Source organism: Staphylococcus sp. HMSC070D05 (assembly GCF_001815595.1).
In the GTDB taxonomy this organism is placed as follows: domain Bacteria; phylum Bacillota; class Bacilli; order Staphylococcales; family Staphylococcaceae; genus Staphylococcus; species Staphylococcus hominis.
The window spans coordinates 115,344-169,403 of sequence record NZ_KV821090.1; the positions used below are offsets into that span (position 1 = coordinate 115,344).

Annotated in this window: 56 protein-coding genes and 3 pseudogenes (1 of these 59 cut by a window edge); 57 read left to right on the plus strand and 2 right to left on the minus strand. The window is 30.4% G+C overall.

Going from position 1 to position 54,060, the window contains the following annotated elements:
• The 23 genes from HMPREF3046_RS00895 to holA all read left to right on the plus strand — a co-directional run.
• Window positions 1-675: the 3' portion of a peptidase U32 family protein gene (locus tag HMPREF3046_RS00895; protein WP_070715656.1), read on the plus strand. Its footprint begins 249 nt before the window's first position; the window shows 675 of its 924 coding nt (coding positions 250-924); its start codon lies off the left edge, out of view; it ends in the stop codon at window positions 673-675.
• 13 nt (window positions 676-688) lie between these two features.
• A complete protein-coding gene (locus HMPREF3046_RS00900) occupies window positions 689-1,957 on the plus strand; it encodes a peptidase U32 family protein (RefSeq protein WP_070715657.1) in 1,269 nt (422 codons plus the stop codon).
• Window positions 1,957-2,580, plus strand: a complete 624-nt coding sequence (udk, locus tag HMPREF3046_RS00905; protein ID WP_070715659.1) for a uridine kinase — start codon at window positions 1,957-1,959, stop codon at window positions 2,578-2,580. Before HMPREF3046_RS00900 ends, udk begins: the two co-directional genes overlap by 1 nt.
• 56 nt (window positions 2,581-2,636) lie before the next feature.
• Window positions 2,637-3,113 (plus strand): transcription elongation factor GreA, encoded by a 477-nt coding sequence (greA, locus tag HMPREF3046_RS00910; protein WP_070715662.1) that lies wholly within the window; start codon window positions 2,637-2,639, stop codon window positions 3,111-3,113.
• Window positions 3,114-3,449: 336 nt separating this feature from the next.
• Entirely contained in the window at window positions 3,450-4,178 is a 729-nt protein-coding gene (pxpB, locus tag HMPREF3046_RS00915; RefSeq protein ID WP_070715665.1) for a 5-oxoprolinase subunit PxpB, read from the plus strand.
• Entirely contained in the window at window positions 4,168-5,172 is a 1,005-nt protein-coding gene (locus HMPREF3046_RS00920) for a 5-oxoprolinase subunit C family protein (RefSeq protein WP_070715667.1), read from the plus strand. The genes pxpB and HMPREF3046_RS00920 overlap by 11 nt, the downstream gene beginning before the upstream one ends.
• A gap of 2 nt (window positions 5,173-5,174) precedes the next feature.
• On the plus strand, window positions 5,175-5,615 hold the full coding sequence (locus tag HMPREF3046_RS00925) for an acetyl-CoA carboxylase biotin carboxyl carrier protein (RefSeq protein ID WP_070715669.1): 441 nt from the start codon (window positions 5,175-5,177) through the stop codon (window positions 5,613-5,615).
• 14 nt (window positions 5,616-5,629) lie between these two features.
• A complete protein-coding gene (locus tag HMPREF3046_RS00930) occupies window positions 5,630-6,991 on the plus strand; it encodes an acetyl-CoA carboxylase biotin carboxylase subunit (RefSeq protein WP_070715670.1) in 1,362 nt (453 codons plus the stop codon).
• Window positions 6,991-7,743, plus strand: a complete 753-nt coding sequence (gene pxpA, locus HMPREF3046_RS00935; RefSeq protein ID WP_002455265.1) for a 5-oxoprolinase subunit PxpA — start codon at window positions 6,991-6,993, stop codon at window positions 7,741-7,743. The genes HMPREF3046_RS00930 and pxpA overlap by 1 nt, the downstream gene beginning before the upstream one ends.
• Window positions 7,744-7,755: 12 nt before the next feature.
• A complete protein-coding gene (locus HMPREF3046_RS00940) occupies window positions 7,756-8,994 on the plus strand; it encodes an NRAMP family divalent metal transporter (RefSeq protein WP_070715674.1) in 1,239 nt (412 codons plus the stop codon).
• 176 nt (window positions 8,995-9,170) lie between these two features.
• Window positions 9,171-9,857 (plus strand): 5'-methylthioadenosine/S-adenosylhomocysteine nucleosidase, encoded by a 687-nt coding sequence (gene mtnN / locus HMPREF3046_RS00945; RefSeq protein ID WP_070715677.1) that lies wholly within the window; start codon window positions 9,171-9,173, stop codon window positions 9,855-9,857.
• A gap of 27 nt (window positions 9,858-9,884) precedes the next feature.
• A complete protein-coding gene (locus HMPREF3046_RS00950) occupies window positions 9,885-10,412 on the plus strand; it encodes a YqeG family HAD IIIA-type phosphatase (protein ID WP_070715678.1) in 528 nt (175 codons plus the stop codon).
• The gene (gene yqeH, locus HMPREF3046_RS00955) at window positions 10,413-11,513 is read left to right on the plus strand and encodes a ribosome biogenesis GTPase YqeH (RefSeq protein WP_070715680.1); all 1,101 of its coding nucleotides are present in this window, start codon (window positions 10,413-10,415) and stop codon (window positions 11,511-11,513) included.
• 12 nt (window positions 11,514-11,525) lie between these two features.
• The gene (aroE, locus tag HMPREF3046_RS00960) at window positions 11,526-12,332 is read left to right on the plus strand and encodes a shikimate dehydrogenase (RefSeq protein ID WP_070715683.1); all 807 of its coding nucleotides are present in this window, start codon (window positions 11,526-11,528) and stop codon (window positions 12,330-12,332) included.
• 6 nt (window positions 12,333-12,338) lie between these two features.
• The gene (yhbY, locus tag HMPREF3046_RS00965; RefSeq protein WP_002449800.1) at window positions 12,339-12,629 is read left to right on the plus strand and encodes a ribosome assembly RNA-binding protein YhbY; all 291 of its coding nucleotides are present in this window, start codon (window positions 12,339-12,341) and stop codon (window positions 12,627-12,629) included.
• Window positions 12,630-12,633: 4 nt separating this feature from the next.
• Window positions 12,634-13,203 carry a nicotinate-nucleotide adenylyltransferase gene (locus HMPREF3046_RS00970; RefSeq protein ID WP_070715685.1) on the plus strand — a complete coding sequence of 190 codons (570 nt, stop codon included), beginning with the start codon at window positions 12,634-12,636 and terminating at the stop codon, window positions 13,201-13,203.
• Entirely contained in the window at window positions 13,193-13,777 is a 585-nt protein-coding gene (gene yqeK, locus HMPREF3046_RS00975; protein ID WP_070715687.1) for a bis(5'-nucleosyl)-tetraphosphatase (symmetrical) YqeK, read from the plus strand. Before HMPREF3046_RS00970 ends, yqeK begins: the two co-directional genes overlap by 11 nt.
• Window positions 13,778-14,131 (plus strand): ribosome silencing factor, encoded by a 354-nt coding sequence (rsfS, locus tag HMPREF3046_RS00980; protein WP_070715688.1) that lies wholly within the window; start codon window positions 13,778-13,780, stop codon window positions 14,129-14,131. It abuts the gene before it with no gap.
• A gap of 1 nt (window position 14,132) precedes the next feature.
• Window positions 14,133-14,864 carry a class I SAM-dependent DNA methyltransferase gene (locus tag HMPREF3046_RS00985; protein WP_070715690.1) on the plus strand — a complete coding sequence of 244 codons (732 nt, stop codon included), beginning with the start codon at window positions 14,133-14,135 and terminating at the stop codon, window positions 14,862-14,864.
• Window positions 14,865-14,916: 52 nt separating this feature from the next.
• Entirely contained in the window at window positions 14,917-15,573 is a 657-nt protein-coding gene (locus HMPREF3046_RS00990) for a helix-hairpin-helix domain-containing protein (RefSeq protein ID WP_070715692.1), read from the plus strand.
• Between the two features lie 66 nt (window positions 15,574-15,639).
• Window positions 15,640-16,104 (plus strand): ComE operon protein 2, encoded by a 465-nt coding sequence (locus tag HMPREF3046_RS00995; RefSeq protein ID WP_070715694.1) that lies wholly within the window; start codon window positions 15,640-15,642, stop codon window positions 16,102-16,104.
• A 176-nt stretch (window positions 16,105-16,280) separates the two neighbouring features.
• Entirely contained in the window at window positions 16,281-18,287 is a 2,007-nt protein-coding gene (locus HMPREF3046_RS01000) for a DNA internalization-related competence protein ComEC/Rec2 (protein WP_256278206.1), read from the plus strand.
• Window positions 18,288-18,357: 70 nt separating this feature from the next.
• Window positions 18,358-19,332 carry a DNA polymerase III subunit delta gene (gene holA / locus HMPREF3046_RS01005; RefSeq protein WP_070715698.1) on the plus strand — a complete coding sequence of 325 codons (975 nt, stop codon included), beginning with the start codon at window positions 18,358-18,360 and terminating at the stop codon, window positions 19,330-19,332.
• Window positions 19,333-19,373: 41 nt separating this feature from the next.
• On the opposite strand, the gene rpsT is transcribed toward holA, so the two are convergent.
• Window positions 19,374-19,625 carry a 30S ribosomal protein S20 gene (gene rpsT, locus HMPREF3046_RS01010; protein WP_070715702.1) on the minus strand — a complete coding sequence of 84 codons (252 nt, stop codon included), beginning with the start codon at window positions 19,623-19,625 and terminating at the stop codon, window positions 19,374-19,376.
• Window positions 19,626-19,956: 331 nt separating this feature from the next.
• Between rpsT and lepA the strand changes: the two genes are divergently transcribed.
• The 19 genes from lepA (at window position 19,957) to recO (ending at window position 37,863) form a co-directional block, all read left to right on the plus strand.
• Window positions 19,957-21,780 (plus strand): translation elongation factor 4, encoded by a 1,824-nt coding sequence (lepA, locus tag HMPREF3046_RS01015; RefSeq protein WP_070715703.1) that lies wholly within the window; start codon window positions 19,957-19,959, stop codon window positions 21,778-21,780.
• Window positions 21,781-21,862: 82 nt separating this feature from the next.
• Window positions 21,863-22,984, plus strand: coding sequence for a radical SAM family heme chaperone HemW (hemW, locus tag HMPREF3046_RS01020; protein WP_002449698.1), 1,122 nt, complete (start codon window positions 21,863-21,865; stop codon window positions 22,982-22,984).
• 103 nt (window positions 22,985-23,087) lie between these two features.
• Window positions 23,088-24,065: a heat-inducible transcriptional repressor HrcA gene (hrcA, locus tag HMPREF3046_RS01025; protein ID WP_070715706.1), complete on the plus strand. Its 978-nt coding sequence runs from the start codon at window positions 23,088-23,090 to the stop codon at window positions 24,063-24,065.
• 31 nt (window positions 24,066-24,096) lie between these two features.
• A complete protein-coding gene (gene grpE / locus HMPREF3046_RS01030) occupies window positions 24,097-24,720 on the plus strand; it encodes a nucleotide exchange factor GrpE (RefSeq protein WP_070715708.1) in 624 nt (207 codons plus the stop codon).
• Between the two features lie 42 nt (window positions 24,721-24,762).
• Window positions 24,763-26,595, plus strand: coding sequence for a molecular chaperone DnaK (gene dnaK / locus HMPREF3046_RS01035; protein WP_017176208.1), 1,833 nt, complete (start codon window positions 24,763-24,765; stop codon window positions 26,593-26,595).
• 152 nt (window positions 26,596-26,747) lie between these two features.
• Window positions 26,748-27,878 (plus strand): molecular chaperone DnaJ, encoded by a 1,131-nt coding sequence (gene dnaJ, locus HMPREF3046_RS01040; RefSeq protein ID WP_070715710.1) that lies wholly within the window; start codon window positions 26,748-26,750, stop codon window positions 27,876-27,878.
• Between the two features lie 2 nt (window positions 27,879-27,880).
• Complete coding sequence (gene prmA, locus HMPREF3046_RS01045; RefSeq protein ID WP_070715713.1) at window positions 27,881-28,819, plus strand: 50S ribosomal protein L11 methyltransferase; 939 nt, start codon at window positions 27,881-27,883, stop codon at window positions 28,817-28,819.
• 1 nt (window position 28,820) lies between these two features.
• A complete protein-coding gene (locus HMPREF3046_RS01050) occupies window positions 28,821-29,573 on the plus strand; it encodes a 16S rRNA (uracil(1498)-N(3))-methyltransferase (protein WP_070715715.1) in 753 nt (250 codons plus the stop codon).
• Window positions 29,574-29,578: 5 nt separating this feature from the next.
• The gene (mtaB, locus tag HMPREF3046_RS01055) at window positions 29,579-30,925 is read left to right on the plus strand and encodes a tRNA (N(6)-L-threonylcarbamoyladenosine(37)-C(2))-methylthiotransferase MtaB (RefSeq protein ID WP_070715717.1); all 1,347 of its coding nucleotides are present in this window, start codon (window positions 29,579-29,581) and stop codon (window positions 30,923-30,925) included.
• A gap of 132 nt (window positions 30,926-31,057) precedes the next feature.
• Complete coding sequence (gene rpsU / locus HMPREF3046_RS01060) at window positions 31,058-31,234, plus strand: 30S ribosomal protein S21 (protein ID WP_002449867.1); 177 nt, start codon at window positions 31,058-31,060, stop codon at window positions 31,232-31,234.
• Between the two features lie 149 nt (window positions 31,235-31,383).
• Window positions 31,384-32,091: an NfeD family protein gene (locus tag HMPREF3046_RS01065; protein WP_070715719.1), complete on the plus strand. Its 708-nt coding sequence runs from the start codon at window positions 31,384-31,386 to the stop codon at window positions 32,089-32,091.
• A gap of 14 nt (window positions 32,092-32,105) precedes the next feature.
• The gene (gene floA, locus HMPREF3046_RS01070) at window positions 32,106-33,092 is read left to right on the plus strand and encodes a flotillin-like protein FloA (RefSeq protein ID WP_002449729.1); all 987 of its coding nucleotides are present in this window, start codon (window positions 32,106-32,108) and stop codon (window positions 33,090-33,092) included.
• A 16-nt stretch (window positions 33,093-33,108) separates the two neighbouring features.
• Window positions 33,109-33,735: a hypothetical protein gene (locus HMPREF3046_RS01075; protein WP_070715721.1), complete on the plus strand. Its 627-nt coding sequence runs from the start codon at window positions 33,109-33,111 to the stop codon at window positions 33,733-33,735.
• A 274-nt stretch (window positions 33,736-34,009) separates the two neighbouring features.
• The gene (locus tag HMPREF3046_RS01080) at window positions 34,010-34,957 is read left to right on the plus strand and encodes a PhoH family protein (protein WP_002449734.1); all 948 of its coding nucleotides are present in this window, start codon (window positions 34,010-34,012) and stop codon (window positions 34,955-34,957) included.
• On the plus strand, window positions 34,958-35,419 hold the full coding sequence (gene ybeY / locus HMPREF3046_RS01085; RefSeq protein ID WP_070715725.1) for an rRNA maturation RNase YbeY: 462 nt from the start codon (window positions 34,958-34,960) through the stop codon (window positions 35,417-35,419).
• Window positions 35,415-35,762 (plus strand): diacylglycerol kinase family protein, encoded by a 348-nt coding sequence (locus HMPREF3046_RS01090; protein WP_070715727.1) that lies wholly within the window; start codon window positions 35,415-35,417, stop codon window positions 35,760-35,762. Before ybeY ends, HMPREF3046_RS01090 begins: the two co-directional genes overlap by 5 nt.
• A 13-nt stretch (window positions 35,763-35,775) precedes the next feature.
• Window positions 35,776-36,180, plus strand: a complete 405-nt coding sequence (gene cdd, locus HMPREF3046_RS01095) for a cytidine deaminase (protein ID WP_070715730.1) — start codon at window positions 35,776-35,778, stop codon at window positions 36,178-36,180.
• Complete coding sequence (gene era / locus HMPREF3046_RS01100; RefSeq protein WP_070715731.1) at window positions 36,181-37,080, plus strand: GTPase Era; 900 nt, start codon at window positions 36,181-36,183, stop codon at window positions 37,078-37,080.
• 33 nt (window positions 37,081-37,113) lie between these two features.
• Window positions 37,114-37,863, plus strand: a complete 750-nt coding sequence (gene recO, locus HMPREF3046_RS01105) for a DNA repair protein RecO (RefSeq protein WP_070715733.1) — start codon at window positions 37,114-37,116, stop codon at window positions 37,861-37,863.
• A 72-nt stretch (window positions 37,864-37,935) separates the two neighbouring features.
• Here recO and HMPREF3046_RS01110 read toward each other — a convergent pair whose 3' ends face one another.
• The gene (locus HMPREF3046_RS01110) at window positions 37,936-39,327 is read right to left on the minus strand and encodes a glycine--tRNA ligase (protein ID WP_070715734.1); all 1,392 of its coding nucleotides are present in this window, start codon (window positions 39,325-39,327) and stop codon (window positions 37,936-37,938) included.
• A 330-nt stretch (window positions 39,328-39,657) separates the two neighbouring features.
• On the opposite strand from HMPREF3046_RS01110, the gene HMPREF3046_RS01115 reads away from it, so the two are divergent.
• From HMPREF3046_RS01115 to rpmG, 15 genes and pseudogenes are all read left to right on the plus strand, one after another.
• The gene (locus tag HMPREF3046_RS01115; protein ID WP_083316351.1) at window positions 39,658-40,281 is read left to right on the plus strand and encodes a transcriptional regulator CcpN; all 624 of its coding nucleotides are present in this window, start codon (window positions 39,658-39,660) and stop codon (window positions 40,279-40,281) included.
• 10 nt (window positions 40,282-40,291) lie between these two features.
• The gene (locus HMPREF3046_RS01120; protein ID WP_070715737.1) at window positions 40,292-41,104 is read left to right on the plus strand and encodes a pyruvate, water dikinase regulatory protein; all 813 of its coding nucleotides are present in this window, start codon (window positions 40,292-40,294) and stop codon (window positions 41,102-41,104) included.
• Between the two features lie 63 nt (window positions 41,105-41,167).
• Window positions 41,168-42,389, plus strand: a pseudogene (gene dnaG / locus HMPREF3046_RS01125) (DNA primase); the annotation flags it as partial.
• 161 nt (window positions 42,390-42,550) lie between these two features.
• A pseudogene (locus tag HMPREF3046_RS11635) lies at window positions 42,551-42,976 on the plus strand (DnaB-like helicase N-terminal domain-containing protein); the annotation flags it as partial.
• Window positions 42,977-43,249: 273 nt separating this feature from the next.
• Entirely contained in the window at window positions 43,250-44,356 is a 1,107-nt protein-coding gene (rpoD, locus tag HMPREF3046_RS01130) for an RNA polymerase sigma factor RpoD (RefSeq protein ID WP_053029511.1), read from the plus strand.
• A gap of 103 nt (window positions 44,357-44,459) precedes the next feature.
• The gene (locus HMPREF3046_RS01135) at window positions 44,460-45,149 is read left to right on the plus strand and encodes a tRNA (adenine(22)-N(1))-methyltransferase (protein ID WP_070715740.1); all 690 of its coding nucleotides are present in this window, start codon (window positions 44,460-44,462) and stop codon (window positions 45,147-45,149) included.
• A complete protein-coding gene (locus tag HMPREF3046_RS01140; protein WP_070715742.1) occupies window positions 45,139-46,242 on the plus strand; it encodes a Nif3-like dinuclear metal center hexameric protein in 1,104 nt (367 codons plus the stop codon). Before HMPREF3046_RS01135 ends, HMPREF3046_RS01140 begins: the two co-directional genes overlap by 11 nt.
• Before the next feature lie 24 nt (window positions 46,243-46,266).
• On the plus strand, window positions 46,267-47,613 hold the full coding sequence (locus HMPREF3046_RS01145) for a DEAD/DEAH box helicase (RefSeq protein WP_070715745.1): 1,347 nt from the start codon (window positions 46,267-46,269) through the stop codon (window positions 47,611-47,613).
• A gap of 9 nt (window positions 47,614-47,622) precedes the next feature.
• Window positions 47,623-48,513 (plus strand): deoxyribonuclease IV, encoded by an 891-nt coding sequence (locus HMPREF3046_RS01150; protein WP_070715747.1) that lies wholly within the window; start codon window positions 47,623-47,625, stop codon window positions 48,511-48,513.
• 120 nt (window positions 48,514-48,633) lie between these two features.
• Window positions 48,634-49,410 carry a metal ABC transporter ATP-binding protein gene (locus HMPREF3046_RS01155; RefSeq protein WP_070715749.1) on the plus strand — a complete coding sequence of 259 codons (777 nt, stop codon included), beginning with the start codon at window positions 48,634-48,636 and terminating at the stop codon, window positions 49,408-49,410.
• Between the two features lie 56 nt (window positions 49,411-49,466).
• Window positions 49,467-50,338 (plus strand): annotated as a pseudogene (locus tag HMPREF3046_RS01160) (metal ABC transporter permease).
• Window positions 50,316-50,738 carry a Fur family transcriptional regulator gene (locus HMPREF3046_RS01165; RefSeq protein ID WP_070715752.1) on the plus strand — a complete coding sequence of 141 codons (423 nt, stop codon included), beginning with the start codon at window positions 50,316-50,318 and terminating at the stop codon, window positions 50,736-50,738. Before HMPREF3046_RS01160 ends, HMPREF3046_RS01165 begins: the two are co-directional and overlap by 23 nt.
• Before the next feature lie 230 nt (window positions 50,739-50,968).
• The gene (locus HMPREF3046_RS01170; protein ID WP_070715754.1) at window positions 50,969-51,571 is read left to right on the plus strand and encodes a superoxide dismutase; all 603 of its coding nucleotides are present in this window, start codon (window positions 50,969-50,971) and stop codon (window positions 51,569-51,571) included.
• Window positions 51,572-51,697: 126 nt separating this feature from the next.
• Window positions 51,698-53,743, plus strand: a complete 2,046-nt coding sequence (locus HMPREF3046_RS01175; protein WP_070715755.1) for a peptidoglycan D,D-transpeptidase FtsI family protein — start codon at window positions 51,698-51,700, stop codon at window positions 53,741-53,743.
• Window positions 53,744-53,865: 122 nt separating this feature from the next.
• On the plus strand, window positions 53,866-54,015 hold the full coding sequence (rpmG, locus tag HMPREF3046_RS01180) for a 50S ribosomal protein L33 (protein WP_002449881.1): 150 nt from the start codon (window positions 53,866-53,868) through the stop codon (window positions 54,013-54,015).
• The last annotated feature ends 45 nt before the right edge of the window (window positions 54,016-54,060 follow it).

Consider the following 54,060-nt stretch of genomic DNA (forward strand, 5'->3'; position numbering starts at 1 on the left):
GACATAAGAGTGGATAGAATTATTTTTGGTGATCCTGCTGTCGTGATGTATGTTAAAAAACAAGATAATCCGATACCATTAAATTGGGATGCAGAAACAATTGTTACGAATTACTTCCAATGTAATTACTGGGGTGAAAAAGGCGCTAAAAGAGCTGTATTAGCACGTGAATTAAACCTAGATGAAATTTTAAATATTAAAAAACATGCAAAGGTTGAAGTTGAAGTTCAGGTTCACGGTATGACTTGTATGTTCCAATCTAAACGTATGTTATTGGGTAATTATTACACTTTTCAAGATAGACAAATGAAAATCCAACGTAGTGAGAATGAGCAGGATTTATTATTATATGATGAAGAAAGAGAAAATAAATATCCTGTTTTTGAAGATTACAATGGTACGCATATTATGTCTCCTAATGATATCTGTTTAATTGAAGAATTAGAGCCATTCTTTGAAGCAAATATTGATTCATTTAAAATTGATGGTATCTTACATAGTGAATCATACATTAATACTGTTACAGCACAATATAGAGAAGCCATTGACTTATATCATGAAGATCCAGAAGCTTATGAAGATGAAAAATTTATGTTAATTGATCCAATAGAAGAAATTCAACCTGAACATCGTCCATTTGATGAAGGGTTCTTATATAAACAAACAGTATATTAAGGGAGGCGCCAGTATGAAGACGTTAAATGAAATTGAACTAAATACTAAAAGAAAAATAAAAAAACCTGAATTATTAGCGCCTGCTGGAAACTTAGAGAAGTTAAAGATTGCGGTTCACTATGGCGCTGATGCTGTATTTTTAGGTGGACAAGAATACGGGTTACGTTCTAACGCTGATAACTTTACTATGGAAGAAATTAAAGAAGGCGTTGAATTTGCAAACCGTTATGGTGCAAAAATTTATGTTACGACTAATATTATCGCTCATGATGAAAATATAGACGGTTTAGAAGATTATTTACGTCAATTAGAAGCTACAGGTGCAACAGGAATTATTGTAGCAGATCCACTTATTATTGAAACATGTAAGAAAGTGGCTCCTAAATTAGAAATTCATCTTTCAACACAACAATCTCTTTCTAATTACAAAGCTGTGGAATACTGGAAAGAAGAAGGACTTGATCGAGTAGTATTAGCTCGTGAAACAGGCGCTATGGAAATGAAAGAAATGAAAGACAATGTTGATATCGAAATAGAAGCCTTTATTCATGGTGCAATGTGCATTGCTTATTCAGGTAGATGTACTTTAAGTAATCACATGACAGCACGAGACTCTAACAGAGGCGGTTGTTGTCAAAGTTGTCGTTGGGATTATGATTTACTAGCTGTTGATGAAGAGGGAGAATTAGATTTATTTTATCAAGATGGTGAAGTTGTGCCTTTTGCTATGAGCCCAAAAGATTTAAAATTAATTGAGTCCATTCCTCAAATGATGGATATTGGTATAGATTCTTTAAAAATTGAAGGGCGAATGAAATCTATTCATTATATTGCTACAGTAGTATCAGTTTATCGTAAGGTTATTGATGCATATGCAGAAGATCCAGATAATTTTAAAATTAAACCAGAGTGGTTAATTGAATTAGATAAATGTGCTAATCGAGATACAGCACCTGCTTTCTTTGAGGGAACGCCTGGATATGAAGAGCAAATGTTTGGCGTTCAACAAAGTAAAAAGTCACCATATGATTTTTGTGGATTAGTTTTAGATTATGACGAAGCAACGCATATTGCTACAATACAACAAAGAAATCACTTTAAACCAGGCCAAGAAATTGAATTTTTTGGACCTGAAATTAAATCATTTAAACAGGTTATTGATGTCATTTATGATGAAGAAGGAAATCACCTTGATGCAGCACGTCATCCTCTTCAAATTGTTCAAATTAAAGTGGATCATCCTATTTACCCTAATAATATGATGAGAAAGGAAATTGGCTAATGACACAGACAACAATCATCGGAATCGCTGGCGGTTCAGGATCAGGAAAAACAACTGTTACAAATGAAATAATGAAAAACTTAGAAGGCCATAGTGTTGCTTTACTTGCTCAAGATTATTATTATAAAGATCAATCTCACTTAACATTTGAAGAACGACTTGAAACTAACTATGACCATCCTTTTGCATTTGATAATGATTTACTTATTAGTAATTTAAAAGATTTGCGTAATGGTCAAGCGGTTGAAGTGCCAACATATGATTATAAAAATCATACTAGAAGTGATGAAACAATTGCATTTGAACCTAAAGATGTTATTATCATAGAGGGTATATTTGCTTTGGAAAATAAAACATTACGTGATATGATGGATGTTAAAATATATGTTGATACTGATGCAGATTTACGTATTTTAAGAAGACTTGTACGTGATACAAAAGAGCGAGGGCGCTCAATGGAATCAGTTATTAACCAATATTTAAATGTTGTCCGACCTATGCATAATCAATTTATAGAACCAACAAAAAAATATGCTGATATTATTATTCCAGAAGGTGGAAGTAATAAAGTGGCGATTGATATAATGACAACAAAAATACAAACGCTTGTTGGGAAGCATTAACGAATAGTATGTATTTATCAAAATTAAATTAACTTGTTGAAAAGGAAGATGAACTTATGGAAAATCAAAAACAATATCCAATGACACAGGAAGGTTATGAAAAATTAGAACAAGAATTGGAAGAACTTAAAACAGTTAAACGTCCTGAAGTAGTAGAAAAAATCAAAGTTGCTAGATCTTTTGGTGACTTATCTGAGAACTCAGAATACGATGCTGCTAAAGATGAACAAGGTTTTATTGAGCAAGATATTCAACGTATTGAGCACATGCTTAGATATGCTTTGATTATTGAAGACAACGGTGATAATAATGTTATTCAAATTGGTAAAACTGTTACGTTTGTGGAATTACCTGGTGATGAAGAAGAAAGCTATCAAATTGTTGGATCTGCAGAAGCAGATGCGTTTAAAGGAAAAATTTCAAATGAATCTCCAATGGCAAAAGCACTTATTGGTAAAAGTTTAAATGATGAAGTCCGTGTTCCACTTCCAAATGGTGGAGAAATGAAAGTTAAAATCATTGATATTAAGTAACAAAAAATCCAAAAATCATTTTGATTTTTGGATTTTTTTATAGTTAAATATTTACAGTTATTTAACTATAAATTAGATATAAGCAAGTACATTCATTTAATTTTTAGAACTTTTACATGACAAAAATATAAATATATGCTTAAATAACAATGTAGACAAATTATATAGATATCTTGTATTGAAAGGGAGTAAGCGATTACATTAATGCATTACTCACCTTCTTTTATTATTGTCTATTTGAAAGACATATTAAACTACTATGAATACGTGGATATTTTATATTACTAATATATAGAATGAAATACGTTATTTATACTTGAAGGAGGACCATCATCTTTGGAAATAAAGATTATTAATGAACAATCAATTGCACTTTATTTTAAAGAAGAAATATCTGAAAGTAATTACAGAGATGTTGAATCCGTTACTAAACATATACACGCTAAAAGAATAGACGGTATCAAAGATGTGATACCGTCATATAGAGCAATTATGATAAATTTTGATAATAAAAAGTTTAATTTTAAGCAATTAATAGATATATTAGATTTAAAACAGTTAAATGGTGAACATGCTAAAGATATTTCAGATAAAACGATTATACATATTCCAGTATTATATAATTCAGAAGTCGGACCTGATTTACCATATGTAGCTAAACATAACAAACTAACTACTGATGAAGTCATTCAAATCCATACTCAAAATGAATATCTCGTTTACATGTTAGGATTTATGCCTGGTTTTCCATTTTTAGGCGGGTTGGATTCTCGTTTACATACTCCACGTCGAGATGAACCTAGGGTTAAAATTGAAGCAGGTTCAGTAGGAATAGCAAATAATCAAACTGGTTTATATCCTTCTGATTCACCAGGTGGCTGGCAAATTATTGGAAGAACACCATTAAAAGTATTTGATATCAATGACGATGAAATGTCTTTATATCAAGCGGGAAATTATATTAAGTTTTATTCTATTGATGAAAATACATTTAACGACATCCAAAGTGAAATAGCAGAAAATCAATTTAATAAAGAAAAGTGGGTGTTAAATCATGTCGATTAGTATTATACAACCTGGTATGTTCACAACTGTTCAAGATGAAGGAAGATTTGGTTTTCAACACCTAGGTTTTTCAAGTGCTGGTGCTATGGATTTATACAGTTATTTAATTGGTAAGTCTTTAATTGGTAATAATGGACCCAGCCTTGAATACACTATTATCGGTCCAACACTTCGATTTAATAAAGATAATACATTTATTTTGACAGGAGCATATGTAAACGCAAAATTAAATGAAAAGACAGTTGATATTAATACTGTAATTTATGCATGCAAAGGTGATATTTTGAACATTGGAGCAGTTACTGCAGGTGCTCGTGGTTATATTTTCTTTGGCCATCCTTTAGATATTCAACCAATAGCAGAAAGTTATTCGACACATACTAGAAGTAAAATTGGTGGTTACAAAGGGAGACCATTATCAAAAGGTGATTTGATATGCTTAAAAGAAAATCCATCTTTCAAACAAAACTTGGGTAAAACAACAGTTTACAATGCTATACCCGAAGATAATATAATACATATTATTAAAGGTCCACAAATCGAAGCATTTTCAAAGGAAAGTATAAATAATCTCGTTAATATGGAATATAAAGTTTCTGAAAAATCTGATAGAATGGGGTATCGTCTTAATGGTGAGCGTATTCCACCTAAAACTGGAGCAGATATTATTTCAGAACCTGTTGCTTTAGGAAGTATTCAAGTCCCAAATGATGGTAATCCTATTATCTTATTAAATGATAAACAAACTATAGGTGGCTATACGAAAATCGCTACAGTCACTCAACTGGATTTAAATAAAATTGCTCAATTTAAGCCAGGAGATTTAATTCGATTTAAGTGGTCAACGATTGAAGAGGCTACAAAGGCTCAGGAACAATATCTAAATCACTTTAATCATTTAAATACTGAAATTAACACGTCCCCAACTTTTAATATGGGTGAAATGAGACCGACAGCAAAGAAATTGACTAAAATCATTACAGAGGAGAGATAGTTATGGATATAAAAAAAATAGAAGAAGTCATTAAACTTGTAAAATCAAATAATGTAAAAAAATTTAAATATAAAGATAACAAAAACGAAATCGAGTTAGATTTTACTGAACAAAGTAACAATCAAAATAATAGTACTTCAGTAATACAATCTGAAGGGAATTCTCAAAACGAAAATATCTCAGAAAATAACTCTTCAAATGATTCAGCAAAAACAATTACTTCTCCTATGGTAGGGACATTCTTCTTACAAGATAGCAAGGAATTAACGGACCCTATAATTCAAGTAGGTGACAACATTAAATCTGGTGATATTATCGGATATGTTGAAGCAATGAAAGTAATGAATGAAGTGACTAGTGATATAGATGGTGAGATTACCGACATTGTTGTTGAACATGGTACAAACGTTGAATACGATCAAGTTCTGGTTAAAGTGAAATAAAGGGGGACAGAAATATGTATCGTTGTTTAATAGCGAATAGAGGAGAAATTGCGGTACGTATCATTCGAGCGTGTCGAGAAATGGGAATAGAAACTGTTGTAGTCTACGCTAAAGGTGATGAAAAAAGTCTTCATGTAAGCTTGGCTGATCAAGCAGTTTGTATTGGAGAACCAAATCCTTTAGATAGTTATTTGAATATAGAACGTATTATTGGTGCAGCTGAAATCACAGGTTCTAATGTTATTCATCCCGGATACGGATTTCTATCGGAGAGTACAACATTTGCCCAAAAAGTTGAAGAGAACGATATTCATTTTATTGGCCCTAACAAAAAAACAATGGAAATGATGGGGGATAAAATAACTGCTCGTCAAACTGTTCATTCAGCAGGGGTACCAGTTATTCCTGGGTCAACAGATGCAGTAAATTCTGTAGAAGAAATCAAAGAATTAGCAAAAGACATAGGATATCCTTTAGTATTAAAAGCTGCAAGTGGTGGTGGCGGTAAAGGTATTCGAATTGTTAAGGAAGAAAATCAACTTGAGAAATCATTAAAAGAAGCTAAAAGTGAAGGTCAAAAATATTTTAATGATGATCGAGTGTATGTAGAAGCATTTATTCCTGTTGCAAAACACGTAGAGGTTCAAGTAATTGGTGACGGAAAAGAAAATTATGTTCATTTGGGTGAACGAGATTGTTCAGTCCAAAGAAAAAATCAAAAATTAATAGAAGAAGCACCATGTGCAGCATTGTCTGAAGAACGACGTGAAAAAATATGTAATGATGCTGTCAAAGTTGCAAAAGCCTCTAATTATCGTAGTGCAGGTACTATTGAATTTTTAGTTACTGAAGAGGCGCATTACTTTATTGAAATGAACGCGAGAATACAAGTAGAACATACTGTTACTGAATTGCGTGCAGATAGAGATTTATTACAAGCACAATTATATTTGTTATTACATAATAGATTACCGTTTAGTCAAGAAGATATTGTATTCAATGGTCATGTAATTGAGGCACGTATTAACGCTGAAAATCCAGAAAAGAAATTCCAACCTACTCCAGGTAAAGTTAAACGTCTACACTTACCTCAAGGTTTTAATATTAGAGTAGATTCGTTATTATATGCTGGTTATCAAGTATCTCCTTACTATGATTCATTAGTTGCAAAAGTTATCGTAAAAGATTCTAACAGAACTTCTGCGATTAACAAGTTAAAAGTGGCACTTGATGAAATGGTAATTGATGGTTTCACTACTACGGCTGATTTTCTATATGCAGTATTAAGTTACCCACCATATGCAAAAGGAAATGCAGAAGAAGTTGATATTAAATTCCTTGAAAAACATCAAATAGTTAAAGGAGTAAAATTATGATGAAAGTTGATTTGAACTGTGATTTAGGTGAAGCATTTGGTAACTATTCATTTGGAGGTGATAAAGATATCATTCCTTTAATTACATCTGCTAATATTGCCTGTGGTTTTCATGCGGGTGATGAAAATGTAATGAATCAAACAGTAAAATTAGCTAAAGAAAACCATGTGAGTATTGGCGCTCATCCTGGACTTCCAGATTTAAAAGGGTTTGGTCGTCGAAAGATGGATATTAATCCAACCGAAGTATATAATCTAATAGTTTATCAATTAGGTGCTTTAGAAGGATTTTGTAAAGTACACCAAACGCGAATAAATCATGTTAAACCACACGGTGCACTGTATAATATGGGTGCTAAAAATAAAGACATTGCAAAAGCAATTGCAAAAGCAATATACGATTTTGATTCTGCAATAATGCTTGTAGGTTTATCTAATTCATTATTAATATCTGAAGCTAAAGCAATTGGATTGAAAACAGCTTCTGAAGTGTTTGCTGATAGACGTTACGAAGATAATGGACAATTAGTTAATCGTAAAGAATCAGACGCAGTCATTACTGATACTGACGAAGCACTAAAACAAGTTTTGAAAATGGTAACTGAAAACAAAGTGATAAGTCGCAATGGGAAAGAAATTGATTTGGAAACAGATACGATATGTGTCCACGGTGATGGTAAACATGCACTAGAATTTGTTGAACAAATAAGAAAAAAATTAACGAAAGAAGGCATTGATATTCAATCCTTATAAGGGGGTTTTCTAATGAAAGAAAGTTTAAATCAAAAACAAGATAAAGACAATTTTAAATTTACAAAAAGTCATAGACGCTTACTTTATGGATCTGTATTTTTAATGGCTACATCAGCGATTGGTCCTGCATTTCTAACTCAAACTGCTGTGTTTACGGCAGAATTTTATGCAAGTTTCGCTTTTGCAATCTTAATCTCTATATTAATTGATATTGGAGCTCAAATTAATATTTGGCGCGTATTAGTTGTAACAGGTTTACGTGGTCAAGAAGTATCAAATAAAGTGTTACCTGGATTAGGAACTTTAATTTCAATATTGATTGCTTTTGGAGGACTTGCTTTTAATATCGGAAACATAGCTGGTGCTGGTTTAGGATTGAATGCAATGTTTGGACTTGATGTTAAATGGGGAGCAGCGATTACAGCCATTTTTGCAATTTTAATATTTGTAAGTAAAAGTGGTCAAAAAATTATGGATATTGTTTCAATGATTTTAGGAGTAATAATGATATTAGTAGTAGCTTATGTCATGGTTGTATCTACCCCTCCCTATGGTGATGCACTTATCCATACAGTTGCACCAGAACATCCTATTAAATTAATTTTACCAATTATTACTTTAGTTGGAGGAACAGTAGGTGGATACATCACATTTGCTGGCGCACATAGAATACTTGATTCTGGAATGAAAGGTAAAGAGTTTTTACCATTTGTGAATCGTTCAGCTATTGCAGGTATCTTAACTACAGGTATTATGAGAACATTATTATTCTTAGCAGTACTTGGAGTTGTAGTGACAGGTGTCACTTTAAATGCAGATAATCCGCCAGCATCTGTATTCGAACATGCTATTGGACCAATAGGAAAAAGTATTTTTGGAATTGTTATTTTCGCAGCCGCAATGTCATCAGTGATTGGTTCAGCATATACAAGTGCGACTTTCTTAAAAACATTACACAAATCATTATTTAATAAAAATAATTTGATTGTCATTGTCTTCATCGTGATTTCAACAATAATTTTCTTATTAATTGGAAAACCAATTAGTTTATTGATTATTGCAGGAGCAATAAATGGATGGATTTTACCGATTACTTTGGGTGCAATATTGATAGCGAGTAGAAAAAAATCAATTGTTGGAGATTATAAACATCCAACATGGATGCTAGTATTTGGTATTGTAGCAGTTATTGTTACTATTATAACAGGTATGTTATCTCTACAAGATTTAGCAACCTTATGGAAAGGTTAATCATAAATAAATATATAATTTAAGAATTTTAAAATTTAACTGTCGACAGTTTTGAACTGTATCGACAGTTTTTTATTAAATCATTTTCAATATTATTTTAATAGAAAAAGTTAGTCGTGATGAACTAGAAATTATGTTAAAATAACATGTGCTAAGATTAAAGTTGAGGTGTAAATATGATTGGAATTATTGGAGCTATGGAAGAAGAAGTAGCGATTTTAAAACATAAATTAGTGAATTTAAATGAGATTGATGTAGCACATGTAAAATTTTATCGAGGTCAACTAAATGATAAAGAGGTTGTCTTAACACAAAGTGGAATTGGAAAAGTAAATGCTGCAATATCCACAACACTGTTAATTGAAAAATTTAAACCTACATTGATTATAAATACAGGTTCTGCTGGTGCTTTAGATGATAGTTTATCAGTTGGAGATATTTTAATTAGTAATCATGTGATGTACCATGATGCAGATGCAACTGCTTTTGGATACGACATCGGTCAAATACCTCAAATGCCAGCTCAATTTGAAGCTAACCAACAATTACTCCAATTAACTGAAAAAGTTGTAAAACAACAAAATTTAACCGCTAAAATTGGTCAAATTGTAAGTGGCGATAGCTTTATTGGCAGTAGCGAACAGCGATTAAAAATTAAACGTCAGTTTTCAGAAGGTATGGCAGTTGAAATGGAAGCAACGGCTATTGCTCAAACTTGTTATCAATTTAATTTGCCTTTTATCGTCACTCGTGCGGTTTCTGATTTAGCAAATGGGAAAGCAGAAATGTCGTTTGAAGAGTTTCTTGGTAAAGCAGCTCAATCATCAAGTAACATTGTTGAACAGTTGGTTAAAGAAATATAAAAAATAAATAATTTAAAGGTGAAATGAATGGGATTGATTAAAAAATATTTTATGCCTAATGATTATGTACAATCTGTATTTCAAATTGATATTGAAAAGTTAGCAAATTCTGGTTTTAAAGGTATTATTACAGATTTAGATAATACATTAGTAGGTTGGGACGTCAAAACACCAACGAAAGAAATACAAGAATGGTTTAAAAAGGCAAATGATTTAGGATTAACGATTACAATTGTATCAAATAATAGTGAAAAACGTGTTTCCGGTTTTTCGAAAGACCTAGACGTTGATTTTATCTTTAAAGCTAGAAAACCTATGGGAAGAGCTTTTAAAAAAGCTATACAACACATGAATATTAAACCAGAAGAAACAGTCGTTATAGGTGACCAAATGCTTACAGACGTACTTGGTGGTAATAATAACGGTCTATATACTATCATGGTAGTTCCTGTCAAAAAGACAGATGGATTTTTAACTAGACTAAATAGAGTAATCGAACGTCGATTATTAAACTATTTTAAAAGAAAAGGTTATATTACATGGGAGGAAAATTGATTGGATGAAACTTTAAAATGTATCGGTTGTGGCGCTCCTTTACAATCTGAAGATAAAAATGCACCTGGGTATGTACCAGAACATAATTTATTTAGAGATGATGTTATATGCCAACGTTGTTTTAGATTAAAAAATTATAATGAAATACAAGATGTAGGTATGGATAGTGAAGATTTTTTAAATTTATTAAATGGATTATCCGATAGACAAGGGATTATCGTTAACGTAGTTGATGTTTTTGACTTTGAAGGATCGTTTATTAATGCTTTAAAACGAATTGTAGGAAATAAGAAAATCATTTTGGCGGCGAATAAATTAGATCTTTTACCAAGACAAATTAACCAACGTCGTGTAAAAGAATGGTTAAAAAGAACAGCTAGAAAGTATGGTTTAGAAGCTGAAGAGGTGGTATTAATATCAGCTCATAAAGGATGGGGTATTGATGCACTTTTAGAATCAATCAACCGTTTTAGAAATCATCAAGATGTGTATATCGTTGGTACTACAAATGTTGGTAAATCAACTTTAATCAATAAATTAATTGAGCAAAGTGTAGGTGAAAAAGATGTCGTTACAACATCAAGATTTCCAGGTACAACATTAGATATGATAGATATCCCTTTAGATGAGAAAACATTTATGTATGACACACCTGGCATTATACAAGCGCATCAAATGACCCATTATGTGACAGAAAAAGAATTAAAAGTGATTATTCCTAAGAATGAAATTAAACAACGTGTATTTCAATTAAATGAGAGACAAACTTTATTCTTCGGTGGATTAGCTAGGATAGATTATGTTTCTGGTGAAAAACGACCACTTGTATGTTATTTTTCTAATGATTTAAATATTCATAGAACTAAAACTGAAAAGGCAAATGATTTGTGGCGAAATCAAATAGGACAATTATTAATTCCACCTAGTAATCCCGAAAATTTTAATATAAATGATATGAAAGCTGTACGTCTAGAAACTGGGAAAGAAAAACGTGACATTATGATTTCTGGATTGGGCTTTATTACAATCGAAGCAGGTGCAAAAGTGATTGTCCGTGTTCCTAAAAGTGTTGAGGTCGTTTTAAGACAATCTATTATGTAGGGAGGGGTCATAATGAGATTTGCAGTGATAGGAGATCCGATTTCACATTCATTATCACCAGTGATGCATAATACTAATTTTAAAGTTTTAGGTTTAAATCATACTTATGAAGCATTGCATATACCGGTTCAAGATTTCGATAATATTAAAGAAATAATAACTGAAAAAAATTTGAGTGGGTTTAATATTACTATTCCTCATAAAGAACGCATCATTCCATTCTTAGATGACATTGATGAACAAGCTAAAGCTGTAGGTGCGGTAAACACTGTGAAAATAGAAGGGAATAAATGGATTGGTTATAATACTGATGGTCTTGGATACGTAAAAGGATTAAAACAAGTATATCCTGATTTATCTAATGCATATATTTTAATTCTTGGAGCTGGGGGTGCAAGCAAAGGTATTGCAACTGCACTTTCACAATGTGTGCAACCTAAATTAACTATAGCGAATAGAACAATGAGTCGCTTTGATAATTGGAAATTAGACATTAATGCGATTACCCTACAACAAGCTGAACAATATCTTGATGAGTTTGATATTATTATTAATACAACATCAGCAGGTTTAGATAATAATAAAGAGAGTGTAATTCGTCTTGATCAATTATCACCGAGTACATTGGTAAGTGATATCATTTATATTCCCTATAAAACATCATTTTTACAACAAGCTGAAGAAAAGGGTAATCCTATTTATAATGGTCTAGATATGTTTGTATATCAAGGTGCTGAGAGCTTTAAAATATGGACTGGCAAAGATGCTGAAATTAAAGAAATGAAATTAGCAGTTTTAAATCAATTAAAAGGAGAATAATATGCTATGCTAACAGGTAAACAAAAAAGATATTTAAGAAGTTTGGCGCATAACATTGATCCAATTTTTCAAATAGGTAAAGCTGGAATTAATGATAATATGATTAGTCAAATAGATGAAACACTTGAAAATAGAGAATTAATTAAAATTCATATACTTCAAAATAATTTTGATGATAAAAACGATTTAGCCCAAACGCTAAGTCAAGCTACTAATAGTGAAGTGGTCCAAGTTATTGGATCAATGATTGTCATTTATAGAGAATCTCAAGAAAATAAGGAAATATCATTACCATAATTCTATGAAAAAAATTGTTTTATATGGTGGTCAATTCAATCCTATTCATACTGCACATATGTTAGTAGCTAATGAAGTATTTCATAAAATTAACCCGGATGTTTTCTATTTTTTACCAAGTTATATGGCTCCACTTAAAGAACATAACGATTACTTAGATGCTCATTATCGCATCAAAATGATTAATATGGTAATCGAGCAGTTAGGTTTCGGAAGTATTTGTTATGCAGAATTGGAAAGAAAAGGCCAAAGTTATACGTATGATACATTAAAAGCTTTAATTGACCAACATCCTTACGATAAGTTTTATTTTGTAATAGGATCAGACCAATATAATCAACTTGATAAATGGTATAAAATAGATGAATTAAAGCAAATGATTATCTTTATAGTAGTAAATAGAGAAAAAAATATTCAAAAAGTTGATGAAAATATGATTTCCATATCTATTCCAAGAATGGATATTAGTTCATCAATGATTAGACAACGTGTAAAAGATAAAAAAACAATTGATATTTTAGTCCCTCGAAATGTTAGTAAATATATTAGAGAGGAAGGATTCTATGAACACTAAAGAAGCAAAAAAACTTATCGAAAATAAATTACCTGAAAAGCGTTTTAAACATTCTCTTAGAGTAGCTGAGACAGCAATTAAGCTTGCTGAAATCTATGATGGAGATAAAAGTAAAGCAGAATTAGCAGGCATTTTACATGATTATTGCAAATATGATGATTTAGGAAAAATGTATCAAGTCGTTCGTCAACATGATTTAGATAGCAATTTGTTAAGTTATGGAAGTGAAATTCTTCATGGACCTGTGTGTGCAGCATTAATGAAGGCTGATTATGGCATCGAAGATGAAGAAACATTATTAGCTATTAAATATCATACTACTGGTCGTAAAGAAATGACAAAAACTGAAAAATTGGTATTTATTGCTGACTATATAGAACCTGGTAGAAAAACTCCAGGAGTTGAAGAAATTAGAGATATGGCATACAATCAAGGTAGCTTAGATAAAACAATTTATGAAATATCAAAGCGAACAGTCTTATTTTTAATTAGTAAAGATATTACTGTTTATGGTTCTACGATTGAATGTTTAAATTATTATAATTATAGTGATCAAAAGATAAAGGATGATTAAATGAATTCAGAAGAATTATTAAATATTGCTGTCACAGCGACAGAAGATAAAAAAGCAGAAGATATTGTTTCTCTTAATATGCAAGGTATTAGTGATATGACTGATTATTTTGTAGTATGTCATGGTAACAATGAACGTCAAGTTCAATCAATTGCTAGAGCAGTAAAAGAAAAAGTGCATGAAAATAATATTGAAGTAAAGCGTATGGAAGGTTATCAAAGTGCAAGATGGGTCTTAATTGATTTAGCAGACGTAGTAATTCATATTTTCCATAAAGATGAACGCAATTACTATAATATAGAGAAACTTTATCAAGATGCTCCAATAGAATCATATAATCAGGTAGCATATTAAAATGATGCAATACACTGAAATGAGTAAAGTTTATGATCAGCTTACTCAAGATCAACCTTATGAAGAATGGTTTAATATTGTAAAATATTATACAAGAACAATGTCTTATAATGATTCAATAAATATTCTTGATATTGGTTGTGGCACTGGAAGTTTAACGCAATTACTTCCTTCTATTGGAACGGTTACAGGCATGGATTTAAGTACAGACATGTTATCTATTGCTGCAAATAAATCTAATCAAGTTACTTGGTTAGAAGGTGACATGACCGATTTTTCATTAAATACAACATATGATGTTGTAACAATATTTTGTGATTCCCTGAATTATTTACCTGATATTGATGATATCGTAAATACGTTTAATTGTGTATTTAATCATTTATCTCATTTAGGAATGTTTATATTCGATATTCATACGATATATAAAATGAACACAGCATTTAATAATCAATGTTATATTGATGATAATGATGATATATTTTTAGCGTGGGAAGCTATAAAGGGTGAAGAACCTTATAGTGTTTATCATGATATGAGTTTCTTTTTAAAACAGTATAATGGTAATTATCACCGTTTTAATGAATCACACTATCAAAGAACATTTGAAAAAGATTTCTATATTCGATTATTAAAACAAACTGGATTTAATCGTATTGAAACTTTTGTAGACTTTGACATCAATAATCATAATGAAAAAGGTGACAGATTGTTTTTTGTTGCTTATAAATAAAATAAAGTAAACTCATCTCCTTATACGTTTATACATATAAGGAGATGAGTTTTTGTTTAAGTATAGAAATGAAATAATTCAATTATTAACTAAGTGGAAGACTCATATCATCATTTTAATTGCAGTAGTGTTACTTTTTATAGTGATTCTCATGCTTATGAAAAATAATGAGACTTCAGAACATATGACAACATCTAATGCTAATAATAGCCAATTTAATAATAATGAAAAATATAATAAAAATGATAATAATTTATCCACTTCTTCTAAAGAAAATTCAACGATTTATGTAGATGTCAAAGGGGCTGTTAAATTACCAGATGTTTATGAAATGAAAAAGAACGATAGAGTTAAAGATGTATTAAAAAAAGCTAAAGTTTCTGAAAACACTGATATTACAAAAATCAATTTATCTGAAAAACTTACTGATCAAAAAATGATTTATATACCTAATAAAAATGAAACGAAAATAAATGCTACACCCACTAATCAAAGTAATTTAAATACTTCTGAAAGTATTAAAGTCAATCTTAACACAGCAAATGAAAAAGAATTGCTTAATGTTCCAGGTATAGGGCCAACTAAAGTGAAAGAGATTATTAAATACAGAGAAGAAAAGGGACAGTTTAATAAGGTTGAAGACTTAAAACAAGTAAGAGGAATTGGAGGGAAAACTTTCGAGAAACTTAAAGATTACTTTACTATATAAATTAAATTGGAAGAAATTTTAATATAAATTATAATAGATATATATTTTTTTAAGGAGTTGAACTTTATGGATAGAATAAAATGGGACGAATACTTTATGGCACAAAGTCATTTGCTTGCGTTACGTTCTACATGTCAACGACTATCAGTAGGTGCAACAATTGTAAAGGACAATAGAATAATTGCAGGAGGTTATAATGGCTCAGTAGCAGGAGAAGTTCACTGTATTGATGTAGGATGTTTAATAGAAGATGGTCATTGTATTAGAACCATCCACGCGGAAATGAATGCATTATTACAATGCGCAAAACAAGGTGTATCATCAGATAATGCAACGATATATGTCACACATTTTCCTTGTTTAAACTGTACTAAATCTATTATTCAAGCAGGTATAAAAAAAATATACTATGCAAAAGATTATCATAATCATAAATATGCTATTAAATTATTAAATCAAGCAGGTATTGAGTATGAAAAAATAGCATTTTCTGCTAATAAAATAGCTGAATTTTTAACTAAAGAATGTTAGTTGTTTTATACGCACTTTCTTTTTTAAGTGGTATATTATGGGTTCATCTTAAATTATTTTCAATTTTAATATTTGCTATTATATTAATTATTATGTATCGAAAGAGTATTCCTTTATACCACTATTTATTAATTTTATCCTTTTTCTTTCTAGCTTTATTTCAAGTACATCATACTTTGAAAACAAATCATTTAATACTCCAAAATTTAAAAGTCCACAGTAATATACATTCAAAAGTAACGTTTCAAAATGATATAAAACAATTCAATCAAATTATTAAAGGACAATTTCGATATAAACATAATCTTTATCACTTTACTTTTAAAAGTCCACAATTGAGAGCTAAAGATTTAAAAAATCGAGAATGTAAAATTAATGGAAATATCACAAATAGTATTCAAAATGAAGTCTATGTTTATATCAATCAAATAGATAATAAATATTGTACTAAGGTTAATCATATAAGTTTTATAGATAAACACCTAAATTATATTCAAAACAAGTTATATCATTCTTCGTTAAAATATCCAGAGAGAGTATTAGCTTTAATTACTGGGGATACTGGTGCAATTGATACAGATTACTTAGATAAAGTTAAAGCTATAGGTATTTATCATTTACTTGCTGTCAGTGGATCACATGTTGCTACCATTATTTTTATCATTCAATATAGTCTGGTCAGGTTTAATATTCCAAAATTATTTATACGAGTTTTTATTATTATAATACTAATACTATTTATTTTTTATACAAATTTTGCACCGAGTGCTTTAAGAGCAGTTTTAACCGCTATTACTTTTTTTATTATCCCTAAGGCTTTTAAAATTTCGTCTATAAGTGTATTATCTTTAGTCTTTTTATTGATGACAATTTGGAATATAAATTTTGCTTATGATATTGGATTTCAATTTTCTTTCATCATTTCTTTTTTTATACTACTTTCTAAGCCACTATTTAATAATCAATCAATTTTAAAGAATTATATTTATATAACAATTATCGCTCAATTTTCATCCATGATTATTAGTATTTACCATTTTAATCAGTTTCAATGGATTGGTTTTATTTCTAATGTAATATTTGTCCCATTATATTCTTTCATTATTTTTCCACTTTCTATTGTTTTATTTATTTTCTATCATTTCTTTAGTGACTTGCGATATATAAATATAGTTGCAAATCAATTATTTGAACTGCACGATAGAATAATGCAACCGTTCATTTTATTTAGAAATTACCAAATAAATATCGCTGATCAATCAAATTTAAGTCTACTATACTGTTTCATTTTATTAACTCTACTAACTACATTTATATGTTATAAAAATTATAGAGTATTCTTAATTATAATTATCTTATTTATAATATTTTTAAGATTAACTAATCAACCATTAGCGACGACGTTTACTGCTTTAAACGTTGGCCAAGGTGATAGTTTTCTTTTTCAAACAAAAAATAATGAAACTGTGATGGTAGATACTGGTGGTAAAGTAGTTCAAACGAAGATTAAAGATAATCATAATATTGCGAAATATCATATTATTCCTACTTTAAAATCTAGAGGAATATCAAAAATTGATCACTTAATTCTTACCCATCCACATAATGATCATATCGGCGAATTTCCTTATTTAGCACAAAATATAAGAATTAAAAATTTATATTTATATATAAAAAGTTATTCTATAGAACAAATTAAAACTATACATACAACTTGTAGTATATATCATATAAAAGTTATTGATGTTTCAGAGACTAATAAAATTCAGTTGAAAGAAGCTAAAATATCATTTTTAAATGCTTTTATTGATTCCAATGAAGACAAAAATGCACAAAGTATAATCTCATTAATAGAGTACAAAAATTACAAATTATTATTGATGGGCGACGCAATTGAAGAAAATGAAAATTTATTATTAAAGAAATATCATTTACCGTTAATTGATGTTCTAAAAGTTGGACACCATGGTAGTAAAACAAGTAGTTCAAAACATTTTTTAGAAATCATACAACCTAAAATAAGTATTATTTCAAGTGGAAAAAATAATACTTTTCATTTGCCTAATAATGAAACGATAGATAAATTAGAGAAAATTAATTCTCATATCTACAATACTCAGACTGATGGAGAAATTACTTTCAATCTCGATAATCAACTTATATCATCCTTTAATAAAAGTTAATGATAGAGAATAATAATTACACAATGCTATAATAACCTAATGGTAGAATTTTGAAAGGGTGCAAGTTTACATGGCTAATAATATAATGGCTATATACGGAGAAGTGCCAGAACTAGTGGAGAAAAAAAGTAATGAAATCGTAGAAAGTTACTTAAATGAAAAAAAAGACGATTTTAACTATGTTAAATATAATCTTTATGATACAAGTTTTAATCAGATTATAGAAGAAGCATTAACAATGCCTTTTATTTCAGAGAAAAAAGCTATTGTTGTTAAAAATGCTTTTATCTTTACAGGTGAGAAAGTTTCAAAAGATATCCAACTAAACAACGAACAAGTGAACGAATTTTTAGAAAAATATGATGGAGAAAATTTTATTATTTTTGAAGTGTATCAAAATAAACTAGATGAAAGAAAGAAAATTACTAAGACTTTAAAAAAGACAAGCAAGCTAGCTAAAGTTGAACAGATGTCTGAACAAGAGATTAAAAAATGGATAAAAAATAAACTTCATGAAAATTTTAAAGATATTAAACAGGATGCATTAGATTTATTTATAGAATTAACTGGTATTAACTTTAATATAGTTTCGCAAGAATTAGAAAAAATCATTTTATTCTTAGGAGATCGAACAACTATAAATAAAAAAGATGTTGAAGAAATTATTAATAGAAGTTTAGAACAAAATGTTTTTCTTTTAACTGAATATATACAAAAAAGAGAAAAATATAAAGCCATTCAACTTATTAAAGATTTAATAGTAATGAAAGAAGAACCTATAAAACTATTGGCATTAATAACAAGTAATTATCGATTATATTATCAATGTAAAATTTTAAGTCGAAAAGGATATAGCGGACAACAAATTGCTAAAACAATTAATGTGCACCCATACCGAGTTAAATTGGCTTTAAATCAAGTAAAACATTATCAATTAGCTCATTTGCTAAATATTATTGATCAATGTGCAGAAACTGATTATAAGTTAAAATCCTCCTATATGGATAAACAACTGATTTTAGAATTATTTATTCTTTCTTTATAAATAAAAAAAGTTCAAGCTAATCGCTTGAACTTTTTAAATGATTATTTGCTTGAAGACATTAATTGAGACTTAATGCGGTCAGCTTTATTTGAGTGAATTAAGTTACTGTGTGCAGCTTTATCAACTGATTTAATTGCGAAGTTAACTAATTCAGCTTTATTATCAGAATTATTTTCAATTGCTGATTTAGCATTTTTCACTGCAGTACGCATAGCGTTTTTTTGTGAAATATTACGTGCTTCAGCAGTTTCAGTTGTTCTTACACGTTTAATAGCAGATTTAATATTTGGCATTACTGTCACCTCCTAAAAGTGATCTAAGCATATCAAATTTTATTTTGATTACAACAAGAAATATTTTATCAAAACATGAATATTTGTGCAATCATTTATTAACATTAAACCTATTTATTTAAAAAAAGAATGATATTAACTATTGGAAACCTTTATACAACACTTTATAATTGTTATGTAGTTTAAGAAAAATCTTAATAATTAAAAGTAAGTAAAGAATCTTTAGATGATGATTCTTTTCTCTTAAATTTGCAAATAATGATTAAAAACGATATTATGTCAAAGATGTATACATATACGGTTAAATTTACGAAAGCGAGAATGATAAGTTATGGATATGCAAGAACGCTATAACCGAAGAGATAATATAAGAAACTTTTCTATAATTGCTCATATTGATCATGGTAAATCAACGTTAGCAGATAGAATTTTAGAAAATACTAAATCTGTAGAAACTAGAGAAATGCAAAATCAATTGCTTGATTCAATGGATCTTGAAAGAGAGCGCGGTATTACAATTAAATTAAATGCTGTTAGATTAAAATATGAATCTAAAGATGGTCAGACTTATACGTTTCATTTAATCGACACTCCAGGGCACGTCGATTTCTCATATGAAGTTTCTCGTTCATTAGCTGCATGTGAAGGTGCTATTTTAGTAGTTGATGCTGCACAAGGCATCGAGGCTCAAACTCTTGCTAATGTTTACTTAGCACTAGATAATGATTTAGAACTCTTACCGGTAGTAAATAAAATAGATCTACCCGCAGCTGAACCAGAAAGAGTAAAACAAGAATTAGAAGACGTTATTGGTTTAGATAAAGATGAAGTTGTGTTAGCAAGTGCTAAATCAAATATTGGTATTGATGAAATCTTAGAAAAAATTGTTGAAGTTGTTCCTCCACCAGAAGGAGATCCTAGTGCACCGCTTAAAGCTCTTATTTTTGATTCAGAGTACGATCCTTATCGAGGTGTTATTTCTTCTATTCGTGTAATGGAAGGCGTTGTAAAAGCTGGAGATCGTATCAAAATGATGGCAACAGGAAAAGAGTTTGAAGTTACTGAGGTTGGGATTAATACTCCTAAACAACTACCAATTGAAGAACTTACAGTAGGCGATGTTGGATATATTATTGCAAGTATTAAAAATGTCGACGATTCACGTGTTGGGGATACTATCACTCATGTAGATAGACCAGCAGATGCTCCGTTAAAAGGGTATAAAAAGATGAATCCAATGGTTTATTGTGGATTGTTCCCAATTGATAATAAAGATTATAACGATTTAAGAGAAGCGCTTGAAAAACTTCAATTAAATGATGCATCATTAGAATTTGAACCAGAATCATCACAAGCGTTGGGATTTGGATTTAGAACAGGATTCTTAGGTATGCTACATATGGAAATTATTCAAGAGAGAATTGAACGAGAGTTTGGAATAGAATTAATTGCCACTGCACCTTCAGTTATATATAAATGCGAAATGAATGATGATTCAGAAGTTACAGTTGATAATCCATCTCAAATGCCTGAACGTGATAGAATTAAAGCGATTTATGAACCATATGTAAAAGCAACAATGATGGTTCCAAATGACTATGTAGGAGCAGTTATGGAACTGTGTCAACGTAAACGTGGCCAATTTATAAACATGGATTACTTAGATGATATCCGTGTAAATATCGTTTATGAAATTCCATTGTCAGAAGTTGTATTTGATTTCTTTGACCAATTAAAATCTAATACGAAAGGCTATGCTTCATTTGATTATGAATTTATCGAAAATAAAGAAAGTAATTTAGTTAAAATGGATATTTTATTAAATGGTGACAAAGTAGATGCACTTAGTTTTATCGTTCACATAGATTTTGCGTATGAACGAGGTAAAGCTCTTGTTGAAAAGTTAAAAACACTTATTCCTAGACAACAATTCGAAGTTCCGGTTCAAGCTGCAATAGGTCAAAAAATCGTAGCCCGAACTAATATTAAATCTATGGGTAAAAACGTGTTATCTAAGTGTTATGGTGGAGATATCAGCCGTAAACGTAAATTACTTGAAAAACAAAAAGCTGGTAAAGCAAAAATGAAAGCTGTTGGTAACGTAGAAATACCACAAGATGCTTTCTTAGCTGTTCTTAAAATGGATGATGAATAAATTATTAATGCGAGGCTGGAACCTACAATCATGTGTTCCAACCTCGTTTGTGTTTTAAAAACTTAAAATTGAGGGTGTAACTATGTCAATAAAAAGTGCGTATATTCATATACCTTTTTGCGTTAGGATTTGTACATATTGTGATTTTAATAAGTACTTTATTAACAAACAACCAGTAGATGAATATATTTCTGCATTAATTAAAGAAATGAAAACAAGTGAAATTAGAAATCTTGAAACAATGTACGTTGGAGGAGGTACGCCTACAGCTTTAAATCTCAAGCAACTTGAAACACTTTTAAAAGCAATACAGTCAACTTTTTCAATTAAAGGTGAATATACATTTGAAGCAAACCCCGATGAATTAACTTTAGATAAAGTGAAATTACTGCACTCATATGGTGTAAATAGAATTTCTATGGGTGTACAAACATTTAAACCAGAATTACTAAAAATTCTAGGTAGAACACATAAAACTCAAGATATATATAATGCTGTAGATTATGCTAGAAAAGCAAATATTGAATCGATTAGTTTAGACCTAATGTATCATTTACCAACTCAAACATTAGACGATTTTTCAGATAGTCTTAATAGAGCAATACAAATGGATATAGATCATATTTCAAGTTATGGATTAATTTTAGAACCTAAAACTCAATTTTATAATATGTATCGAAAAGGCAAATTAAAATTGCCAAACGAAGATCTAGGAGCTGAAATGTACCAATATTTAATGAATGTTTTAGGAGAAACCTCATTTAAACAGTATGAAATCTCAAATTTCGCCAAGTCTCATCATGAATCAAGACATAATAAGACTTACTGGCTAAATGAAGAATATTATGGTTTTGGAGCAGGCGCAAGTGGATATGTAAATGGAGAACGCTATTCGAATCTCAATCCTGTTAATCATTACATCAATGCTATTAATAATCATCAACGTCCTATTTTAACTTCCAATTTCCCTACTCAATCAGAAAGAATGGAAGAAGAAATGTTTTTAGGATTAAGAATGAATAAAGGTGTCGATAAAGTTAAATTTCTTTCAAAATTTGGTACCTCAATGGATAAAGTGTTTGGTGAGACAATAAATAATCTGAAAAAGAAAAATTTACTTTATGAAAGAGATAACCATATTTCATTGACAAACAGGGGAAAAATCATTGGAAATGAAGTTTTTGAAGCATTTCTATTAAATTAATAAATTTTTTTGAAAAATAAGAGCTTTAACGTTGACTTACTTTGACCAATTTGTTAAATTATAATTAGCACTTGAGACAAAGGAGTGCTAATGAGGTGAAGACATGATTACAAATAGACAATTAAGCATTTTAAATGCAATTGTTGAAGATTATGTTGATTTAGGACAACCGATAGGTTCTAAAACCTTAATTGATAGACATAACTTAAATGTAAGCCCAGCTACTATTAGAAACGAAATGAAGTATTTGGAAGAGTTGAATTTTTTAGAAAAAATTCATTCATCTTCAGGGCGTGCACCTTCTGAACAAGGTTTTAGATTATACGTCAATCAATTGTTAAAACAAACATCTCATCAAAAACAAAATAAAGTTCAACGTTTAAATCAACTTTTGATTGAGAATCATTATGATATTTCTTCAGCCCTTAGTTATTTTGCTGATGAATTATCAATAAAATCTCAATATGCAACGTTGGTTGTTCGACCTAATCACAAAACAGATATTATAAATAATGTTCATTTGATTCGTGCAAATTCGTCTATAATTATAATGGTCATCATCTATAATTCTGGACATGTAGAACATTTACATTTAAGTGAATCAATGGAGTTTGACGATGATAGGTTAACAAGGATTTCAAATTTTTTGACTGATAATTATTATAAAAGTCAATTTGATTTTAATAAGAAGTTAAAACAATTTACAAATTCTATTGCGGAACAATCCTTTATAAATGAATTAACTATCATGCTAACTTCTCATCTCCATAAACAAAGTAATAGCATTTTTATGGGTGGAAAGGTTAAACTTATTGATGCACTGAACGAAACCAATGTTTCTTCTATTCAGCCAATCTTACAATATCTAGAATCAGAAAAAATTATCGAGTTACTAGAAAATATTTCCACTTCTGAAATTAATGTTAAAATTGGCCACGAAATAGATGAAGGGTTAAGTGATATTTCAATTATAACGAGCCAGTACCATTTTGATGATGCACTAAAAGGACAAATTGCGGTTATCGGACCAACTGCGATGCATTATCAAAATGTGATTCAATTACTTAATCAAATATGGTGAATCTAATTGTAATTATATTGGAGGGCATAAAATGACAGAAAAAGACGAATCAGTGAAAAATAACACTGAACATACTGAAGAAAATGAAACCGTTAAAAACGAAGCGTCGTCTTCAAATGATGTAGAAAATAATCCTTCTGAAGAAGAATTAAATAATGAATCTACATCTGAACATGATAATGAAGATAAAAATGATCAATCTAAAGACGAAGAGATTCAACAATTACAATTAAAAGCAAATGAAAATGAAGAAAAATATTTAAGATTATATGCTGAATTCGAAAATTATAAGCGTCGAATTCGAAATGAAAATGAAACAAATAAAAAATATCAAGCTCAACCCGTGCTTACTGATATTTTACCTACTATCGATAACATTGAACGTGCACTGAAAATTGAGGGTGATGATGAATCATTTAAATCTCTCAAAAAAGGCGTTCAAATGATTCATGAAAGCTTATTAAGAGCATTAAAAGACAATGGCTTAGAAGAAATTGAATCTGAAGGTCAAGAATTCGATCCAAACTTCCATCAAGCTGTTGTTCAAGATGACAATCCTGATTTTAATTCTGGTGAAATCACTCAAGAATTACAAAAAGGGTATAAATTAAAAGATAGAGTTTTAAGACCATCTATGGTCAAAGTTAATCAATAAGATTTAAATTTGAAAAATTTTTAAAATTGGAGGAATTTTATTATGAGTAAAGTAATAGGTATTGACTTAGGTACTACAAATTCTTGCGTATCTGTATTAGAAGGAGACGAACCTAAAGTAATTCAAAATCCTGAAGGTGCTAGAACAACTCCATCAGTTGTGGCATTTAAAAATGGTGAAACTCAAGTAGGTGAAGTTGCTAAACGTCAAGCAATTACAAACCCAAATACTGTACAATCAATTAAACGTCATATGGGTACAGATTATAAAGTAGATATTGATGGCAAATCATATACACCACAAGAACTTTCAGCAATGATTTTACAAAATTTAAAAAACACTGCTGAAAGTTATTTAGGAGATAAAGTGGATAAAGCAGTAATCACTGTGCCTGCTTATTTCAATGATGCTGAACGTCAAGCTACTAAAGATGCTGGTAAAATTGCTGGTTTAGAAGTAGAACGTATCATTAACGAACCAACAGCTGCAGCATTAGCTTATGGTTTAGATAAAACTGAACAAGATCAAAAAGTCTTAGTATTTGACTTAGGTGGCGGTACTTTCGACGTTTCTATTCTTGAATTAGGCGATGGCGTATTCGAAGTATTATCAACTGCAGGGGATAACAAACTTGGAGGGGACGACTTTGACCAAGTAATCATCGACTATTTAGTATCAGAATTCAAAAAAGAAAATGGTGTTGACTTATCACAAGATAAAATGGCGTTACAACGTCTTAAAGACGCTGCAGAAAAAGCTAAAAAAGATTTATCTGGTGTATCTCAAACACAAATCTCATTACCATTCATTTCAGCTGGAGAAAATGGTCCATTACACTTAGAAATCAACTTAACTCGTTCTAAATTTGAAGAATTAGCTGATTCATTAATCAGAAGAACAATGGAACCAACTCGTCAAGCACTTAAAGATGCTGGCTTATCTACTTCTGAAATTGATGAAGTTATCCTAGTTGGTGGTTCAACTCGTATTCCTGCAGTACAAGAAGCAGTTAAAAAAGAAATTGGTAAAGAACCTCATAAAGGTGTAAACCCAGATGAAGTTGTTGCAATGGGTGCTGCTATCCAAGGTGGCGTAATTACTGGTGATGTTAAAGACGTTGTATTATTAGACGTAACTCCATTATCATTAGGTATCGAAATTATGGGTGGTCGTATGAATACGTTAATTGAACGTAATACAACAATTCCAACATCAAAATCTCAAGTATATTCAACAGCAGCTGACAATCAACCAGCAGTAGACATTCACGTATTACAAGGTGAACGTCCAATGGCTTCAGATAATAAAACATTAGGTAGATTCCAATTAACTGATATTCCACCAGCTCCACGTGGTGTACCTCAAATTGAAGTAACATTTGATATTGATAAAAATGGTATCGTAAACGTTACTGCAAAAGACTTAGGTACAAATAAAGAACAAAATATCACTATTCAATCAAGTTCTGCATTATCTGATGAAGAAATTGATCGTATGGTTAAAGATGCTGAAGAAAATGCTGAAGCAGATAAACAACGTCGTGAAGAAGTAGACTTAAGAAACGAAGCAGATAGCTTAGTATTCCAAGTTGAAAAAACAATTAAAGACTTAGGTGAAAATATCAGTGAAGAAGACAAATCAAATGCTGAAAGCAAAAAAGATGCACTTAAATCAGCATTAGAAGGTCAAGATTTAGATGATATTAAAGCTAAAAAAGAAGAATTAGAACAAGTAATTCAAGAATTATCTGCTAAAGTATATCAACAAGCTCAACAAGCTCAACAACAAGCACAAGGTAGTTCACAACAATCAAATGATAGCAATGTTGAAGATGCTGAGTTCAAAGAAGTTAAAGACGATGAAGATAAAAAATAAAGCTAATCGTTTATAACGTTTACTATGTAAACATTTATAAATGTAAGCCAAAAAGTCAAAGTCAATTGAACATTGGCTTTGACTTTTTCTTTTATAGTTAAGATACTTGAGTATGTGTTTCAATTATAAAATTTAGAAAAGGAGAGATACTTATGGCTAAAAGAGATTATTATGAAGTTCTTGGCGTAAGTAAAGATGCTTCAAAAGATGAAATTAAAAAAGCATATCGTAAATTATCAAAAAAATATCATCCGGACATCAATAAAGAAGAAGGCGCCGATGAAAAGTTTAAAGAAATTTCTGAAGCATACGAAGTTCTAAGTGATGACAATAAACGTGCAAATTATGACCAATTTGGACATAGCGGTGCCCAAGGTGGATTTGGCAGTCAAGGATTTGGTGGACAAGACTTCAGTGGCTTCGGTGGAGGCTTTGAAGATATATTTAGTTCATTCTTTGGTGGTTCACGTCAAAGAGATCCAAATGCACCTAGAAAAGGTGACGACTTACAATACACAATGACTTTAGAATTCGATGAAGCTGTTTTTGGTACTAAAAAAGAAATTTCTATTCGAAAAGATGTTACATGTCATACATGTCATGGTGATGGTGCTAAACCAGGTACAAGTAAAAAAACATGTAGCTATTGTCATGGTTCAGGACATGTATCTGTTGAACAAAATACAATTTTAGGACGCGTAAGAACTGAACAAACTTGTCCTAAGTGTGATGGTAGTGGTCAAGAATTTGAAGAACCATGTCCAACTTGTCATGGTAAAGGTACTGAAAATAAAACAGTAAAATTAGAAGTAACTGTACCTGAAGGTGTAGACAATGAACAACAAATCCGTCTTGCTGGTGAAGGTGCACCTGGTGAAAATGGCGGTCCACATGGTGATCTTTATGTAGTATTTCGTGTTAAACCTTCTGACAAATTTAGAAGAGATGGCGATGATTTATTCTATGAACTTAACATTAGCTTCCCACAAGCATCACTTGGCGATGAAATCAAAGTACCAACTCTAAACAGTAATGTTATGCTTACAATTCCTGCTGGTACTCAAACAGGTAAACAATTCCGTCTTAAAGAGAAAGGTGTTAAAAATGTTCATGGATATGGACATGGTGATTTATTTATTAATATAAAAGTTGTCACACCAAATAAACTAACTGATAGACAAAAAGAATTAATGAGAGAATTTGCGGAAATCAGTGGTGAAAATCCGGAAGAACAACCTGCTAATTTTAAAGACAAAGCTCGTAAATTCTTTAGAGGTGAATAGTCATGAACTGGACAGAATTTGCAGTCACTGTAAATCATGAAGTTGAATCTTTAGTCACTAACATATTAGAAAACTACGGTTCAAATGGAGTAGTGATAGAAGATTCAAATGATTTAATTAATCAACCTACTGATAAATTTGGTGAAATCTACGAATTAAAAAAAGAAGATTACCCTGAACAAGGTGTGAGATTAAAAGCATATTTTAATGAATTGAAATATAACACTCAATTTAAAAATAAATTAAAAAATGAAATATTAAATTTGGATCTTATAGATGATTCAGTAGTTGAGTTTTCAGCAAAGACTATTGCTGAAGTAGATTGGGCTAATGAATGGAAGAATTATTTTCATCCTTTTAGAGCTTCTAAGAGATTTACAATTGTTCCAAGTTGGGAAGACTATTCAAAAGAATCAGAAGATGAAATGTGTATAGAATTAGATCCTGGAATGGCTTTTGGTACTGGAGATCATCCAACAACAAGTATGTGTCTAAAAGCGATTGAAACTTATGTAACACCAGATTTCTCAGTTATTGATGTAGGCACAGGTTCTGGTATATTAAGTATCGCTAGTCACTTAATAGGTGTCAAAAGAATTAAAGCCTTAGATATAGACGAAATGGCTGTTGGTGTGGCTAAGGAGAATTTTAGAAAAAATCATTGTGAAAATGCTATTGAAGCCATTACCGGTAATCTATTAAAAGAAGAAAATGAAAAATTTGATGTAGTTATCGCAAATATTTTAGCTCATATTATTGATGAAATGATTGAAGATGCTTATAATACACTAAATGAAGATGGTTATTTTATAACTTCAGGTATTATAGAAGAAAAGCATGACGATATACTGTCACATATGAAGCGTGTTGGATTCAATATTGTATCAATCAATCATGACAATGGATGGGTTTGCATTGTTGGTCAGAAAGTGAGTGAATAATTTGCAACGATACTTTATCAATCAAAACGCTGATGCTCATCAGCGTTTTTTTATTACTAATGAAGAAGATATACATCATATCAAAAATGTAATGAGAAATACGATTGGTAATAAAATTATAATTAATTTTAATGATAAAAAAGTATTTATTACTGAAATCACAAATATAAGTTCTAATCAAATTGAAGTTTTACCAATAAACCAATTAGATATCGACACTGAATTACCAGTTGATGTAACAATTTGTAGTGGTTTAATAAAAGCTGATAAATATGAATGGTTGCTTCAAAAAAGCACTGAATTAGGGGCTAATCATTTTATTTCAGTGGGTATGGATCGTTCTGTAGTTAAATTACAAGAGAACAAGGTACAAAAGAAAATAGATAGATGGCAAAAGATTGTAAAAGAAGCTGCTGAACAAAGTTATAGACTTGTTATTCCTGATGTTAAATTTCATTCGAATTTAAAAGCAATTTATGATACCATAAATAATTATGACTATGTGTTACTAGCATATGAAGATGAAGCTAAGCATGGTGAAAAAAGTCGATTTAAAAATATTTTAAACAACTTTCAAACGAATAATCGTGTGTTAATCATATTTGGACCTGAAGGTGGTTTTTCCGATAAGGAAATTGACTTATTTAGGGATGTCAGCTTAAACGTTGGTTTAGGCCCTAGAATATTAAGAGCAGAAACTGCGCCACTATATGCACTTAGTGCTATAAGTTTTGAGAAAGAATTGATGGGGTGAATTAAATGGCAACAGTAGCGTTTCATACTTTAGGTTGTAAAGTAAACCATTATGAAACTGAAGCAATATGGCAATTATTTAAAGATGCTAATTATGAAAGAGTAGATTTTGAAACTAATGCAGATGTATATGTCATTAATACTTGCACTGTGACTAATACAGGTGATAAAAAAAGTAGACAAGTCATTAGAAGAGCAATACGTCGTAATCCTGAGGCAGTAGTGTGTGTTACAGGTTGTTATGCACAAACCTCTTCTGCTGAAATTATGGAGATTCCAGGCGTAGATGTCGTTGTTGGTACTCAAGATAGACATAAATTACTTAGTTATATTGATCAATTTAGAAAAGAACGTCAACCAATTAATGGTGTTGGAAATATTATGAAAAATCGTACATATGAAGAACTAGATGTACCTTATTTTACGGATAGAACTCGTGCATCTCTAAAAATTCAAGAAGGTTGTAATAACTTTTGTACGTTCTGTATTATTCCATGGGCACGTGGTTTAATGCGCTCTAGAGATCCTGAAAAAGTAGTTGAACAAGCAACACAATTAGTTCAATCTGGATATAAAGAGATTGTATTAACTGGTATTCATACCGGTGGATACGGTCAAGATTTAAAAAATTATAATTTAGCTCAATTACTCAGAGATCTTGAGAAAATTGATGGTTTAGAAAGAATTCGAATTTCTTCAATTGAAGCCAGTCAACTTACTGATGAAGTCATTGACGTTCTAAAAAAATCTAATAAAGTGGTTAGACATTTACATGTACCATTACAATCAGGTTCTGATACAGTATTAAAACGTATGCGTCGTAAATATACTATGGAACGTTTTTCAGAAAGACTAACAAAATTACATGATGCATTACCTGATTTAGCGGTTACAAGTGATGTTATAGTAGGTTTCCCAGGAGAAACTGAAGAAGAATTCCAAGAAACATATGATTTTATAGTTAAACATAAATTCTCAGAGTTACATGTTTTCCCGTATTCACAACGTATTGGTACACCTGCTGCACGTATGGATGATCAAATTGATGAGTCAATTAAAAACGAACGTGTGCATAAACTTATTGCTTTAAGTGATCAACTTGCTAAAGAATATGCATCAAAATTTGAAAATGAAGTTTTAGAAGTGATTCCAGAAGAAGTAGGGGAAACACAAGATACATTAGTAGGTTACGCAGATAATTATATGAAAGTTGAATTTGAGGGTAGTGAGGATTTAATCGGTGAGATTGTTAAAGTTAAAATTAATAAAGCTGATTATCCAATTAACATGGGTAGTGCAGTTAGAATCGTTAATCATGCTACTAATAAAACTGAAGAAGGCGTATTATTATAAATTTTTGAAATTATAAAGATTTATAATTGACCATAATTATTTCATATATTATACTAAATAAAGCATAGTTAATTATTTCTATGCAATTATTGACTTTAAGTTTCGTTGATATTTGGAGGGAGGGAAATACAGATGTCTAAAACAGTAGTACGTAAAAATGAATCACTAGAAGATGCATTACGTAGATTTAAACGTTCAGTATCTAAAAGTGGTACAATCCAAGAAGTACGTAAACGTGAATTTTACGAAAAACCAAGTGTAAGACGTAAGAAAAAATCAGAAGCTGCACGTAAACGTAAATTCAAATAATTAATAGCTCTGTTGACTCCCTCAACATGAATGTTAATTATATATATCCTCTCAATTAGTTAAACTAATTGAGAGTTTTTTTATATTATTGTAATACTATAATATAGTATTTATTTCATGTATAATTTAATTGAGAGCGAGGTGAGATAATGATAAGTATAAGTTTGATACATATCGAGAATACTTTTGCTTCATTGAATCATTCGTGGTTGGATGATATGTCAAATATCATTGTTAATCCTATTGTTTTATTAATTCTTACATGTATTGTCTTTTTAGGTTTTTTATATCAACTTTACTCTAAAAGGATAAATATTATAGGTATTTTAGCTTCTCTAGCGTTACTTATTCTATTTCTAGGATTTTTAATTAGTGGCGATGTCAATTTGATTTCCATTTTATTGTTTTCCATGGGTATCATCTTAGTAATAATAGAACTATTCATTGTTGGAGCAGTAATTGGAATTATAGGAATAGTGCTTATTATTGTTAGTATGATTATGTTAGGAAATAATATTTTAGTTATGCTCTTTAATGTTATTATCGCTTTAATACTTTCTATTATAGAATGGGTGATTTTAGTGAAAGTATTTAATCGCAAAATACCATTTTTTGATAAAGTGGTATTGAATGATTCAACGAGTACAGAAGCTGGTTATAGATCTCATGATGATCGTTCTTACTTAGTGGGAGAAACTGCGTATACTACGACTGATTTAAGACCTGCTGGAATCATAACTTTAGATGACAAAAGAATTGATGCTGTTTCTGACGGTACATTTATCTTGAGAAATAAAAAAGTAAAGATTTTAGAGGTAGAAGGTAGTAGAGTAGTTGTAAGAGAAATAAAAATATAAAAGGAGTAAAGTCAATGTTAAATATTGGAATTATAATTATTGCGATTATTATCATAGTTGCTTTATTATTATTATTTTCATTTGTACCAGTCGGATTATGGATTTCCGCTATTGCTGCAGGTGTAAAAGTTAGTATTGCTACACTTGTAGGAATGCGACTTCGTAGAGTATCTCCTCGTAAAGTGATAGGTCCTCTTATTAAAGCTCATAAAGCAGGATTAAATTTAACAACAAATCAATTAGAATCTCATTATCTTGCTGGTGGTAATGTAGATAGAGTAGTGGATGCCAACATAGCAGCCCAACGTGCAGATATCAATTTACCTTTTGAAAGAGGTGCTGCAATAGACTTAGCGGGACGAGATGTTTTAGAAGCTGTTCAAATGTCTGTTAATCCCAAAGTGATCGAAACTCCCTTTATTACCGGTGTTGCGATGAACGGTATCGAAGTTAAAGCTAAAGCTAGAATTACAGTAAGAGCTAATATTTCTAGACTTGTAGGTGGTTCTGGAGAAGAAACAATTATTGCCCGAGTTGGTGAAGGTATCGTTTCCACAATTGGTTCTAGTGAACATCATACACAAGTACTAGAAAATCCTGATAATATTTCTAAAACAGTATTAAGTAAAGGATTGGATTCAGGAACAGCATTTGAAATTTTATCCATTGATATTGCAGATGTAGATATCGGTAAAAATATCGGCGCTGATTTACAAACGGAACAAGCACTCGCAGATAAAAATATTGCTCAAGCTAAAGCTGAGGAACGACGTGCTATGGCTGTTGCCTCTGAACAAGAAATGAAAGCACGTGTTCAAGAAATGCGTGCTAAGGTAGTAGAAGCTGAATCAGAAGTACCACTAGCAATGGCTGAAGCTTTACGTAAAGGTAATATCGGAGTAAAAGATTACTATAATTTAAAAAATGTAGAAGCAGATACAGGTATGAGAAACGCTATTAATAAACGTACCGAACAAAATGACGATGAATCACCAAATTAAATAGAGGGGTGATTAAATGAATATTGGAATTCTTATATTCGTTATTTCTGTGATTGTTACTGGTATTAGTGCAATGAGAGATAAAAGTCATGAACAACGAAAAAATCAAACGCCTCCACGCAAAAATACACAAGGACCTACGCAAAACACACCAAGAAAAAAAGGTATTTTTGAACAGATAGAAGAAGCTTTTAATGAGATGACATCAGAATTTGATGAAGAAGAACAAAATAAAAAAACGTCATCACAAAAACCATCTTCTAAAAGAGAAACGGTTCACAGTGATAAAAATCTTAAAAAAGAAGTTACGAAAGATAGTGATTCAACTTTACGAGAGAGATCTCAAAGTGAAAAAGATATGAAAAAACAGTTAGAAGACTCTCTATCAAAAGAATTATTTAATGTAAGATCTGAAATTGACAAGGAAAAAGAAAAACAACTTTCTTTAATTGAAAAGAAAGCTAAAGAAATTATTAATGATAAGTACTTATCTGAAAAAACGAAACGTTATAAACTGAATCAATTACTTAATAGTAAATCTATTGAGAAAAATATGACACATCAAACGTTTCAATTTGACAATGATCCGATAGTTAATGGAATTATTTGGCAAGAAATATTAAATAAACCTAAAAAATTATAAGGGGTTATAAATAAAAGAATAAGACAAGATTTACTGTCTCATTCTGACTTTTACAAGAGACTTTCTACGTGAAAGTCTCTTTATTTATGTTCCTAATATGTTAAGACGCGCCTAAAACACATGTTACTCCTGGTACTTTTTTATTATGTTATATTATCTTAGGTTAATTATTCATTCAAAACATTTAAATTTGTATACTTTATCATTGTTTAGTAAAATTTATATGAAAGATTAATTATTAATGACTATGTTTTATGTGAAAAGGAGCGCTTTTATGCCAGGAATAATTCAAATAGATAACATCAATCATTCTCAAGCTTTAATTGGTAATAATGATGAACACTTAAAATCGATTGAAGAAGCATTTGATGTTATCATACATGCTCGTGGGCAAGAAATTGCAGTAAAAGGTCAAGTATTAGAGCATGTTGAAAAAGCAGAATTAGTTCTTAAAAATTTATTAAAGGTAATTGAGTTAGGACATTCAATTACATTAAAAGATGTTGAAGCTGCCATAAAGATGGCTAAAAATGACACTATTCAATATCTGTTAGATTTATATGATGAAGAGATTACTAAAGATGCCTTTGGTAAAACAATTCGTGCAAAAACAATGGGGCAACGTCTTTATATTAATGCTATGAAACGTAATGATTTAGTATTTGGTATAGGTCCTGCTGGAACAGGTAAAACCTTCCTTGCAGTTGTGTATGCTGCAAAACAATTAAGAAAAGGCACTGTAAAAAGAATTGTTTTAACAAGACCAGCTGTAGAAGCTGGTGAATCATTAGGTTTCTTACCAGGAGACTTAAAAGAAAAAGTCGATCCATATTTAAGACCTCTTTATGATGGTTTAAATACTGTCTTAGGTAGAGAACAAACAGCACGTTTTATTGAACGAGGTACAATTGAAATTGCTCCCTTAGCGTATATGAGGGGGAGAACTCTAGATGATGCATTTGTCATTTTAGATGAAGCTCAAAATACAACACATGCACAGATGAAAATGTTTTTAACTCGTCTAGGATTTGGTTCAAAAATGGTTGTAACTGGAGACCAAACTCAAATTGACTTACCAAAAGGTGTTAAAAGTGGATTAAAAGAAGCTATCAAGAACCTTCGTGGTGTTAAAGGAATAAATATTATGGAACTAGATCAAAGTGATGTGGTACGCCATCCATTAGTAAGTAAAATTATCGAACGTTATGAAGGAGACAATTAAATGTTTACGATTGATTTCAATGATCATACAAATTTAGTTAAAGATGAATGGTATCATCAAATCGAAAACTTAATCAACTTTGCTAAAGAAAAAGAAAATATTCATGAAGATGCTGAATTGTCAGTTACTTTTGTAGATAAAGATGAAATTCAAGAAATAAATAAAAATTATCGAGATAAAGATAAAGTGACTGATGTTATTTCTTTTGCACTTGAAGAAGATGAACCAGATATTATTGGTTTAGATATTCCTAGAGTGTTAGGAGATATTATTATTTGTACTGATGTAGCTAAGGAACAAGCTGAATCTTATAATCATTCATTTGAAAGAGAACTTGGTTTTTTAGCTTTACATGGTTTTTTACATTTATTAGGTTATGATCATATGAATGAAGAAGATGAAAAAGAAATGTTTGGACGACAAAAAGAAATTTTAAACGCATACGGATTGACTAGAGATTAAATTTTTAAAACGATTTAAATACACTTTTGATGGATTAAAAACACTTCTTCAAAAAGATCATAATTATTTAATACACTTAATCTTCGCATTCATAACTATCATTTTAGGAATTGTCGTAAGGCTTTCTACTGTAGAATGGTTGTTTATTTTGTTAAGCATTACTTTGGTACTTACACTTGAAGCTGTGAATACTGCTATAGAATGCGTCGTAGATTTAGTTACTTCTGACTATCATGAATTAGCTAAACAAGCTAAAGATATTGCCGCCTTTAGTGTCATGGTTGTTTCAATCTTTGCACTAATTATGGGTTTAATTATTTTTATACCTCACATCTTTTTTTAAAGGGGACAATAAAATGAGTTATCAGTCACATTATTTTCAAGAAGTTAGAAAAGCTCAACAACGTGCTTATGTACCATATAGTCACTTTAAAGTAGGTGCATATTTAAAAACAAAAGACGGTCGCCATTTTTATGGAGCAAATGTTGAAAATGCAGCTTATCCAGCAACGATTTGCGCAGAACGATCTAGTTTAGTAGCTGCAATTTTAGAAGGCTATCGACCAGGAGATTTTGAATCAATAACGGTTACCGTTGACGCTGAACATCCGTCATCACCTTGTGGAACATGTCGTCAAGTATTAAAAGAACTCTGTGATGACGACATGCCTGTGTATATGACAAATCATAAAGGTGAGATGATTCAATCAACTGTAGCAGAACTATTACCTTACGGCTTTTCGGGAAAGGATTTAGAATAAATGACAGAACACAAATCAGGATTTGTATCTATTATAGGGAGACCAAATGTGGGAAAATCCACATTTATGAATAGGGTCATTGGACACAAAATAGCAATTATGTCAGATAAAGCTCAAACAACAAGAAATAAAATTCAAGGAGTAATGACAAGAGAAGATGCTCAAATCATTTTCTTAGATACACCAGGCATTCATAAACCTAAGCATAAATTAGGAGATTATATGATGCGTGTAGCTAAAAATACGCTATCAGAAATTGATGCTATTATGTTTATGGTAAATGTAAATGAAGATATTGGTCGTGGTGACGAATATATAATGGAAATGCTGAAAAATGTTAAAACACCAGTATTTCTAGTGTTAAATAAAATTGATTTAGTTCATCCAGACGCACTTATGCCTCAGATTGAAAAATATAAAACCTATATGGAATTTACTGAAATCGTGCCAATTTCGGCACTTGAAGGATTGAATGTGGATCATTTTATCGATGTACTTAAAGATTATTTACCTGAAGGTCCCAAATATTACCCCGATGATCAAATATCGGATCATCCAGAACAATTTGTAGTAGGCGAGATTATTAGAGAAAAAATCTTACATCTAACAAGTGAAGAAATCCCCCATGCAATAGGGGTAAATGTAGACAGAATGATTAAGGAAAGTGAAGAAAGAGTAAGAATTGAAGCAACTATTTTTGTTGAACGTGATTCTCAAAAAGGAATTGTCATAGGCAAGGGTGGGAAAAAACTTAAAGAAGTCGGTAAAAGAGCTCGACGTGATATTGAAATGCTTCTCGGATCAAAAGTTTACCTCGAATTATGGGTAAAAGTTCAGAAAGATTGGAGAAATAAAGTAAACTTTATTCGTCAAATGGGATATGTTGAAGATCAAGATTAACGTTTAAATTAATAGGAAAGCCGGTGAGATGCATTGTTAGAAAAACAAAAAGGAATTATCATAAAATCAGTAGATTATGGTGAATCCGATAAAATTATTACAATATTAAACGAGCATGGTGCTAAAATTCCTATTATGGTAAGACGTGCTAAGAAATCTAAAACCGGCTTGCAAGCTCATACACAACTCTTTGTGTATGGCTTATTTATTTATAATAAATGGAAAGGTATGGGAACGCTCAGTTCTATTGATGTCATAAACCAATATTATCAATTACGATTAGACATTTTTGATAGTAGTTATACAACTTTATGTGTCGAAGCAATAGATCGATCATTAGAACCAGATGAAGTTTCGCTATATCATTATAAGTTATTAAAATTTGTACTCAATAAAATTTCAGAAGGTAACTCTGCTCAATTAATGTCGATTATCGTATTATTGAAATGTATGAATAAATTTGGTTTTGGTGCATTTTTTGATTATTGTGCAATTACTGGTGATACTGATCAATCTAAGCTTATTGCTTACAGTTTTAAATATGATGGAACAATCTCAGAAACTGTATTAAATAAAGATCCTTATGCATTAAAGCTATCCAATAAAACATTTTATTTGTTGGATATTTTACAGAAGTTGCCAATTGATAAGATGAATTATTTTAATATTAGCCAAGCTTTATTAGATGAAATGTCAGAATTAATGATAATGCTGTATAGAGAATATGCTGGCATGTACTTTAAAGGTCAAAAATTAATTAATCAACTTAAGCGATTAGAATAATATAAAACGTTTAAATTAATTAAAAGAACCCACTTATTACTCATAGCAAGTAATAAGTGGGTTCTTGTTATATTAAAACTTAACTTTTTCAGCTAAGAATGTTTCTAATTCTGAGATTGGCATACGAACCTGTTCCATAGAATCTCTATCACGTACTGTAACTTGATTATCTTCTAATGAATCAAAATCAAATGTAATACAGTAAGGCGTACCGATTTCATCTTGACGACGATAACGCTTACCAATTGATTGTGATTCATCAAAGTCTACAGAAAACTTAGAACTTAATTGTTCAAAGATTTTAATTGCTTCTTCAGATAATTTTTTACTCAATGGTAAAACAGCAGCTTTATATGGTGCTAAAGCAGGATGGAAATGCATTACTGTACGAGCATCTTTACTACCTTCAACGCCTTCTTCATCATAAGCATCACATAAGAAAGCTAATGTAACACGATCTGCCCCTAAAGAAGGTTCGACACAATATGGAATATATTTCTCATTTGTTTCTGGATCATGATATCTGAAATCCTCTCCAGAATGCTCACTGTGCTTTTTCAAGTCAAAATCAGTACGGCTTGCAATACCCCATAATTCGCCCCAACCAAATGGGAATTTATATTCAATATCTGTAGTTGCATTAGAATAGTGAGATAATTCTTCTTCATCATGGTCACGTAATCTCATATTTTCTTCATTGATGTTTAAATCTTTTAACCATTGACTTGCGAATGTTTTCCAGTAATTTTGCCATTCAATTTCTTCACCCGGTTTACAGAAGAATTCTAATTCCATTTGTTCAAATTCTCTTGTTCTAAAAATAAAGTTACCAGGCGTGATTTCATTACGGAATGATTTACCAATTTGACCAATACCAAATGGTAATTTTTTACGCATTGAACGTTGAACGTTTTTATAGTTTACGAAAATACCTTGAGCAGTTTCTGGACGTAAAAATAGTTCATTAGTAGAGTTCTCAGTAACCCCTTGGAATGTTTTAAACATTAAGTTAAATTGACGAATATCTGTCCAATTGGCAGTACCACTTACAGGACATACAATACCTTCATCATCGATAATACGTTTCATTTCCTCAAAACTTAAGCCGTCAGCAATGAAATTTTCGTCACCTTTTTCATTTTGCATGTAATCTTCGATTAATTTATCTGCACGATAGCGAATTTTACTATCTTTATTATCAATCATTGGGTCGTTAAAATTACCTAAATGACCAGATGCTTCCCATGTTTTTGGATTCATTAAAATTGCAGCATCAATCCCAACATTGTATGGTGATTGAGTAATGAATTTTTGCCACCATGCTTTTTTAATATTATTTTTTAATTCAACGCCTAATGGACCATAATCCCATGTATTAGATAAACCACCGTAAATATCACTACCTGGGAATACAAATCCTCTATGTTTCGCTAGTGATACAATAGTATCCATATCTTTAACCATATTATCTCTCCTTTTAAAATAAAAACGTCCCAAGACAATAAATAAATATAAAATAATACTTATTATTATCTTGGGACGAGTTAATAATTCATCTATATAAATATATAGTGGTAACAGAATAACCCGCGGTTCCACCCAAATTAGTGTAGACACTCGCTTTTATGTAATGATATTGATAAGCCAATTTTTGAAATGTTAAGCTTCCACCAACCTTAACTCGCTTAATCATATTTTAATTCATAGAAAATTTAATAGCAAGGATTTATATGTATTTGTAGGTATATATATAAATAGGTATAATAAAAATGAAATTAAAAGGGGTGAAGACCTATAGAATTAAGTAAAAGACAAGAACAAATAATTGAAATAGTTAAGGATGGGGGCCCGATAACAGGTGAACATATAGCAGATCAACTTAATTTAACTCGTGCTACTTTACGTCCTGATTTAGCTATTTTAACTATGTCTGGTTTTATTGAAGCTAGACCACGCGTGGGTTATTATTATTCAGGTAAATCCAAGAATAAATTAGTCAGTGATCATTTACGTCAATATATAATAAAAGATCATATGTCTCTACCTGTTATCGTTAAAGAAGATATGACAATTTATGATGCTATATGTACTATATTTTTAGAAGATACAGGAACATTATTTATTACTAATCAAAAAGATGAATTGATTGGTGTGAGCTCGCGAAAAGATTTGTTACGTGCCTCTATGATTGGTCAAGATGTTCATACGATGCCTATAAGTGTCATCATGTCACGTATGCCTAATATTGTTTATTTAGAAGAAGAAGACCTCGTCATCTATGCAGCGAGTCAAATGATAGATAAAGAAATTGATTCAATTCCCGTTGTTAGAAAAAAAGAAAATAGCAAATATAAAGTTGTAGGTAGAATATCTAAAACAACAATAACAAAATTATTTGTTTCATTATTTAAAGAATAGGTGATAAACAATGGAAAATATAAAGATAATCATTGCATCTGATTCAATAGGAGATACAGCTGAGTTGGTTGCTAGTGCCTGTGTTGCTCAATTTAATCCTAAAGCTTGTAAACATGGTTTTTTGAGATATCCTTATATAGAAACCTTTAAGGATATAGATGAAGTTATACAGGTCGCTATAGATAAACATGCAATTATTGTATATACGTTAGTAGAACCAGAAATCAAAGCGTATATGAAGAAAAAAGTAGACGATTTCTCTTTAAAAGCTGTTGATATCATGGGTCCTCTAATGACACTACTTAATCAAACGCACGATGAGGAGCCGTATAATCAGCCAGGCAGAGTTCATAAATTAGACGATGCTTATTTCAAAAAAATAGATGCCATCGAATTTGCGGTAAAATATGATGACGGTAAAGATGCGAAAGGATTACCTAAGGCAGATATTGTTTTAATTGGCATTTCAAGAACTTCTAAGACGCCTCTTTCTCAGTATTTAGCCCACAAAAGCTATAAAGTAATGAACATTCCTCTAGTTCCAGAGGTAACACCACCAGATGAATTATTTAAAATTAATCCAAATAAATGTATAGCATTAAAGATTAGTGAAGATAAACTTAATTTAATAAGAAAACAACGACTTAAACAATTAGGATTAGGTGAACATGCTAGATATGCAACTGAAGATAGAATTAAAGAAGAATTTCAATATTTTGAAAAAATTGTCGAAAAAATAGGATGTCCTGTTATTGATGTATCTGATAAGGCTATTGAAGAAACAGCAAATGATGTTATACAAATTATTGAAAGTAAAGCATAAATATTTAAAAATCTTTTATAAAAGTGTATAATATTATGACTACTATTTAATAGGTGATATATATTGCGTATAGAACAGTCTGTAATCAACGAAATAAAGGAAAAAACAGATATTTTAGATTTAGTAAGTGAATATGTGAAATTAGAAAAAAGAGGACGCAATTACATTGGTTTGTGTCCTTTTCATGATGAAAAAACACCTTCGTTTACAGTTTCTGAAGATAAACAAATATGCCATTGTTTTGGTTGTAAAAAAGGGGGGAATGTTTTTCAATTTACTCAAGACATTAAGGACATTTCATTCGTAGAAGCAGTACAAGAACTCGGAGAACGCGTTAATATAAAAGTAGATATTGGTCATTCTAATCCATCTACAACTCAAATAGCATCCGAAGACTTAAAAATGATTGAAATGCATGAATTAATTAATGAATATTATATGTATGCATTAATGAAATCAGTAGAAGGTGAAGAAGCTTTAAATTATCTCGAAAATCGTGGCTTCACTGAAGAATTAATAAAATCTCGTGGAATTGGGTATGCGCCTAATAACGCTCACTTTTGTCATGACTTTTTACAACAAAAAGGATATGACATAGAACTAGCTTATGAAGCTGGTTTGTTATCACGTAACGAAGAAAATTTTAGTTACTACGATCGTTTTAGAGATCGCATCATATTTCCTTTAAAAAACGCTCAAGGAAGAATTGTCGGTTTCTCTGGTAGAACTTATAACAATCAAGAACCTAAGTATTTAAATAGTCCTGAGACACCGATTTTTCAAAAGAGACGGCTACTTTATAACCTTGACAGCGCAAGAAAATCAATTAGAAAAAATGATGAAGTAATGTTGTTAGAAGGATTCATGGATGTGATTAAAGCTGATTACGCTGGATTAAAAACTGTAGTAGCAAGTATGGGTACAGCATTATCAGAAAATCACATTACAGTTTTAAAAAAATTAACCTCTAATATAACTTTAATGTTTGATGGAGACTTTGCTGGTCAGGAAGCCACTTTAAAAACTGGAGAGCATTTACTTAAACATGGATTAAATGTATTTGTAGTACAATTACCAAAAAACATGGATCCCGATGAATATATAGTTAAATTCGGTAAAGAAAAATTTATAGAATTTATAAATAATGAGAAGAAATCGTTTATTATTTACAAAGTTCAATTCTATCGAGATGAAATTGAAAATAATGATCTAGCTTATGAGCGTCACTTTAAAGAGATTACTGAAGATATTTCATTTGTCAGATCTTCAATATTAAAAAATAAAATTGTGAATGACGTAGCTGATATTTTCAATATTGATGCCAATACTATTATGTCCAATGTACATCAACAACCTGAATTTATCTCGTATGAAGAAGACTATATTGGGAATTCCAATGATAACTCGAATTCAAACTCTCAAAATTTAAATATTGTTTTTACACATTTAAACAAAAGTGAAAAAGCACAAAGAGCTTTATTAAAACACTTTATGATGGATAAAGATGTCTTTCTAAATTATAATCGACAACTTGAAGAAAATGATTTTACGAATAAATATTTCCAAAGTATTTTTAAAGCGCTAACCGATTATTATTCTGAAAATGATTACTATTCGATTAGTGATTTAATATTATACATTGAAGATAAAGATATTAGAGAAGCAATTATACAGCTTGATGATTATGAATTAAATCGAGAACCTTATGATTTAGAAATTGAAGAATATATTTCAATTTTAAATGAAAACAAATATGAAGATTCTATCGAAGAACTTAATCATAAATTAAAAGAAGCACTTAGAATTGGTGACGTAGAATCTCAAAAGTATTATTTACAAATGATAGTTAATAAAAATAAGCAACGCATGTAGATGAACATTTAAATTAAAGGAGTATAAACGAATATTAAACTTTTAATATAGTATTTATATTTAATAACCATTACTGTATAATGGTTATTATGCTTTTTTAAAGGGTAGACAAATAATAAGTTAAATATTTATGAAATAAGGATATCATTTTTATTACGTATAGAATGATAATATTTCATGTTTATTATAAAATATACTTTTCTTATTATAATAATTTATTATATAATTAAATATCTTAATTGAAAGCTTAAAATACGATTGGGAGGCCTTTTCATGTCTGATAACCAAGTTAAAATCAAAAAACAAACAATTGATCCAACTTTAACATTAGAAGATGTTAAAAAGCAATTAATTGAAAAAGGTAAAAAGGAAGGTCATCTAAGTCATGAAGAAATTGCTGAAAAGCTGCAAAATTTTGACATGGATTCCGACCAAATGGATGATTTCTTTGACCAACTAAATGATAACGATATTAGTTTAGTAAATGAAAAAGATAGTTCAGATACAGATGAAAAATTAAATCCAAATGACTTAAGTGCGCCTCCAGGTGTTAAAATTAATGATCCTGTAAGAATGTACTTAAAAGAAATTGGACGTGTAAATCTTCTTAGCGCACAAGAAGAAATTGAATTAGCTAAGCGTATTGAACAAGGTGATGAAATAGCAAAATCTCGCCTTGCAGAAGCCAACTTGCGATTAGTTGTAAGTATTGCAAAACGATATGTTGGTCGTGGTATGCTTTTCTTAGACTTAATCCAAGAGGGGAATATGGGTCTTATCAAAGCAGTAGAAAAGTTCGATTTTAGTAAAGGATTTAAATTTTCTACTTATGCTACGTGGTGGATTAGACAAGCCATTACACGTGCTATTGCTGACCAAGCTCGTACTATACGTATTCCTGTGCATATGGTTGAAACTATTAATAAGCTTATTCGCGTACAAAGACAATTATTACAAGACTTAGGTCGTGATCCTGCTCCTGAAGAAATAGGTGAAGAAATGGATTTACCACCTGAAAAAGTTCGTGAAATACTTAAAATAGCTCAAGAGCCGGTATCCTTAGAAACACCAATAGGTGAAGAAGATGACAGTCACTTAGGAGATTTTATTGAAGATCAAGAAGCACAAAGTCCTTCTGACCATGCTGCTTATGAGTTATTGAAAGAACAATTAGAAGACGTTTTAGATACACTTACTGATAGAGAAGAAAATGTTTTACGTTTAAGATTTGGCCTTGATGACGGACGAACTAGAACATTAGAAGAAGTGGGTAAAGTGTTCGGTGTTACAAGAGAACGTATTCGTCAAATCGAAGCTAAAGCGCTTAGAAAATTAAGACATCCAAGTCGTAGCAAGCGTCTTAAAGATTTTATGGACTAAGATTAATGCTAAATCTGAGTTAACGATAGATGTTATGTATAAAGAAATTTGAGGCTAAGACAATACTATGTCCTAGCCTTTTTTTATAATAAAGGAGATAACAATGATATCATTAAATCATAGATTAAAAGTTGTAAGCCAATACTTATTACCTAATTCATTAGCTGATATCGGTTCTGATCACGCTTATTTACCTATTTATGCATTACAATATCATCTATGCGATGATGCTATTGCTGGTGAAGTAATAAAAGGACCTTATAAAGCTGCTAAAACGAATGTAGCACAGCATCAACTTACTCAACATATCGATATTCGATTAGGTGATGGTCTTAGTATACTAACTGAGAAAGATAAAGTAGATAATATCACAATTTGTGGAATGGGTGGACCTTTGATAGCGAAAATATTAGATGAAGGTAAGGATAAACTTGCACATCACCCACGTCTAATTTTGCAAAGTAATATTCAAACTGAAACCTTACGCAAGACACTTCAACATCTTAATTATAATATTATTGCTGAAGAAATTTTAGAAGAAAAAGGACATATCTATGAAATTGTAGTTAGTGAATGGAAAGAAAATCTTAATCTTCTTAATAAGAAATCACTTAAATTTGGTCCTATTCTTTTAAATAATAAAAACGATGTCTTTATAAAAAAATGGGAAAGAGAGTTAGTAGCTTTAGAGCATATTCGTAATCAATTGAATCCATTACAACATCATGAGAGACTAGAAGAGATAGAAGAAGAGATATCAATGATAAGAGAGGTGCTCTATAATGAAAATTAAAGAACTAATGTCAATTATTGATCAACACGTTCCCCTTAAAACTGCTGAAAGCTGGGATAACGTGGGTTTATTAATTGGAGATTACACTAAAGAGATAACAGGTATTTTGACAGCATTAGATTGCACAATGGAAGTAATAGAAGAGGCAATTAGCAAAGGATACAATACAATTATTGCACATCACCCTTTAATTTTTAAAGGTGTTAAATCATTGGTTAATGATGGATATGGTAAATTAATACACGTGCTTATTCAAAATGATATTCAACTTATTGCTTTGCACACCAATTTAGATAATCACATTGATGGTGTCAATGAGATGCTAGCAAAAAAATTAAATTTAACTAATATTAGATTTTTAAATGAAGAAGAATCTTTTTACTATAAAGTACAAACTTACATTCCAGAAGAAAATCTAGAATCATTTAAATATCATTTAAATAATATTGGTTTAGCAAAAGAAGGGAATTATGAGTATTGTTTCTTTGAGTCCAAAGGTACAGGTCAATTCAAACCAGTTGGAGAGGCTCGCCCTCATATTGGAGAACTAAATCGAATTGAATATGTAAATGAAGTGAAGCTAGAATTTATGATTCGTAAAGATCAATTAAATATTGCTAAAAATGCAATTATTAATTACCATCCTTATGAAACACCTGTATACGATTTTATTAAGATAACGACATCTGCTAATTATGGTCTGGGAAAAATAGGCGAACTAAATGAGCCGTTAAATTTAGAAGATTTTGCTAAATATGCTAAAGAACATTTAAATATTCCTAGCGTTCGTTATACAGGTCCTTCGGAAGCGTTAATTAAAACAGTTGCTATTATCGGAGGTGCTGGCATCGGTTTTGAAACTAGTGCTTTTAAAAAAGGAGCAGATGTTTTCGTTACTGGAGATATAAAACATCATGATGCACTTGATGCTAAAACTAATGGTATTCATTTATTAGATATCAATCATTATAGTGAGTACGTTATGAAAGAAGGACTTAAAGACTTACTAGGACGATGGTTATTTAGTAATGATAATAAGCAGTTTAATATAGAAGCTTCAGAAATAAATACAGATCCCTTTAATTATATTTAAAACAATACAAAGGAGGCCAGATTAATGGCTAATCATCCGTTTGAAATATTTAAATTAAATCCAAATCTTATTGATGCAGTTAAAGATTTAAATTTTAATAAACCTACTGAAATTCAAAATAGAATTATTCCACGTATAAAAAAAGGAACCAATTTAATTGGTCAATCACAAACCGGTACTGGCAAATCACATGCCTTTTTATTACCTTTAATAGATTTAATTCATACTGACATTAAAGAACCTCAAAGTATCGTTGTTGCACCAACTCGTGAATTAGCACAACAATTGTATAAAGTGGCTAGTCATCTAGCTAGTTTTCAATCAGATATTAAAGTAAGTTTATTTATTGGTGGTACTGACATAGAGAAAGATAAACAACGAACAAATCATCAGCCTCAATTAGTGATCGGCACACCAACACGAATCAATGATTTAGCTCAGAGCGGACATTTGCACATTCATAAGGCATCATATTTAATTATCGATGAAGCAGATTTACTCATTGATTTAGGTTTAATAGAAGATGTTGATTATATTGCTGCTCGTTTAGATGAAAATGCTAATATTGCAGTCTTTAGTGCAACAATTCCAAAATCGTTAGAGCCGTTTTTAAATAAGTATCTTAGTCACCCTGAATATGTTGTAGTTGATAATAAATCCCAAAATAAAAAAAATATTGAATTTTATTTGATTCCTACTAAAGGAACTGAAAAAGTTGATAAAACTTTGCAATTAATTGATATACTAAACCCATATCTATGTATTATTTTTTGTAACAGTAGAGACAATGCAAATGAACTTGCTCAATCTCTTAATGAGTCTGGTATTAAAGTTGGTATGATTCATGGCGGTTTAACACCTAGAGAACGTAAACAACAAATGAAACGTATTCGTAATTTAGATTTCCAATATGTTATTGCAAGTGATTTAGCTTCAAGAGGAATTGATATAGAAGGCGTTAGTCATGTAGTAAATTTTGATGTTCCTAATGATATTGATTTCTTTACTCATAGAGTGGGTAGAACAGGACGTGGAAATTATAAAGGCGTGGCTATAACGTTATATAGCCCAGATGAAGAACATAATATTTCTCTTATCGAAGATAAAGGATATCATTTTGATAATGTTGATATTAAAAATGGAGAACTTAAGGCAATTAAAGCGCACAATACACGTCATAAACGTGAACGTAAAGATGATCATTTAACAAATCAAGTAAAACATAAAGTAAGAAGTAAATCTAAAAATAAAGTTAAACCAGGCTATAAAAAGAAATTTAAACAAGAAGTAGAAAGAATGAAACGACAAGAAAGAAAGCAATACAGTAAACAACGTAGCAGACAACAACGAAAAAACAATAAAAAAGGTTAGGTGAAATAAATGTTAATTGGCTCACATGTATCAATGAGTGGTAAAAAAATGTTAGAAGGATCGGCTGAAGAAGCACATCAATTTGGTGAATCAACATTTATGATTTATACAGGTGCACCTCAAAATACAAGAAGAAAAAGTATAAACGATTTAAATATTGAAAAAGGGCATAAGGTTATGGAACAATATGGTTTATCAAATATTGTTGTACACGCTCCTTACATAATAAACATAGGAAATACAACGAAACCTGAAGTTTATGAATTAGGTGTTAATTTCCTTCAAAATGAAATTGAACGCACGCAAGCTATAGGAGCGAAAGATATTGTCTTACATCCAGGTGCACATGTAGGTGCCGGTGCAGATAAAGGAATTAATCAGATTATCAAAGGATTAAATGAAGTTTTAACACATGATCATGATGTACGAATTGCACTTGAAACAATGGCTGGAAAGGGAACAGAAATTGGACGTAGTTTTGAAGAACTTGCTCGTATTATTGATGGTGTGACACATAACGATAGGTTATCTATTTGCTTCGATACCTGTCATACACATGATGCTGGTTATAATATCAAAAACGATTTTGATGGCGTTTTGAATGAGTTTGATAAAATCATTGGAATAGACCGTATTAAAGTTGTTCATGTAAATGATAGTAAAAACGAGAAAGGTGCACATAAAGATCGACATGAAAATATTGGTTTTGGATATATTGGTTTTGATGCCTTGAATAATGTGGTACATCATGAAGCTTTTAAAAACATTCCTAAAATCCTTGAAACTCCTTATGTAGGAGAAGATAAGAAAAATAAAAAGCCACCTTATCGCTTTGAAATCGAAATGTTAAAATCTCAAATTTTCGACCCCAAATTAAAAGAAAAAATATTGAATCAATAATTAAAATAAGAGTAAGATAGTATAATCTACAAAGAGACTATCTTACTCTTATTTTAATTCGTAAACATTACTATTTACAAAAAACATATATAATTGTATAGTATTTAGCGAGGTGAAAAGATGAATCAACCTGTTTTTGAATTAAAAAATATTGATTATTATTTTGATAATAAACAAGTATTAGAAAACATTAATATCCGAATTAATAAAGGTGACTTTCTTGCAATTGTTGGTCCTAATGGAGCTGGGAAATCTACTCTTTTAAAAGTTATTCTTGGCTTACTACCATTACAACACGGTGAAATATACATTGACGGGAAATCTTATAAAAAAAATACTCAATCTGCATTAAAAATTAGTTATGTGTCTCAAAAAGCCAATGCTTTTACTGCAGGATTTCCTGCTAGTGTGAAAGAAGTCGTTTTAAGTGGTTTAACTAAAACGAAAAGAATTTTTCAGTGGTTTAATAAAAGTGATGAAAAACAAGTAGATAATGTTTTACATCGTTTAAATATTCATCATCTAAAGAATAAAAATATTGCAGAATTATCAGGTGGACAACAACAACGTGTACTAATTGCACGCGCTTTAATTTCAAATCCATCCGTCTTAGTATTAGACGAACCGACAAATGGGATTGATGCAAAACACGTGAATGAATTCTATGCAACCTTGAAACATTTAAAGGAAGAAGGTATAACGATTATTTTAGTTACTCACGATATAGGCGTTGTGGTAGACACAGCTACAAAAGTCGCTTGTTTAAATAAACATCTTCATTTCCACGGTTCTACTGAAGAATTTAAGTCTCTTGATGAAGTTGAAATTTCAAAAATATATGGTCATCCAATTAAATTTGTTGATCATCAACATAATCGTTCATGCTGTAAAGCATAAATTTAAATAGGAGTTAATTATGATAAGTATATGGATTGAATTAAGAGGTGAATATCATGATTGAAGCATTGTTAAACTTTGATTTTATGAGATATTCACTTTTAAGTGGGATATTGATTGGTTTTATTGCACCTTTAATTGGTGCGTTTATAGTGGTAAGGCGATTATCATTAATTGCTGATGCTTTAAGTCACGTCACACTAGGCGGTATTTCGTTTGGAATGTTTATTATTACCTTATCACCAGCATTAGCATTTATAAACCCTATGTGGTTTGGTATAATCTTTGCAATAGTTGGAGCTTTACTTATAGAAAAATTAAGAACTTCATATTCAAATTACCAAGAAATTGCAATTCCAATTATAATGAGTGCAGGAATTGCATTAAGTGCAATTTTTATTTCTCTAGCTGATGGATTCAATCAAGAAATTGTTGGGTTATTATTCGGATCAATTAGTGCTGTAAACTTAAGTGACTTAGTCACAATTACAATCATTTCAATCGTCGTATTATTATTCATTCTTTTATTATACAAAGAATTATTTATTTTATCTTTTGATGAGGAATATAGTAAGGTTATAAATATTCCAAAATGGATTCAGTTTTTATTTATAACGATTGTTGCTATGGTTATTTCTGCATCAATGAGAGTAGTAGGAATTTTACTCGTGAGTGCATTAATTACATTACCTGTGGCTATAGCAATGCGATTAACTAAAGGATTTAAACAGTTGATTATCTTAAGTATTATTATAGGTGAATGTTCTGTTATTCTAGGTCTTACCTTTGCATTTTATATTAATATATCTCCTGGTGGTGTCATCGTGGTATTATTAGTTCTAATTTTAGGAATAACGATGTTACTACAGAAAACTAAACGAACTACCAAAAAGGAGCATTAAATTATGAATACAAACGACGCTATTAAAATTTTAAAAGACAATGGGTTAAAATATACTAAGAAAAGAGAAGATATGATTAATATCTTTGTTAATGAAGATAAATATATTAATGCTAAATATATACAACAACAATTAGACAATGATTATCCAGGTATATCTTTTGATACTATTTATCGTAATCTTCATCTTTTTAAAGATTTAAATATTGTTGAAAGTACAGAATTAGATGGAGAAATGAAATTTAGAATCGCTTGTACTAATCATCATCATCATCATTTTATATGTGAGAATTGTGGAGATACAAAAGTAATAGATTTTTGTCCAATTGATCAAGTTAAGCAATTTCTACCTAATGTAGATATTCATACTCATAAATTAGAGGTATATGGTATATGTGAAACTTGCCATAATAAAGGTATAAATTAAAATGAGAAATGTTCTGAGACGTAAATAAGCGTCTCAGTTTTTTTATAGGTCAAAAGTCTGAATTTTTTCTAATATTGAAATATATGTTTAAAAACTACTAAAATGAGATATAAAAAGAGTATAATAAGAAATATGACAACTATGTGAATAATATTTAGAGCAAATGATTTGTTGCACATCACATAGCTTGTTATTATTTATGTAAAGATAATTTAGGAGGATGATTATTTATGGCTTTTGAATTACCAAATTTACCATATGCAGTAGATGCATTAGAACCACACATTGACAAAGAAACAATGGAAATTCATCATGACAAACATCATAACACTTATGTTACAAAATTAAACGCTGCAGTTGAAGGTACTGATTTAGAATCTAAATCAATTGAAGAAATTGTTGCAAATTTAGATAGTGTACCTGAGAATATTCAAACAGCAGTACGTAATAATGGTGGAGGTCATTTAAATCACTCATTATTCTGGGAATTATTAACTCCTAATTCTGAAGAAAAAGGTACTGTAGTTGATAAAATTAAAGAACAATGGGGTTCTTTAGATGAGTTTAAAAAAGAATTCGCTGATAAAGCTGCAGCACGTTTTGGTTCAGGTTGGGCTTGGTTAGTAGTAAATAATGGAAAATTAGAAATTGTTACTACTCCAAATCAAGATAACCCTATTACTGAAGGAAAAACTCCAATTTTAGGCTTAGATGTTTGGGAACATGCTTATTACCTTAAATATCAAAATAAACGTCCAGATTATATCAGTGCTTTCTGGAATGTTGTAAATTGGGAAAAAGTAGACGAGTTATACAATGCTGCTACAAAATAATAAATAAAAATATTTATTAGTGATCTCTTTTTGGGAGATCACTTTTTTTATGAAAAATATAGAAAAATTATACAATTTCATATATCATTTATAAGTATACATGATTAATAATTGAGGTCGGTTGTCTTGCTTAAAAGATTAAAAGAAAAATCAAATGATGAAAAAATAAAATATACGATGAATAAGCGAATTAGTTTTATATTTGGTGCGATTGTTTTGATTTTCGTATTAATTGTCCTAAGACTAGGATATTTACAAATTGCACAAGGGGCACATTATAGTCAATTAGTGAAAAATGATGAAAATATTACTGTCAATGAGTCCGTACCACGAGGAAGAATACTAGATAGAAATGGCAAAATTTTAGTTGATAATGCTTCGAAATTAGCAATTACCTACACTCGTTCTAGAAAAACAAGTCAACAAGACATGTTAAATACCGCTAAAAAATTAGCTAAACTTATTACAATGAATACTGATAAGATTACAAAGCAAGATAAACAAGACTTTTGGATACAAAATCATCCAAAGGAAGTTAATAAATTAATGAAAAAAGAAACAACTATGCTTAACAATGGTAGCATAAGTCAAGAACAGTACGAGAAACAATTACATAGTAAAATTACAGATACTCAATTAAATAGTTTATCTAAGCATGATTTACAAGTATTAGCTATATATAGAGAAATGTCAGCTGGATCTACACTTGATCCGCAAATGATAAAAAATGATGATGTTAGTGAAAAAGAATATGCTGCTGTTTCTCAACAATTGGATAATTTACCTGGTGTCAATACTTCAATGGACTGGGATCGAAAATATCCATATGGTGAAACTTTAAGAAGTATATTTGGTAGTGTCTCTACACCTTCTGAGGGTATTCCTAAAGAATTAACTGAACAGTATTTAGCAAAAGGATATTCTAGAAATGATAGGGTCGGGAAAGCTTATCTAGAGTATCAATATGAAGACATTCTACGTGGTAAAAAGAAACAGCTAAAATACACTACTGATAAATCTGGTAAAGTTATCAGTTCTAAAGTGATTAACCCTGGATCACGCGGAAATGATTTACAACTAACAATTGACATAGATTTGCAGAAAAAAGTTGAGTCCCTATTAGAAAACGAAATAAAAACACTGCGTAGTCAAGGCGCAACCAACATGGACAATGCTCTTGTAGTTGTTCAAAATCCTAAAAATGGTGATATTCTTGCAATGGCTGGAAGACAAATTGATAAAAACGGTGAACTGCTAGATTATGATTTAGGTAACTTTACTGGCCAATTTGCAGTCGGTTCTTCTGTTAAAGGAGCAACCTTATTAACTGGTTATCAAAATCATACTATCAAAGTCGGTGAAGAAATGATTGATGAACCTTTACACTTTAGAGGCGGACTAACTAAACGATCTTACTTTAATCAAAATGGCAAAGTCCTAATTAACGATAAAGAAGCATTAATGCATTCTTCAAACGTATATATGTTTAAAACTGCTTTAAGACTAGCTGGTGATCCTTACTCAAGTGGTATGAGTTTGCCTAATAACATTGAAGAAGCTGGTCAAAAACTAAGAAAAGGTCTAAATCAAGTAGGATTAGGTGTTAAAACAGGTATCGATTTACCTAATGAAACAATTGGTCAAATTGAACCATTAACTAATAATCCAGGCAATTATTTAGATTTATCAATAGGTCAGTATGATACTTATACACCTATTCAACTTTCACAATATATATCTACAATTGCAAATAATGGTTACAGAGTACAACCACACATTGGTTTAGCTATACATGACGCAACAAATAGTGATCAAGTAGGACCGATAAAAGATAAAATTAAAGGTAATATACTAAATAAAGTCAATAATTCTCAAGATGAGATAGATGAAGTAAAACAAGGATTCAAGATGGCTTTCAATGAAAAAGATGGTACAGGCTATGCAAGCTTTCATAAAACTGTTGTGCCATCAGCTGGTAAAACTGGTACTGCTGAAGTTTATCAAAATGGACAACCTAGAGTTAACTCAACATATATAGGTTATGCGCCTATTAAAGATCCTAAATTAGCTTTTTCTATCGTATATACTAATCAACCTGTTCCACCGCCATGGTTAAATGGAGGAGATTTAGGAAGAGATATCATTAATTACTACTTTAAAAATGAAAAATAATTTGAATAACCGTTGATAAGATGCTTTTCTATTTAACACTAGTAAAAATTAATACTTTTCAATTAATCGTCTAAGTGGTATGATAATAAAGTCGTATTTAGAAAAGGTAAGGAGGTATAATCATGCGCGTAAACGTAACATTAGCTTGTACTGAATGTGGTGACAGAAACTACATTACTACTAAAAATAAAAGAAACAATCCTGAACGTATTGAAATGAAAAAATATTGTTCACGTGATAACAAACAAACTCTACATCGTGAAACTAAATAATAGTAAAAGTAAAAAGAGTCCGGGACATAAAGTATCTGGATAAGT

Bases quoted from the DNA above. Each gene is read 5' to 3' on its own strand.
- cdd (WP_070715730.1), top strand. From the start codon at position 35,776: ATGAGTTATCAGTCACATTATTTTCAAGAAGTTAGAAAAGCTCAACAA.
- grpE (WP_070715708.1), top strand. From the start codon at position 24,097: ATGACAGAAAAAGACGAATCAGTGAAAAATAACACTGAACATACTGAA.
- HMPREF3046_RS00970 (WP_070715685.1), top strand. From the start codon at position 12,634: ATGAAAAAAATTGTTTTATATGGTGGTCAATTCAATCCTATTCATACT.
- HMPREF3046_RS01065 (WP_070715719.1), top strand. From the start codon at position 31,384: ATGATAAGTATAAGTTTGATACATATCGAGAATACTTTTGCTTCATTG.
- floA (WP_002449729.1), top strand. From the start codon at position 32,106: ATGTTAAATATTGGAATTATAATTATTGCGATTATTATCATAGTTGCT.
- lepA (WP_070715703.1), top strand. From the start codon at position 19,957: ATGGATATGCAAGAACGCTATAACCGAAGAGATAATATAAGAAACTTT.
- HMPREF3046_RS01075 (WP_070715721.1), top strand. From the start codon at position 33,109: ATGAATATTGGAATTCTTATATTCGTTATTTCTGTGATTGTTACTGGT.
- HMPREF3046_RS01170 (WP_070715754.1), top strand. From the start codon at position 50,969: ATGGCTTTTGAATTACCAAATTTACCATATGCAGTAGATGCATTAGAA.
- HMPREF3046_RS00985 (WP_070715690.1), top strand. From the start codon at position 14,133: ATGATGCAATACACTGAAATGAGTAAAGTTTATGATCAGCTTACTCAA.
- rpsT (WP_070715702.1), bottom strand. From the start codon at position 19,625: ATGCCAAATATTAAATCTGCTATTAAACGTGTAAGAACAACTGAAACT.
- mtaB (WP_070715717.1), top strand. From the start codon at position 29,579: ATGGCAACAGTAGCGTTTCATACTTTAGGTTGTAAAGTAAACCATTAT.
- HMPREF3046_RS00940 (WP_070715674.1), top strand. From the start codon at position 7,756: ATGAAAGAAAGTTTAAATCAAAAACAAGATAAAGACAATTTTAAATTT.
- HMPREF3046_RS01155 (WP_070715749.1), top strand. From the start codon at position 48,634: ATGAATCAACCTGTTTTTGAATTAAAAAATATTGATTATTATTTTGAT.
- holA (WP_070715698.1), top strand. From the start codon at position 18,358: ATGGCTAATAATATAATGGCTATATACGGAGAAGTGCCAGAACTAGTG.
- pxpA (WP_002455265.1), top strand. From the start codon at position 6,991: ATGAAAGTTGATTTGAACTGTGATTTAGGTGAAGCATTTGGTAACTAT.
- rpmG (WP_002449881.1), top strand. From the start codon at position 53,866: ATGCGCGTAAACGTAACATTAGCTTGTACTGAATGTGGTGACAGAAAC.
- ybeY (WP_070715725.1), top strand. From the start codon at position 34,958: ATGTTTACGATTGATTTCAATGATCATACAAATTTAGTTAAAGATGAA.
- yqeK (WP_070715687.1), top strand. From the start codon at position 13,193: ATGAACACTAAAGAAGCAAAAAAACTTATCGAAAATAAATTACCTGAA.
- HMPREF3046_RS01140 (WP_070715742.1), top strand. From the start codon at position 45,139: ATGAAAATTAAAGAACTAATGTCAATTATTGATCAACACGTTCCCCTT.
- aroE (WP_070715683.1), top strand. From the start codon at position 11,526: ATGAGATTTGCAGTGATAGGAGATCCGATTTCACATTCATTATCACCA.
- HMPREF3046_RS01080 (WP_002449734.1), top strand. From the start codon at position 34,010: ATGCCAGGAATAATTCAAATAGATAACATCAATCATTCTCAAGCTTTA.
- era (WP_070715731.1), top strand. From the start codon at position 36,181: ATGACAGAACACAAATCAGGATTTGTATCTATTATAGGGAGACCAAAT.
- HMPREF3046_RS00950 (WP_070715678.1), top strand. From the start codon at position 9,885: ATGGGATTGATTAAAAAATATTTTATGCCTAATGATTATGTACAATCT.
- HMPREF3046_RS00920 (WP_070715667.1), top strand. From the start codon at position 4,168: ATGTCGATTAGTATTATACAACCTGGTATGTTCACAACTGTTCAAGAT.
- mtnN (WP_070715677.1), top strand. From the start codon at position 9,171: ATGATTGGAATTATTGGAGCTATGGAAGAAGAAGTAGCGATTTTAAAA.
- hrcA (WP_070715706.1), top strand. From the start codon at position 23,088: ATGATTACAAATAGACAATTAAGCATTTTAAATGCAATTGTTGAAGAT.
- yhbY (WP_002449800.1), top strand. From the start codon at position 12,339: ATGCTAACAGGTAAACAAAAAAGATATTTAAGAAGTTTGGCGCATAAC.
- udk (WP_070715659.1), top strand. From the start codon at position 1,957: ATGACACAGACAACAATCATCGGAATCGCTGGCGGTTCAGGATCAGGA.
- HMPREF3046_RS01135 (WP_070715740.1), top strand. From the start codon at position 44,460: ATGATATCATTAAATCATAGATTAAAAGTTGTAAGCCAATACTTATTA.
- greA (WP_070715662.1), top strand. From the start codon at position 2,637: ATGGAAAATCAAAAACAATATCCAATGACACAGGAAGGTTATGAAAAA.
- HMPREF3046_RS00925 (WP_070715669.1), top strand. From the start codon at position 5,175: ATGGATATAAAAAAAATAGAAGAAGTCATTAAACTTGTAAAATCAAAT.
- dnaK (WP_017176208.1), top strand. From the start codon at position 24,763: ATGAGTAAAGTAATAGGTATTGACTTAGGTACTACAAATTCTTGCGTA.
- HMPREF3046_RS00900 (WP_070715657.1), top strand. From the start codon at position 689: ATGAAGACGTTAAATGAAATTGAACTAAATACTAAAAGAAAAATAAAA.
- HMPREF3046_RS01110 (WP_070715734.1), bottom strand. From the start codon at position 39,327: ATGGTTAAAGATATGGATACTATTGTATCACTAGCGAAACATAGAGGA.
- prmA (WP_070715713.1), top strand. From the start codon at position 27,881: ATGAACTGGACAGAATTTGCAGTCACTGTAAATCATGAAGTTGAATCT.
- rsfS (WP_070715688.1), top strand. From the start codon at position 13,778: ATGAATTCAGAAGAATTATTAAATATTGCTGTCACAGCGACAGAAGAT.
- HMPREF3046_RS00995 (WP_070715694.1), top strand. From the start codon at position 15,640: ATGGATAGAATAAAATGGGACGAATACTTTATGGCACAAAGTCATTTG.
- HMPREF3046_RS01165 (WP_070715752.1), top strand. From the start codon at position 50,316: ATGAATACAAACGACGCTATTAAAATTTTAAAAGACAATGGGTTAAAA.
- hemW (WP_002449698.1), top strand. From the start codon at position 21,863: ATGTCAATAAAAAGTGCGTATATTCATATACCTTTTTGCGTTAGGATT.
- HMPREF3046_RS01120 (WP_070715737.1), top strand. From the start codon at position 40,292: ATGGAAAATATAAAGATAATCATTGCATCTGATTCAATAGGAGATACA.
- HMPREF3046_RS01145 (WP_070715745.1), top strand. From the start codon at position 46,267: ATGGCTAATCATCCGTTTGAAATATTTAAATTAAATCCAAATCTTATT.
- rpoD (WP_053029511.1), top strand. From the start codon at position 43,250: ATGTCTGATAACCAAGTTAAAATCAAAAAACAAACAATTGATCCAACT.
- rpsU (WP_002449867.1), top strand. From the start codon at position 31,058: ATGTCTAAAACAGTAGTACGTAAAAATGAATCACTAGAAGATGCATTA.
- HMPREF3046_RS01150 (WP_070715747.1), top strand. From the start codon at position 47,623: ATGTTAATTGGCTCACATGTATCAATGAGTGGTAAAAAAATGTTAGAA.
- HMPREF3046_RS00930 (WP_070715670.1), top strand. From the start codon at position 5,630: ATGTATCGTTGTTTAATAGCGAATAGAGGAGAAATTGCGGTACGTATC.
- dnaJ (WP_070715710.1), top strand. From the start codon at position 26,748: ATGGCTAAAAGAGATTATTATGAAGTTCTTGGCGTAAGTAAAGATGCT.